Genomic DNA, 57,671 nt, shown 5'->3' on the forward strand with positions numbered 1-57,671 from the left:
GCTTGAAGCAGAGCTGAAGCGTCTTGAGAAGCAGATAAAAGACCTGACAGACGATGATCCGGATATGAAACACCGCAGGAAACTGCTGGAAAGTATCCCGGGTATCGGAGAAAAAACATCTGCGGTATTGCTGGCTTACATTGGTCTGAAGGACCGTTTCGCCCATGCCAGACAGTTCGCCGCTTTTGCGGGTCTGACACCACGGCGTTATGAATCAGGCAGTAGTGTGAGAGGGGCAAGCCGGTTGAGTAAAGCCGGACATGTGTCGCTTCGCAGGGCGTTGTATATGCCGGCAATGGTAGCCACCAGTAAGACTGAGTGGGGACGGATGTTCCGTGACCGTCTGGCGGCTAATGGCAAGAAAGGAAAAGTGATTCTCGGCGCGATGATGCGCAAGCTGGCACAGGTGGCGTATGGAGTGCTGAAGTCAGGCGTGCCGTTCGATGCGTCACGGCATAATCCGGTAGCGGCGTAAAAATCGCGGAAGGGATGAAACAACAGCGCCTGACGGCGCTGTGTCTGGCATGCCTGCAATCCGGGAAACCGGACCAGGAAAAAACTTGCAGGCCATAACAGTATCTACACGTTGAAACTTATTTAAACCCTTTCTGCTGTTTTATCAGCTCATAGGCCTGCTGAATTTCCTGCGCTTTCTGCTTCGCCATCTCCATCATCTCTGGCGGTAAACCTTTCGCCACCAACTTATCGGGATGGTGTTCACTCATCAGCTTACGGTAGGCACGTTTGATGGTGGTCGCATCATCCGTCGGCTTCACGCCCAGCACATTACAGGCATCTTCCAGCGTCGGGCCACGCTGGGTTTGTTGCCAGTTACCACCGCCAGATTGCTGCTGATAACCGCCGCCAAACTGCGCCCCGCCCTGCATCATGCGCAAAAACTGGTCAAACTGGGCGCGGGAGATGCCTAACTCTTCGGCAATGACATACAGCACCGCCCGTTCATTCGGGTGCAGTGAACCATCAGCAAACGCCGCCTGAATCTGGATCTCCAGAAACATACGAATTAAGTCAAAACGACCAAAGCAAACACTGCGAAACTGGCGCATCTTTTCGCGCAGCGGGTAATTGTCTGATTTTCCCACCCGGAACGCGTTTTGCGCCGCAGTACGGGAAGCGCCATGCAGGTTCATTCGGTCCATCAACTGGCTGGCGATATGAATATCAGCCTCCGTGACGCGACCTTTGGATTTGGTTAAATGCCCCATCACTTCAAAAGTGGTGGCAAAAAACAGCGCCTGACGCTCACGCTGGTTGGCGAACCACGCCATTTTACGGCTACGGGCTTTATCAAACATATGGCCAATTAACAGGCCTAACACTACGCCCCAAAAGCCGCCGCCCATCAGTAAGGCCACGGCCACGCCAATGATTTTTCCCCAATACTGCATATATTCCCCAAATCGACACACGGATATCAGGGCTATCTCCCACAATATAAAGGTGCTTTTACCGTTTTCCGGCTGCGGTCAATTGTGGGACATCGCCTATAATTTGCATTATCATACCTGTCATTCAATGCCGTGCCTAACACCACTGACGCTATTCGGACAGGATTAACACTAGCGTAGAGATGACGAGTACGTTAGTCTCTGACCGTTTGTCACGCGCAACGTTACCGATGATGGAACAATAAAATCAACGTATGAAAAAACGTATCCCCACTCTCCTGGCCACCATGATTGCCACCGCCCTTTATAGTCAACAGGGACTGGCAGCCGACCTCGCCTCACAGTGCATGTTGGGCGTGCCAAGCTATGACCGTCCTCTGGTACAGGGCGATACCAATGACTTACCCGTGACTATCAATGCTGACCACGCGAAAGGGGACTACCCGGATGACGCCGTGTTTACTGGCAGCGTGGATATCATGCAGGGTAACAGCCGTCTGCAGGCCGACGAAGTGCAGCTCCATCAAAAAGAGGCACCAGGACAACCGGAGCCGGTACGTACCGTTGATGCGCTCGGTAATGTCCATTACGACGATAACCAGGTGATCCTCAAAGGGCCGAAAGGCTGGGCGAATCTGAACACCAAAGATACCAACGTCTGGGAGGGTGATTACCAGATGGTGGGTCGCCAGGGTCGCGGTAAAGCGGACCTGATGAAACAACGTGGCGAAAACCGCTATACCATTCTGGATAACGGTAGCTTTACCTCCTGTCTGCCGGGTTCTGACACCTGGAGCGTGGTAGGTAGCGAAATTATTCATGACCGCGAAGAACAAGTTGCGGAGATCTGGAACGCCCGCTTTAAGGTGGGTCCGGTACCGATCTTTTATAGCCCCTATTTGCAGTTGCCGGTGGGTGACAAACGTCGCTCTGGTTTCTTGATCCCGAACGCCAAGTACACCACCACCAACTACTTTGAGTTCTACCTGCCGTATTACTGGAACATCGCGCCAAATATGGATGCCACCATCACGCCGCATTATATGCATCGTCGTGGCAACATTATGTGGGAAAACGAATTCCGTTATCTCACCCAGGCGGGCGCAGGCTTGATGGAACTGGACTATCTGCCTTCGGATAAAGTCTATGAAGATGAACATCCAGAAGATAGCAATTCACGCCGTTGGTTGTTCTACTGGCAACACTCCGGAGTGATGGATCAGGTTTGGCGCTTTAACATCGACTACACCAAAGTCAGCGACCCGACCTATTTCAATGATTTTGATAATAAATATGGTTCCAGTACCGATGGCTACGCCACGCAAAAATTCAGCGTGGGCTATGCGGTGCAGAACTTTGACGCCACGCTTTCGACTAAACAATTCCAGGTTTTTGATGATACCAGTGGCAACAGCTATGCCGCTGAACCGCAGTTAGACGTCAACTACTACCATAACGATCTCGGCCCGTTTGATACCCGTGTTTATGGTCAGGCAGTGCATTTTGTTAATACAAACAGCAATATGCCGGAGGCTACTCGCGTTCATCTGGAGCCGACGATCAACCTGCCGTTATCTAACACCTGGGGCAGTATCAATACCGAAGCGAAGCTGCTGGCGACCCATTATCAGCAGACCAATCTCGACTGGTATAACAGCAACCCACAAAACAATAAGCTGGCTGATTCTGTTAACCGCGTAATGCCGCAATTTAAAGTTGACGGCAAAATGGTCTTCGAACGTGATATGGAAATGCTGGCGCCGGGTTATACCCAAACGCTGGAGCCGCGCGCGCAATACCTGTATGTACCGTATCGCGATCAGAGCGACATCTATAACTACGACTCCTCCTTGCTGCAATCCGATTACTCGGGCCTGTTCCGGGACCGGACTTATGGCGGTCTTGACCGTATAGCTTCCGCGAACCAGGTCACGACCGGTATCACAACTCGCGTATATGATGATGCAGCCGTTGAACGTTTTAATATTTCCGTTGGTCAAATCTACTATTTCACGGAGTCTCGCACTGGCGATGACAACATAACATGGGAGAATGACGACAAAACGGGCTCGCTGGTGTGGGCAGGCGATACTTACTGGCGTATCTCCGAGCGTTGGGGATTGCGTGGCGGGATTCAGTACGATACACGTCTGGATAACGTAGCGACCAGTAACTCCAGCATTGAATACCGTCGGGATGAAGACCGTCTGGTACAGCTGAATTACCGTTACGCCAGCCCGGAATATATTCAGGCTACGCTGCCTAAGTACTATTCCACAGCTGAGCAATATAAGAATGGTATTTCACAGGTAGGTGCCGTCGCCAGCTGGCCAATTGCCGATCGTTGGTCAATTGTTGGGGCCTACTATTACGACACCAATGCGAACAAGCAAGCCGACTCTATGTTAGGTGTGCAATACAGCTCCTGCTGCTATGCAATTCGCGTCGGTTACGAGCGGAAGCTGAACGGTTGGGATAACGATAAACAACATGCGGTATATGACAACGCAATCGGCTTTAACATCGAACTTCGCGGCCTGAGCTCCAACTACGGTCTGGGTACGCAAGAGATGCTGCGTTCGAACATTCTGCCGTATCAAAACACTTTGTGATTTGTTGATTTACCACGTAATCCGCAGTGCGGTTAATTGAAATGGAAAAAGTATGAAGAACTGGAAAACGCTGCTTCTCGGTATCGCCATGATCGCGAATACCAGTTTCGCTGCCCCCCAGGTAGTCGATAAAGTCGCAGCCGTCGTCAATAACGGCGTCGTGCTGGAAAGCGACGTTGATGGATTAATGCAGTCGGTAAAACTGAACGCTGCTCAGGCAAGGCAGCAACTTCCTGATGACGCGACGCTGCGCCACCAAATCATGGAACGTTTGATCATGGATCAAATCATCCTGCAGATGGGGCAGAAAATGGGAGTGAAAATCTCCGATGAGCAGCTGGATCAGGCGATTGCTAACATCGCGAAACAGAACAACATGACGCTGGATCAGATGCGCAGCCGTCTGGCTTACGATGGTCTGAACTACAACACCTATCGTAACCAGATCCGCAAAGAGATGATTATCTCTGAAGTGCGTAACAACGAGGTGCGTCGTCGCATCACCATCCTGCCGCAGGAAGTCGAATCCCTGGCGCAGCAGGTGGGTAACCAAAACGACGCCAGCACTGAGCTGAACCTGAGCCACATCCTGATCCCGCTGCCGGAAAACCCGACCTCTGATCAAGTGAACGAAGCGGAAAGCCAGGCGCGTGCCATTGTCGATCAGGCGCGTAACGGCGCTGATTTCGGTAAGCTGGCGATTGCTCATTCTGCCGACCAGCAGGCGCTGAACGGCGGCCAGATGGGCTGGGGCCGTATTCAGGAGTTGCCGGGGATCTTCGCCCAGGCATTAAGCACCGCGAAGAAAGGCGACATTGTTGGCCCGATTCGTTCCGGCGTTGGCTTCCATATTCTGAAAGTTAACGACCTGCGCGGCGAAAGCAAAAATATCTCGGTGACCGAAGTTCATGCTCGCCATATTCTGCTGAAACCGTCGCCGATCATGACTGACGAACAGGCCCGCGTGAAACTGGAACAGATTGCTGCCGATATCAAGAGTGGTAAAACGACTTTTGCTGCCGCAGCGAAAGAGTTCTCTCAGGATCCAGGCTCTGCTAACCAGGGCGGTGATCTCGGTTGGGCTACACCAGATATTTTCGATCCGGCCTTCCGTGACGCCCTGACCCGCCTGAACAAAGGTCAAATGAGTGCACCGGTTCACTCTTCATTCGGCTGGCATTTAATCGAACTACTGGATACCCGTAATGTCGATAAAACCGACGCGGCGCAGAAAGATCGTGCGTACCGCATGCTGATGAACCGTAAGTTCTCGGAAGAAGCAGCAAGCTGGATGCAAGAACAACGTGCCAGCGCCTACGTTAAAATCCTGAGCAACTAATGGTTAAAACCCAACGTGTTGTGATCACTCCCGGCGAGCCCGCCGGGATTGGCCCGGACTTAATTGTCCAGCTTGCACAGCGTGAGTGGCCGGTCGAACTGGTTGTTTGTGCCGATGCCACTCTCCTTACCGACCGGGCAGCGATGCTCGGTTTGCCGCTCACCCTCCGCCCTTATTCCCCCAACTCCCCTGCACAACCGCAAACTGCGGGCACATTAACGCTACTTCCTGTCGCGCTACGTGAATCTGTCACTGCGGGGCAGTTAGCGGTTGAAAATGGGCATTATGTGGTGGAAACGCTGGCGCGAGCGTGTGATGGCTGTCTGAACGGTGAATTTGCTGCGCTGATCACAGGCCCCGTGCATAAAGGCGTCATTAACGACGCAGGCATTCCGTTTACCGGTCATACCGAGTTTTTCGAAGAGCGTTCGCAGGCGAAAAAAGTGGTGATGATGCTGGCAACCGAAGAACTTCGCGTGGCGCTGGCAACGACGCATTTACCGCTGCGCGATATCGCAGATGCTATCACCCCTGCGCTTTTGCACGAAGTGATTGCTATTTTGCATCACGATTTGCGGACCAAATTTGGTATTGCCGAACCGCGCATTCTGGTCTGCGGGCTGAATCCGCACGCGGGCGAAGGCGGTCATATGGGTACGGAAGAGATAGACACCATTATTCCGGTGCTCGACGAGCTGCGGGCGCAGGGGATGAAACTCAACGGGCCGCTGCCTGCCGATACCCTGTTTCAGCCGAAATATCTCGATAACGCCGACGCCGTGCTGGCGATGTACCACGATCAGGGTCTTCCCGTGCTAAAATACCAGGGCTTCGGGCGCGGTGTGAACATTACGCTGGGCCTGCCCTTTATTCGCACATCAGTGGACCACGGCACCGCGCTTGAACTGGCGGGACGTGGCAAAGCCGATGTCGGCAGTTTTATTACGGCGCTTAATCTCGCCATCAAAATGATTGTTAACACCCAATGAATAATCGAGTCCACCAGGGCCACTTAGCCCGTAAACGCTTCGGGCAAAACTTTCTCAACGATCAGTTCGTGATCGACAGCATTGTTTCTGCCATTAACCCGCAGAAGGGCCAGGCGATGGTCGAAATCGGCCCCGGTCTGGCGGCATTGACCGAACCGGTCGGCGAACGTCTGGACCAGCTGACGGTCATCGAACTTGACCGCGATCTGGCGGCACGTCTACAAACGCATCCATTCTTAGGCCCGAAACTGACGATTTATCAGCAGGATGCGATGACCTTTAACTTTGGCGAACTGGCCGAGAAAATGGGTCAGCCGCTGCGTGTTTTCGGCAACCTGCCTTATAACATCTCCACGCCGTTGATGTTCCATCTGTTTAGCTATACTGATGCCATTGCCGACATGCACTTTATGTTGCAAAAAGAGGTGGTGAATCGTCTGGTTGCAGGACCGAACAGCAAAGCGTATGGTCGATTAAGCGTCATGGCGCAATACTATTGCAACGTGATCCCGGTGCTGGAAGTTCCGCCGTCAGCCTTTACACCACCACCCAAAGTGGATTCCGCCGTCGTGCGCCTGGTCCCTCATGCAACGATGCCTCACCCGGTTAAAGATGTTCGCGTGTTGAGCCGCATCACCACCGAAGCCTTTAACCAGCGTCGTAAAACCATTCGTAACAGCCTCGGCAACCTGTTTAGCGTCGAGGTGTTAACCGGAATGGGGATCGACCCGGCGATGCGAGCGGAAAATATCTCTGTCGCGCAATATTGCCAGATGGCGAACTATCTGGCGGAGAACGCGCCTTTGCAGGAGAGTTAACGATGATCAATTCGCCCCGAGTGTGTATTCAGGTTCAAAGCGTCTACATTGAGGCCCAATCTTCACCTGATAATGAACGTTACGTTTTTGCTTATACCGTAACCATACGCAATCTGGGGCGAGCGCCAGTGCAGTTGTTGGGGCGTTACTGGCTGATCACCAATGGCAATGGCCGTGAAACCGAAGTCCAGGGCGAAGGAGTGGTTGGCGTCCAGCCACTTATCGCGCCTGGCGAAGAGTACCAGTACACCAGCGGTGCAATCATTGAAACCCCGCTGGGCACCATGCAGGGTCACTACGAAATGATCGATGAAAATGGCGTCCCTTTCAGCATCGACATTCCCGTATTCCGACTCGCCGTTCCCACACTCATTCATTAAAAGAATATGGCGACATACCTTATTGGCGACGTTCATGGTTGTTACGATGAACTGATCGCATTGCTGCATAAAGTAGAATTTACCCCTGGGAAAGATACCCTCTGGCTGACGGGCGATCTGGTCGCGCGCGGCCCGGGTTCGCTGGATGTTCTGCGCTATGTGAAATCCTTAGGCGACAGCGTACGTCTGGTGCTGGGCAATCACGATCTGCATCTGCTGGCGGTATTTGCCGGGATCAGCCGCAATAAACCGAAAGATCGCCTGACACCGCTGCTGGAAGCGCCGGATGCCGACGAGCTGCTTAACTGGCTGCGTCGCCAGCCTTTGCTGCAAATCGACGAAGAGAAAAAGCTGGTGATGGCCCACGCCGGGATCACGCCGCAGTGGGATCTGCAGACCGCCAAAGAGTGCGCGCGCGATGTAGAAGCGGTGCTGTCGAGTGACTCCTATCCCTTCTTCCTTGATGCCATGTACGGCGATATGCCAAATAACTGGTCACCGGAATTGCGGGGGCTGGGAAGACTGCGTTTTATCACCAACGCCTTTACCCGTATGCGTTTTTGCTTCCCGAACGGTCAACTGGATATGTACAGCAAAGAATCGCCGGAAGAGGCCCCTGCCCCACTGAAACCGTGGTTTGCGATTCCTGGCCCCGTCGCTGAAGAGTACAGCATCGCCTTTGGTCACTGGGCATCGCTGGAGGGCAAAGGTACGCCGGAAGGTATTTACGCGCTGGATACCGGCTGCTGTTGGGGCGGGACATTAACCTGCCTGCGCTGGGAAGATAAACAGTATTTTGTCCAGCCGTCGAATCGGCATAAAGATATGGGTGAGGGAGAGGCGGCCGCGTCTTAACGCTTTACCATTCAGGGAGGAATAATGGCTGACTATTTTGAAATACGTGCTGATTACAATCAGCACACCATCACGGTTTATCAGGCTTACAATGATGCAATCGCTGACGTCGCCGTACGTGACGGGCGATTTGGCGCACCTTTTTCATTCAACCGCATGACCTGGATTAAACCCTCTTTTATGTGGATGATGGAGCGTAGCAACTGGGGACTGAAAAAAGATCAACAACGCATTCTCGCAATCCGAATCAAACGCACCTTCTTTGATACATTGCTGGAACAAGCGGTGCTAACCACGCCGGAAGCCCATGTCTATCCACATGCAGGAGTTTGGGAAACGTTATTTGCGCAAGCAAATGTATATGTTCAGTGGGACCCAGAACGCAGCATAAATGGCAAAAAACTGGAGCACCGATCATTACAGCTTGGTATTTCTCGTAACTTGATCAGTCAATTTAACGAAGACGCCATTGTTGCCATTGATGATCTGACGCCGCTGGTGCGAAAGTGTCATAACCTTTTGATAAACGGTAAAACAACACAGGCGAAATCCTTCCTGCCGCCAGAAAAAATTTATCCTGTTAGTGCAACTGCAAGAAAGGCTTGGGGAATGAAAAATTCCTGAGACAAATACGCGCCTATTAAGCGGAAAATATCTAAGTGCGACAAATCAACGCCGGGCTTAATACCAGAGAAATTATTCTGGAAATGATTGACGAAGCAGATGACCCCCCGTTTGCTGAGCAGCGAACCTGGCATCGCAGGCGAATCGCTTTTCTTTGTGAGTGCATCAGCGTTGCTGTCGACTACGGCTTCTTCTGTTCTGTCTCTCAGCAGTCAATAATGAACATAACCAGGATGGCTGAAGATGTATGGATAACAGAAAGTAAAACGACCCAACTCATTGATATCTGGCAGCAACTTAAGCAGCTTTATCCGCCAGAAACTATTCCCTATACCCAGCAGTTACCCGCTAAAGAATTGCTTGAACTGCTACTTTCCAGTCCTGACGATCTTCGAATAATTGAAATCCCTGACATCATCGGCGATGTTTTTGATGACCAAACCTGGATTCGATTATTCAAAAAACACTTTGCTGATGTTATCTAACTACGATGTGATGTGTAACAATCTAAAATACATCGCCAGACGACAGACCAAAAAGAAAGTATTTAGCAGATACTCAACATTCTGACTTCTGTACAGAAATAGCAGAGTTTAAAAACTTAAAATTTCCGGTACTCATCAGAGAAACATCCTGTTTCTTCTGCAAGTTCATTTAATGCCGAGATGGCATCCTCGTTTACTTCAGTCCACTGTAGAGTGGCTTGAGGGTTTAGACCTACGCAATGAGTGCGACTCACAAAATCGCGCTCACTGGTAAAATCAGACGTCTTATCGTTCAATTTGTAGTCATAGCAAAAACTTACCGCCGCTCCAGAATCTCAAAGCAATAGCTGTGAGAGTTCTGCGCATCAGCGTCGTGGAATTCGCTGAATACCGATTCCCAGTCATCCGGCTCGTAATCCGGGAAATGGGTGTCGCCTTCCACTTCTGCGTCGATATGCGTCAGATACAGTTTTTGCGCTTTGGGCAGGAACTGCTCATAAACGCGACCACCGCCAATCACCATGATTTCTGGTACGTCACCACACGCCGCGATGGCTTCATCCACCGACTTCACCCACGTTACGCGATCGTCCGTACCCGGTTGACTGCTGAGGATAATATTTTTGCGTCCTGGCAGCGGACGACCGATGGATTCCCAGGTATGGCGGCCCATAATCACGGGTTTATTTAAGGTGTTGCGTTTAAACCAGGCGAGATCGGCAGGCAGGTTCCACGGCATGGCGTTTTCCATGCCGATAACGCGATCTACCGCTAACGCCGCAATCAGACTGATCATTGAGATTTCCCGATAAAAAAAATTGTCGCCACTATACGTAAAGCGTAAACCGTCGTCGACTGGTGCGAGGATGATGTTGAGGAAAATTTTATATTCTGCTGGCGAGTCCACGCTCTCTCCCTGGACTCGCCGCATTACAATGAAATAAAAACAATTAGTTAGCTGTAAAGTGTGATTTACGTCACTCTTTATTAGGATGAGGGTTTCGTTTCCGGTTCATCCGCCATGTTGCCGGTATGTTTCCCTTCTTCGGTTCCCTGCCAGCCATGTCGTTGAATTAATGACAGATGTTCGCGGTCTTCGGTAATGATCTCACTTAACATCGCGCTGGTGCGTTTATAGACCGCCGCGCGGGCTTTGGTGTCGTTCTCAACCATTGCCATCTCTTCCACCATCTGAATATTAAAGCGGCGGAACACATCGGCACGTTCTCGCGCTTCATACGGCCCCAGACCTAAACTTTCCAGTGCCAGACGCCCGGTTTTGAGCGCACCTTCGAAGGTTTCACGCTCCGGCTTTTCAACGCCTGCCTGACGCAAACGAATGTAGTGGTCGACATCGCGGGCGCGGGCAATAATCTGCAAATGCGGGAAATGTTCTTTCACCATCTCTGTCAGTTGCAGGTTGGTTTGCGGATCGTCGATGGCGTTAATCAGCACTTCCGCTTTCGCCGCTCCGGCAGATTCCAGTAAATCCATCCGCGTGGCATCGCCATAAAACACTTTCATACCAAATTTACGCAAGGTTTCGATATGGTCCGGATCGTGATCGAGCACCACCATTTTCACCCCGCTGGAGAGCAGTAAACGTCCGGTGATCTGCCCAAAACGACCGAATCCGGCAATGATTACCCGCGGCTGTTCTTCGTCGATCTCATCGGCTTCACGCGCCTCTTCAGTAGAAGATTGCTCAAGGCGATTGAGGATCACCAGCAGAATCGGCGTTGCCGCCATCGACAGTGCCACCGCCAGGGTCAGCGATTTCGCCCACTCCGGCTCCAGCACATTCGCCATCTGCGCCGCACCAAATACCACAAAGGCAAACTCACTACCCTGCCCTAACAACACCGCAAACCAGCGACGCTGTTTATTTGGCACCTGCAACGGTCGGGCAATCAGCCACAACATGGCGATTTTGATGATGAGGAAACCGAGCAGCAAAATGACAATGCGCAATGGATTTTCAAGCAGCGTGCCAAAGTCTATCGACATGCCAACGCCAATGAAAAACAGCCCCAGCAGCAAACCTTTAAAGGGTTCGATATCGCTTTCCAGCGCATGACGATATTCCGAGCTTGCCAGCAGTACGCCCGCCAGAAACGCGCCCATCGCCATCGACAAGCCGACCTCTTCCAGCAGCAAACCAAAGCCAAACACGAGGAATAACGCCACGGCACTAAACACTTCCCGCAAGCCAGAGCGGGCAACAAAACGCAGTGCCGGACGCGTGACATAGCGCCCCAGCAATACCACCAGCGCCAGCGCGCCCGCCACTTTTAACGCCGAGAGAGCAAATGCGCCCATCGTCGTCGAGGCACTGCTCGCCGCCAGTAGCGGGATCATCGCCACCAGCGGGATCGCCGCGATATCCTGGAACAGCAGCACCGCAAAGGCACTGCGGCCCATTTGCGTCACCATCAGATTGCGTTCATTCATCGCCTGCATGGCAATTGCCGTAGAGGAGAGCGCCAGCGTCATGCCGATCAATTCCGCGACCTGCCAGCGCAGCCCAAGTAACATACAGAACAGCCCCAGCAGGCCGCCGCAAATCACCATCTGCAATGCGCCACCGCCGAACACTGCCGCACGCAGCTTCCACAGCCTTTGTGGATCGAGTTCGAGGCCGATAATAAACAGCATCAGCACCACGCCAATCTCGGCAAAGTGCAGGATAGATTCGGCATCGGTCACCAGTCGCAGCCCCCACGGGCCAATAATACAACCCGCGATCAGGTAGCCAAGTACCGATCCCAGACCAAGACGTACCGCAATGGGGACAATCAGCGCCGCCGAACCGAGATAAATCAGCGCCTGAATCAGCGTATGGCTATCCATGATGTGCCTCCTGCCATTCCAGCAGACGTTGCTTATAGTGCCGCGCCTGCCCTTCGAGGGTTTCGTCGTCACAAATAAAGGTGCAGTGCATGGCAAACGGTGGCAGCCAGTTCAGCCCGCAGTAGATTGCCGTCGCCTGTAGCGGCTGTGACAGCACATCAAAGCCCGGATGCGCACCAATCTCAAAATGGCTTTCCCCGCCGCCGGTCGTCACCGCCCACAGCAAATGTTTGCCATGCAGCGCCGTACCGCCGTGACCGTAAGCCCAGCCGTGCGAGAAAACTTTATCGATCCAAAGTTTGAGGAGCGGTGGAATGCTGTACCACTGCATCGGGTGCTGCCAGACGATCAGATCGGCGCGAGACAGCGCCTCCTGCTCGGCGGCAATATCGATATTGAAGTCAGGATAGAGTTGATAAAGAGAGCGAATTTCGACGCCTTCCAGCGTCCTTGCCTGTTCAAGCATCCGTTTATTCGCATGGGAATGATGCGGATACGGATGCGCATAAATTATAAGAATCATAGGTAGCCCGCGTGATTACGCCTTTGTTTTCCCACAAAGTGTAGTCATATATTCACGCGGCTTATAGTCAATAATATTGATTCAGAAAAGAGAGAAATCTGAACAAATTACCCCATTCTCTGCCCGCGGATCGTCATATTGCTGGTCTGCGCCAGTGACATCCCTCGAGTCTCCGGGGCAAACGCTACGGAAATCAACAAGCCAAACAGCGAGATACCCGCCCCCATCAGCATGGTGCTACTGATGCCGTAATTATTGATAAAGATTGGCAGTGCCCAGGTCGAAACAATGGTGCCAATACGGCTTAAGGACATAATCACGCCCACGGCAGAGGCGCGGATATCCGTCGGGAAGAGTTCATTAGGATAGAGCCACTGCAAATTACCCGGCCCACCGGAGAAAAAGGCATACACCGCAAATGCCATCACTACCAGCCAGATCCCCATATCCGGGATCAGCCCCAAAACCGCCAGCGCCAGCGTCATCATGGCAAAACTGCCAATCAACAATGGACGCCGTCCGGCAGTGTTTAGCCACAGCATCGGCGGAATACAGCCGAGCATAAAGAACAGGCTAATCACCACATTCCCCAGCGCCGCATTTTTGCCAACCCCCAATCCCAACAAACCAACGATTTGCGGGCCAAAGGTGTAAATGGCGAACATTGGGATCACCTGGCAGGTCCAGATGGCGGCAACAAACAGAACAAAAGGAAAATGGCGGCGATTAAACAGATCGCGAAAACGGGTTTGCTGCGGCTGCTCTTCCTCGAAAGCCACCGGTTCGCCAAACAGTTTGATCATCATCTCTTCGCACTCTTTTACTCGCCCTTTGCGTAACAACCAGCGGGGAGATTCAGGCAGTTCGAATCGACCAATCAAAATCAACAAACAGGGGATCGCTGCGCTACCCAGCATCCAGCGCCAGCCGCCTTCCACATCATAAAGCCAGTAACCGACCAGATCGGCGCAGGTCGCGCCGACATACCACATCGCGGCAATAAAGCTGATGGAAAACGCCCGCTGACGGGTACTGGAGAACTCGGTGATCATTGAGGTGGCGATGGGATAATCTGCACCGATGACAATGCCGATGAGTACCCGCATCACTAACAGTTCGACGGGGGATGAGACAAACATCGTCGCCACCGATATCACGCCGATGGCGATGATATCGATGAGGAACATTTTGCGCCGTCCGACTTTATCGGAGATATAGCCAAACAGCGATGTGCCAACGAACAGCCCGGCGAGCGTTCCCGCGCCCAGCAAGCCAATCCAGTCAGCGTCCAGTTTCAGCGCCGGAGTCAGTTGCTCCAGCGCCACGCCAATCATTACCAGTACATAACCATCCAGAAACGGACCACCGCTTCCCCACAGCAAAATGCGGCGGTGAATAGAGGAGAATTTGAGATCGTCAAAGTTTCTGGACGGTTGCATGGGTTATTCCTGTTTTTTGCAATGAGAGTCAGTGCGGCGTTACGTATCAAACCAACATCAGCCGTAACGGAACTCCACACCAAAGGTGCCGCGCGGGTATTCCCACTGTTCCAGCGCCGACCCCAGCCCCAGAATGCGACAGGTGCCGCACTCCAGACATCCGGCGTAATCGAAGCGCACACTGCCGTCATCCTGCTTCTTGTACAGACCTGCGGGGCACGCTTTCACCAGCAGCTCCAGCGCCTGTTTATCGGCATCGGCCTTCACAACAATGTGCGGATGCTCTTCATCGACATTGAATTTATTGACGCCCAGTTTGACGTCCACATTGACGGGAGAAGTCATAAAACGGTCACTCCTTTCATGCCATCCTTGATCAGATTGATGAAGCCCACTTTCTTGCCGTGGCGGAGGATTTTCTTGCGCATCAGTTCCGGCGCACTGCCGTCAATGGTGAACAGGTCACGCGCCACGCCCACCGCCAGTTCCGGGTAGCCGTTAAACATGCGTGGGTTATCAAGGAACGCCGGTAGTTTCTGGTACATACGCATATCGCGCAGCGGGCCACTCTCAAGATGCTGACGATATTCCGCGAGTTTTTGCTTACTGAAATCGTCGCTTTTCATCGCTGAAAGCACGGTTTTTGCTGCGGCTTCCCCGGCGGCAATCGCCAGATCCATACCGCGAATGGTAAAACCGAGGTTCATACACATTCCGGCGGCATCACCGGCAATCAGTACGCCGTCACCGACCAGCTCCGGCAGCATGTTGATGCCTGCTTCCGGCACTACGTGAGCGGAATATTCCACCAGCTTGCCGCCTGCGATCAGCGGTGCAACGGCCGGATGTTGTTTGAAATCTTCCAGCATTTGCGGCACCGATTTTTTCGCGTCATGCAGATGATGCAGACCACAAACCAACCCCAGCGACAGAGTGTTTTCATTGGTATAAAGAAAGCCGCCGCCCATCAGGCCATCGGTGGGTGATCCCGCAAACAGGCAAGCCGCGCCCTGATTACCCTGCAACTGAAAACGGTCTTCGATAACCGACTTCGGTAACTCGATCAGTTCCTTCACGCCAACCGCCACATCCGTCGGTTTAACGCGTTTTGCCATCCCCAGCTTTTCGGCAAGGATGGAATTCACCCCATCAGCAAGGATCACCGTTTTCGCTTCAATCACATCGCCATCGGCTTCTACGCCAACAACTTTGCCATCGCGCTGTACGAGGTTATCGACGCGGATCCCGGTAATTAACTGCGCGCCCGCTTCCTCGGCCTGCTCCATCAGCCAGGCATCAAATTTACTACGCAAAACGGAGTAAGAACGCTGGGATGGCGAGGTTTCGTCGCCATTGCAGTAGTCCATAGTCATCGCTGACTTTTCCGTCATAAACGCGAGTTTTTCATGGGTGATCAGGCGTTCTACGGGGGCGGAGTCAGCGAAACCAGGAATAATGTGTTCCAGACTGTGGGCATAGAGACGCCCGCCGGTGACGTTCTTGGCACCTGCGGAATTGCCTCGCTCGATAACTAACACTTGCGCACCTTCGCGGGCGAGCACCAGTGCGGCAACCGAACCGGCAAGCCCTGCACCGACGATGATGGCGTCAAAGATATCTTCGGACATAAGAGCTCCCTGTCAGCAGCAGGGCCAAAATGCAGCCCTGCCAGAGTGGATCAACGCGCTAAAGCTGCGGTCAGTGCCGGAAGGATCTTCACGGCGTCGCCAACAATGCCGTAATCCGCGTACTGGAAGATCGGCGCATTTTTATCTTTGTTGATGGCGAAAATGGTTTGCGACGCATTAGCGCCAACCATGTGCTGGATCTGCCCGGAGATCCCCACCGCCAGGTACAGTTCAGGTTTCAGCATCAGGTTGGAGATACCGACATAGCGTTCGTGCTCCATCCATTTTTCGTTTTCCGCCACCGGACGAGAACAGGCCAACTCCGCACCTATCGCCTTGCAAAGCTGTTCTGCCAGCGCAATGTTCTCTTTGCTGCCAATGCCGCGACCGACGCTGACCACCAGACGGGCTTTGTCGAGATCGACGCTGTTGCTCTGGCGCGCCTGGGTTGCCGTGCGGGTAATCGCCACAGCCGGAGCCTGCCACTCCACGGTGTGCGTTTCGCCAGTGCGTGACGCGTCTGGCTGAGCCACATCGAACGTGCCGCTGCTGATGGTCAGTACCGCATACGGCGTGGCAATGCGTTCTTCGCCAATCGCCAGACCGCCGTAAACCATGTGTTTCACTGTCGCTTTACCGTCCTGTACGCTGACGGTGCTGGCATCGTTAGACACCGCCGCTTTAAGGCGATAACCCAGTTTTGCTGCCAGTAATTTGCCGCGACGGGTGTTTGGCAACAGCACCAGACCGTCTGCGCCGTGCTGGCGAATAGTGTCAGCCATGACACCGGCGTAATCTTCGATCATCCGCTCGTCCGGTTTGCCGCTTAATTTCCAGACATGATTAGCGCCGAGCTGGATTGCCTGTGCGCCGTCGGCATCATTGAGGACGAACGTGTTGATTTGATTAGCTAAAGCCTGCGCACCGTTCATCAGTTCCGGCAGACGAGAAGGGGTATCGCTGAATACCCAGACTTGAGAAAACGTGTTCATAGCATCCCCTGTAATTAAATGACTTTGCGAAGATTTTCAGCAAATGCGGCGATCTGTTCTTCGCCGTCGCCTTCAATCACGATGCGCTGACGCTCGCGCTGTTTCGGCGCGGCAACCTGTTGTTCTGACCAGGCTGCCTCTGCGTTAAAACCGATATCCGCCGCCGACCATACCTGGACTGGCTTTTTCGCCGCGCCGAGAATGGCTTTCATCGAAGGAATTTGTGGGGAGTTGATATCAGTGGAAACAGCAACAACCGCAGGCAGCGGAATGCTTAAGGTTTCGGTTTCATCTTCCAGTTCGCGCTCAACGGTGAGGGTATCTGCCGTCAGGGAGATAATTTTGCTGACGCCGTTAACTGCCGGAATATTGAGGATTTCGCCTACCAGCAAACCAACCTGCTGGGCATAAAGGTCGGAAGAACCATCGCCACAGAGGATCAAATCAAAGCCTGCTTTCTGGGCGGCTGCAGCCAGTGCGCTCGCCGTTTGTTGCGGCAGTGCCTGCTCGAACTGGTCATCAATCACCACAATCAGTTCATCCGGACCGCGCGATAGCACATCTTTACGCCCTTTGGCGTTGGTCAGGGCTTTACCGCCCACACTTAAGGCCGTCACCTGCCCCTCTGCTGCCTGTTGCTTTAGCTGGCAAGCCGCTTCAATAGCGTTGAGATCGTATTGGCTTATTTTGGCATCGGCTTTACTGAAGTCTAACGAACCATCAGCATTATTGACCGCAATATCCTGTTCATCAGGCACGCACTTATAGCAAGTAATAATCTTCATTGCATCTCCAGAAATCATGAAGGAAACGTCGTTCATATCGGTGGTGTTAATTACAGATATCACGCCCTTTAATTTGGAAATAAAACTTTAATCACCAATATTGAAAATGTCACACGCAGATAAATCCAACTTTCAATATTGTTAAGCTCCTCACCAATATTGAAAACATGGCGTAGCAAAAAGAAATTTTCAATATTGTTTTATGGATCACCAATATTGAAAGTCAGATGCTATTTTTTTACTCACAATCAAACTCATCACATTGATAAACAATGAATATTTACACAAAAACGCCCTGTTTTTACCCGATAAAAAACTGTGACTAACATCACAGAACGCAGCCAATTGAATACCCATTATGAGTTAGCCATTAACGCGTCCACGAGGTTAATAATAATTATATTAAATGTTAACAAAAATAAAACAAACGGGAACGCAAAATAAATATTCGTTTTCACAGTGGAATTAACTCATGAAGAATGAAAAGAGAAAAACGGGAATAGAACCGAAGGTTTTCTTTCCGCCGTTAATTATCGTCGGCATACTTTGTTGGCTTACAGTCAGAGATCTGGATGCAGCGAATGTCGTTATTAATGCTGTATTCAGTTACGTCACCAATGTATGGGGATGGGCATTTGAATGGTATATGGTAGTGATGCTTTTCGGTTGGTTCTGGCTGGTGTTTGGCCCGTATGCCAAAAAGCGTTTAGGTAACGAACCGCCAGAATTTAGCACCGCCAGTTGGATCTTTATGATGTTCGCCTCCTGTACGTCTGCTGCCGTACTGTTCTGGGGATCGATTGAGATCTACTACTACATCTCCACCCCGCCGTTTGGCTTAGAACCGAACTCGACAGGGGCGAAAGAGTTGGGGCTGGCTTACAGCTTGTTCCACTGGGGACCTCTGCCGTGGGCCACTTACAGCTTCCTTTCTGTCGCCTTCGCTTACTTCTTCTTTGTCCGCAAAATGGAAGTGATTCGCCCCAGCTCGACACTGGTGCCGCTGGTGGGTGAAAAACATGCCAAAGGGTTGTTCGGTACCATCGTCGACAACTTCTATCTCGTCGCCTTGATCTTCGCGATGGGTACCAGTCTGGGCCTTGCCACGCCGCTGGTGACCGAGTGTATGCAATGGTTGTTTGGCATTCCGCATACCCTGCAACTGGACGCTATCATCATTACCTGCTGGATTATCCTCAACGCCATTTGCGTCGCCTGCGGTCTGCAAAAAGGGGTACGTATCGCCAGTGACGTGCGTAGTTACCTGAGCTTCCTGATGCTGGGTTGGGTGTTCATTGTCAGCGGTGCCAGCTTCATCATGAACTACTTCACCGATTCGGTGGGGATGTTGCTGATGTATCTGCCGCGAATGTTGTTCTATACCGATCCCATCGCTAAAGGCGGCTTCCCGCAGGGCTGGACCGTGTTCTACTGGGCATGGTGGGTGATTTACGCTATCCAGATGAGTATCTTCCTCGCCCGCATCTCCCGTGGTCGTACCGTGCGTGAACTGTGCTTCGGCATGGTGCTGGGGCTGACAGCGTCAACCTGGATCCTGTGGACTGTACTCGGTAGTAACACTCTGCTGTTGATGGATAAAAACATCATCAACATTCCAAATCTGATCGAACAGTACGGTGTGGCGCGCGCCATCATCGAAACCTGGGCCGCTCTGCCACTCAGCACCGCCACCATGTGGGGCTTCTTCATCCTCTGCTTTATTGCCACCGTTACGCTGGTTAACGCCTGCTCTTATACCCTGGCGATGTCCACTTGCCGCGAAGTACGCGATGGTGAAGAGCCACCGCTGCTGGTGCGTATCGGCTGGTCAATTCTGGTTGGCATTATCGGTATTGTTCTGCTGGCGCTCGGCGGCCTGAAACCGATTCAAACTGCCATTATCGCCGGAGGATGCCCGCTGTTCTTCGTCAACATTATGGTGACGCTCTCCTTTATTAAAGACGCGAAACAGAACTGGAAAGATTAATTAACCCCCAAAATATCAAGAGGTTGAAAGATGGATTTTAATTTAAATGATGAGCAGGAACTGTTTGTCGCCGGTATCCGCGAACTTATGGCCAGCGAAAACTGGGAGGCCTATTTTGCCGAGTGCGACCGTGACAGCGTCTACCCGGAACGTTTTGTCAAAGCACTGGCGGATATGGGGATCGACAGTCTGCTGATCCCTGAAGAGCACGGTGGTCTGGACGCGGGGTTTGTGACTCTCGCCGCCGTGTGGATGGAGCTGGGACGTCTGGGGGCACCAACCTATGTACTGTACCAGTTGCCGGGCGGGTTCAACACCTTCCTGCGCGAAGGCACACAAGAGCAGATCGACAAAATTATGGCTTTCCGCGGCACCGGTAAGCAGATGTGGAACTCAGCGATTACCGAACCGGGCGCGGGCTCCGACGTGGGTAGCCTGAAAACGACTTATACCCGTAGAAATGGTAAGATTTATCTTAATGGTAGTAAGTGTTTTATTACCAGTAGCGCCTACACCCCGTACATCGTGGTGATGGCGCGCGACGGGGCTTCTCCGGACAAACCTGTCTACACCGAATGGTTTGTTGATATGAGCAAACCGGGCATCAAAGTGACCAAACTTGAAAAGCTCGGTCTGCGTATGGATAGCTGCTGTGAAATCACTTTTGACGACGTGGAACTGGACGAGAAAGACATGTTCGGTCGGGAAGGTAACGGCTTTAACCGCGTCAAAGAAGAGTTCGACCATGAACGTTTCCTGGTAGCCCTGACCAACTACGGTACGGCGATGTGCGCCTTTGAAGATGCGGCGCGCTACGCCAACCAGCGTGTGCAGTTTGGCGAGGCTATTGGTCGTTTCCAGTTGATTCAGGAAAAATTCGCCCACATGGCGATCAAATTAAACTCCATGAAAAACATGCTGTATGAAGCAGCGTGGAAAGCAGACAACGGCACCATCACCTCTGGCGATGCAGCGATGTGCAAATACTTCTGCGCCAATGCGGCATTTGAAGTGGTGGATAGCGCAATGCAGGTGCTGGGCGGTGTCGGGATTGCGGGCAACCACCGCATCAGCCGCTTCTGGCGTGACCTGCGTGTAGACCGCGTTTCCGGAGGATCTGACGAAATGCAGATCCTGACGCTGGGTCGCGCGGTGCTGAAGCAATACCGCTAAGTCCGTGCGCTGCCTGATGCGACGCTGACGCGTCTTATCAGACCTACGGGAGCACGAATGTAGGCCGGATAAAGCGTTTACGCCGCATCCGGCAGTCATGCGCTACATAAATTTTTCAGGAGCTAATAATGGATCATCTACCCATGCCGAAATTCGGGCCGTTGGCCGGATTGCGCGTTGTCTTCTCCGGTATCGAAATCGCCGGACCGTTTGCCGGGCAAATGTTCGCAGAATGGGGTGCGGAAGTTATCTGGATCGAGAACGTCGCCTGGGCCGACACCATTCGCGTTCAACCGAACTACCCGCAGCTCTCCCGCCGCAATTTGCACGCGCTGTCGTTAAATATTTTCAAAGATGAAGGCCGCGAAGCGTTTCTGAAATTAATGGAAACCACCGATATCTTCATCGAAGCCAGTAAAGGTCCGGCCTTTGCCCGTCGTGGCATTACCGATGAAGTACTGTGGCAGCACAACCCGAAACTGGTTATCGCTCACCTGTCCGGTTTTGGTCAGTACGGCACCGAGGAGTACACCAATCTTCCGGCCTATAACACTATCGCCCAGGCCTTTAGTGGTTACCTGATTCAGAACGGTGATGTTGACCAGCCAATGCCTGCCTTCCCGTATACCGCCGATTACTTTTCTGGCCTGACTGCCACCACGGCGGCGCTGGCAGCACTGCATAAAGTGCGTGAAACCGGCAAAGGCGAAAGCATCGACATCGCCATGTATGAAGTGATGTTGCGCATGGGCCAGTACTTCATGATGGATTACTTCAACGGCGGCGAAATGTGCCCGCGCATGACCAAAGGTAAAGATCCCTACTACGCCGGTTGCGGTCTGTATAAATGCGCCGACGGCTACATCGTGATGGAACTGGTGGGCATTACTCAAATTGCAGAGTGCTTTAAAGATATTGGCCTCGCGCATCTGCTCGGCACGCCAGAAATTCCGGAAGGCACTCAACTTATACACCGTATCGAATGCCCTTACGGCCCACTGGTAGAAGAGAAACTCGATGCCTGGCTGGCGGCACATACCATCGCAGAAGTTAAAGAACGCTTTGCCGAACTGAATATCGCCTGTGCCAAAGTACTGACCGTACCGGAACTGGAAAGCAATCCACAGTATATGGCTCGCGAATCAATCACTCAGTGGCAAACGATGGATGGTCGCACCTGCAAAGGGCCGAACATCATGCCGAAATTCAAAAATAACCCCGGACAAATCTGGCGCGGAATGCCCTCACATGGCATGGACACGGCTGCCATTTTGAAAAATATCGGCTACAGCGAAAACGACATTCAGGAGTTGGTCAGCAAAGGTCTGGCCAAAGTTGAGGACTAAACGCGTGGCGTCAGTCAGCTTGCCTGACTAGCGCCCGCCCAATAACAAACGAACAAAAATGGATAGAGGTGCAATGGATATCATTGGCGGACAACATCTACGTCAAATGTGGGACGATCTGGCGGACGTTTACGGTCATAAAACGGCGCTGATTTGTGAATCCAGCGGCGGAGTCGTTAACCGGTATAGTTATCTTGAGTTAAATCAGGAGATTAACCGCACGGCAAACCTGTTTTATACGCTGGGGATTCGCAAAGGCGACAAGGTTGCTCTACATCTCGACAACTGCCCGGAATTTATCTTTTGCTGGTTCGGGCTGGCAAAAATTGGCGCGATTATGGTGCCGATTAACGCCCGCCTGTTACGCGAGGAAAGCGCGTGGATCCTGCAAAATAGCCAGGCGTGCCTGCTGGTGACCAGTGCGCAATTCTATCCCATGTATCAACAGATTCAGCAGGAAGATGCCACGCAGTTGCGGCACATTTGCCTGACAGATGTGGCACTTCCCGCTGATGATGGCGTGAGTTCGTTTACTCAACTGAAAAATCAACAACCTGCCACCTTGTGCTATGCACCGCCGCTATCGACTGACGATACGGCGGAAATTCTCTTCACCTCCGGCACTACCTCCCGACCGAAAGGTGTGGTGATTACCCATTACAACCTGCGCTTCGCTGGATATTACTCCGCCTGGCAGTGTGCACTGCGTGACGATGACGTCTACCTGACGGTAATGCCTGCGTTTCATATCGATTGCCAGTGTACTGCGGCGATGGCGGCGTTTTCTGCCGGGGCCACCTTTGTGCTGGTCGAGAAATACAGCGCCCGCGCCTTCTGGGGACAGGTGCAGAAGTACCGCGCCACCATTACCGAATGTATTCCGATGATGATCCGTACCTTGATGGTGCAACCGCCTTCTGCGAACGATCAGCAACACCGCCTGCGGGAAGTGATGTTTTATCTCAACTTGTCGGCGCAGGAAAAAGACGCATTTTGTGAACGCTTCGGCGTTCGCTTGCTGACGTCTTATGGGATGACGGAAACCATTGTGGGCATTATCGGCGATCGCCCTGGCGATAAACGGCGCTGGCCGTCGATTGGTCGGGCGGGCTTTTGCTACGAAGCGGAGATCCGCGACGATCACAATCGCCCGCTCCCGGCAGGTGAGATCGGTGAAATCTGTATTAAAGGCGTACCAGGGAAAACCATCTTCAAAGAGTATTTTCTCAACCCGAAAGCCACTGCGAAAGTGCTGGAAGCCGACGGCTGGCTACATACCGGCGATACCGGATACCGCGACGAAGAGGGCTTTTTTTATTTCGTCGATCGCCGCTGCAATATGATCAAACGCGGTGGCGAGAATGTCTCCTGCGTGGAGCTCGAAAATATCATCGCCACCCATCCAAAAATTCAGGATATCGTGGTTGTGGGAATTAAAGATTCGATACGCGATGAAGCCATCAAAGCATTTGTGGTGCTGAATGAAGGTGAAACATTGAGCGAAGAGGAATTTTTCCGCTTCTGCGAACAAAATATGGCGAAATTTAAAGTGCCCTCTTATCTGGAGATCAGAAAAGATCTGCCACGTAATTGCTCGGGGAAAATAATTAGAAAGAATCTGAAATAAATGAAACGGCAGGGAACTACCCTGCCAGCTAATAATCACGCTCTAAAACAATATGCATTTTTTGCAGGGATGTTGTCGTCCCTGAAAAAGCAAAAATGGAGAAAAGGAATGAGTGAATCATTACATCTGACCCGCAATGGATCAATTCTGGAAATTACCCTTGATCGTCCAAAAGCGAATGCTATTGATGCAAAAACCAGCTTTGAAATGGGCGAAGTATTTCTAAATTTCCGTGACGATCCGCAATTACGTGTCGCCATTATTACCGGTGCCGGAGAGAAATTCTTTTCCGCGGGCTGGGATTTAAAAGCGGCAGCAGAAGGCGAAGCACCGGATGCTGACTTTGGCCCGGGAGGTTTTGCGGGATTAACCGAAATTTTCAATCTCGACAAACCGGTCATCGCAGCTGTGAACGGCTATGCCTTTGGCGGCGGCTTTGAACTGGCGCTGGCGGCAGATTTTATTGTTTGTGCCGATAACGCCAGCTTCGCCCTACCGGAAGCCAAACTGGGCATCGTTCCTGACAGCGGCGGCGTGCTGCGTCTGCCGAAGATCCTGCCGCCTGCCATCGTCAATGAAATGGTGATGACCGGCAGACGAATGGGCGCAGAAGAGGCGCTGCGTTGGGGGGTAGTCAACCGCGTGGTTAGCCAGGCGGAACTGATGGATAACGCCCGCGAACTGGCGCAGCAGCTGGTTAACAGCGCTCCGCTGGCGATTGCGGCGCTGAAAGAGATCTACCGCACCACCAGCGAAATGCCGGTAGAAGAAGCGTATCGCTATATTCGCAGCGGCGTGTTGAAAAACTATCCATCGGTTCTGCATTCGGAGGATGCCATTGAAGGGCCGCTGGCGTTTGCCGAGAAGCGCGATCCAGTGTGGAAAGGACGTTAACAACCGTGAGCTATTACGCCTTTGAGGGGTTAATTCCGGTGGTTCACCCGACGGCGTTTGTCCATCCCAGTGCAGTCTTGATTGGCGATGTGATTGTGGGAGCCGGTGTCTACATCGGTCCACTCGCCTCACTGCGTGGTGACTACGGGCGGTTGCTCGTGCAAGCGGGAGCCAATATTCAGGATGGCTGCATTATGCATGGCTACTGCGACACTGACACCATCGTTGGGGAAAACGGCCATATCGGGCACGGAGCGATCCTGCATGGTTGTGTGATTGGTCGCGATGCACTGGTCGGGATGAACAGCGTGATTATGGATGGCGCGGTCATTGGCGAAGAGAGCATTGTTGCCGCTATGAGCTTTGTCAAAGCGGGCTTTCGCGGCGAGAAACGCCAGTTGTTGATGGGTACGCCAGCCCGCGCTGTACGCAGCGTGAGTGACGACGAGTTACACTGGAAACGGTTGAATACTAAAGAGTATCAGGATCTTGTCGGGCGCTGTCATGCATCGTTACATGAAACGCAACCACTGAGGCAAATGGAGGGAAATCGCCCCCGTTTGCAGGGGACGACGGATGTTGCGCCGAAACGGTAACATCGTCGGATGCGGCATAAACGCCTTATCCGACCTGGCTGGAGAGCAACCGTAGGCCGGATAAGATGCGCCAGCATCGCATCCGGCGACCAGGTCGCACGGTATCATCGAAATGACATTAACGACGCATACTCTTTGACAACATCATCTGCCACTTCTGCTCGCGGTTAAGTTCCGTGAGCGGAACGGCAGGAATACGCGGCGTCTTTCTTACGCCGACTAATTTTTCCCGACTGTTATTGCGCAGGCGCGCGTAAATTTGCTCATCGATATCGACCACTTTAACCAGTCGCTGACACTGGCATCCCCGCCCTTCCAGCTTATTAGGGATCATCTTAACTTCGCAGCTTATTTCTGTGACTTCCGACAGAATATAAGTCAGGGTATTAACCGCCTTGCTGTGTTCAATATCGAAATGAATAGAGATCTCTCTTGCTATCACCCACCGATTTTCAGCCATCATCCATTCGGCGATTAACAAGTAGAGTGGTTTTTCAACATATCCTTCACACATACGAACTCCAGTTTCACAAATTAAAAGTCTGGCTATGACTCGTTTTGAAGCAATTAAACAAGGCCATATTAAAATTGTGGATATATCGATAGTATGCAACTTCACCGTCGATAAGTGTGAGCTAAATCCTGCTTATGTCATCAAAAATATCGATTCCCCAAAAGATTTACTTAATGGGCAAAAAAAACGGTCCTCATCAGAGAACCGTATTAGTTATTCGATCAAATTAGCGGATGAAAAATATCCGCCATGACACGCTATTATTTGATCTGCGCGTGCATTTCCTGCACCGAAATTACTTTTTCAGTCGCATCGGCATTCAGCGCCATCGCGGTAGCGAAACCACCGTTCAGGGTGGTGTCATAATGCACTTTATATTGCAGCGCACTGCGACGGATCACGCGGGAGTCTTCAATCGCACGACGGCCTGAGGTGGTGTTGATGATGTAGGTATATTCGCCATTCTTGATGCGGTCCTGAATGTGCGGACGGCCCTCATGCACCTTGTTTACCAGACGCGGATTGATACCCGCTTCGCCCAGCACAATCGCCGTGCCGTGGGTCGCATCCAGCTCGAAGCCCTGTTTCAGCAGTTTTGCCGCCAGGTCCACCACGCGTTCTTTGTCGCCTTCGCGCACGGAAAGCAGCGCACGACCGTGTTTCTTCATGGTGGAGTTGCTGCCCAGCTGCGCTTTGGCAAACGCTTCAGCGAAAGTGCGGCCCACGCCCATGACTTCCCCGGTAGAGCGCATTTCTGGCCCTAACAGCGGGTCAACGCCCGGGAATTTATTGAACGGCAGCACCACTTCTTTCACCGAGTAGTACGGCGGGATAACTTCTTTGGTTACGCCCTGCTCGGCCAGCGTTTTGCCTGCCATCACGCGCGCCGCCACTTTCGCCAGCGGTACGCCGGTGGCTTTGGAGACGAACGGAACGGTACGCGCCGCACGCGGGTTAACTTCAATCAGGTAGACTTCGTTGTTTTTCACCGCAAACTGCACGTTCATCAGGCCGCGCACCTGCAATTCGAAGGCCAGTTTCTGCACCTGCTGGCGCATCACATCCTGAATTTCCTGACTTAAGGTGTAGGCTGGCAGAGAACATGCGGAGTCACCGGAGTGCACGCCCGCCTGCTCAATATGCTCCATGATGCCGCCAATCAGCACCATTTCGCCGTCGCAGATGGCATCCACGTCAACTTCTACTGCGTCATCAAGGAAGTGGTCCAGCAACACTGGCGCATCGTTAGATACGCTGACCGCTGTCTGGAAGTAGCGACGCAGGTCAGCTTCGTCATAGACGATTTCCATCGCCCGACCGCCGAGAACGTAAGACGGACGCACCACCAGCGGGTAGCCAATCTCTTTCGCTTTCTCAACCGCCATTTCGATGGTGGTAACGGTGGCGTTCGCCGGTTGTTTCAGTTTCAGACGCTCAACCGCATGCTGGAAGCGTTCACGGTCTTCCGCACGGTCGATGGCATCCGGGCTGGTACCGATAACCGGTACGCCAGCCGCTTCCAGCGCGCGCGCCAGTTTCAGCGGGGTCTGACCGCCGTACTGGACGATAACGCCTTTCGGCTTCTCAATACGCACAATTTCCAGCACGTCTTCCAGAGTTACCGGCTCGAAGTAGAGGCGATCGGAAGTGTCGTAGTCGGTAGAGACGGTTTCCGGGTTACAGTTAACCATAATGGTTTCGTAACCGTCTTCGCGCAGCGCCAGCGAGGCGTGTACGCAGCAGTAGTCGAATTCGATACCCTGACCGATACGGTTCGGGCCGCCGCCGAGCACCATGATTTTTTCACGGTCGGTAGACGGATTCGCTTCGCACTCTTCTTCATAAGTGGAGTACATGTAAGCGGTGTCGGTGGCGAACTCTGCCGCACAGGTATCCACGCGCTTATAAACCGGGTGCAGGTCATACTGGTCGCGCAGCTTGCGGATTTCTGCTTCACGCACGCCCGCGAGTTTTGCCAGACGCGCGTCGGCAAAGCCTTTGCGTTTCAGCTGGCGCAGGAAGTCAGCGTTCAGGCCAGTGATGCCCACTTCTGCGACTTTCTCTTCCAGACGCACCAGCTCTTCAATCTGTACCAGGAACCAGCGATCAATGTTGGTCAAATTAAACACACCGTCTACAGACAGGCCCGCGCGGAAGGCATCAGCGATATACCAGATACGCTCTGCGCCTGCATCTTTCAGTTCGCGGCGAATTTTGGTCAGCGCTTCCGGATCATCGAGGCTGACTTTCGGGTCGAAGCCAGTTGCGCCCACTTCCAGGCCGCGCAGCGCTTTTTGCAGGGATTCCTGCTGCGTGCGCCCAATCGCCATCACTTCGCCAACCGATTTCATCTGAGTGGTCAGACGGTCGTTCGCCCCGGCGAATTTCTCGAAGTTGAAGCGAGGAATTTTGGTGACCACGTAGTCGATGGACGGCTCGAAGGAGGCCGGAGTACGCCCGCCGGTGATGTCGTTCATCAGTTCGTCGAGGGTGTAACCCACCGCCAGTTTCGCCGCCACTTTAGCAATCGGGAAACCGGTCGCTTTCGACGCCAGCGCCGAAGAACGCGACACGCGCGGGTTCATTTCGATAACAATCAGGCGACCGTTTTTCGGGTTCACCGCAAACTGGACGTTGGAACCGCCGGTTTCAACGCCGATTTCACGCAGCACCGCCATCGAGGCATTACGCATGATTTGATATTCTTTGTCGGTCAGCGTTTGGGCTGGCGCGACAGTGATGGAGTCACCGGTGTGGATGCCCATCGCATCAAAGTTTTCGATAGAGCAGACGATGATGCAGTTGTCGTTTTTATCACGCACCACTTCCATCTCGTACTCTTTCCAGCCGATCAGCGACTCGTCAATCAGCAACTCTTTGGTCGGAGAGAGATCCAGACCGCGGGCGCAAATTTCTTCAAACTCTTCGCGGTTATAAGCGATACCGCCACCGCTACCACCCATGGTAAAGGATGGGCGAATAATGCACGGGAAGCCCACGTCAGCGGCAACCGCCAGCGCTTCTTCCATGGTGTGCGCGATACCGGAACGCGCGGTTTCGAGGCCGATTTTCTTCATCGCTACGTCGAAACGGCGGCGGTCTTCTGCTTTATCAATCGCATCGGCAGTGGCACCAATCATGGTGACGCCGAACTCTTCCAGCACGCCCTGACGTTCCAGCTCCAGCGCGCAGTTCAGCGCCGTCTGACCGCCCATGGTTGGCAGCACCGCGTCCGGGCGCTCTTTTTCAATAATCTTGCGTACCACTTCCCAGTGAATCGGCTCGATGTAGGTTGCATCAGCCATTTCCGGGTCGGTCATGATGGTCGCAGGGTTAGAGTTCACCAGAATGACGCGGTAACCTTCTTCACGCAGGGCTTTACATGCTTGCGCGCCAGAGTAGTCAAACTCACACGCCTGACCGATAACAATCGGGCCCGCACCCAGAATCAGGATACTTTTTATATCTGTACGTTTTGGCATGGCTCTTTTACTCCTGATTACTTAGCGGTTTTACGGTACTGCTCAATTAACGCGATAAAGTGGTCGAACAACGGCGCGGCGTCGTGTGGACCAGGGCTGGCTTCCGGGTGACCCTGGAAGCTGAACGCCGGTTTATCGGTGCGATGAATCCCCTGTAACGTACCGTCGAACAGGGATTTATGTGTGACACGCAGGTTTGCAGGTAATGTTGCTTCGTCCACCGCAAAACCGTGGTTCTGGGCGGTGATCATCACCACGTTTTTCTCAACATCTTTAACCGGATGGTTGCCGCCGTGGTGACCAAATTTCATTTTGATGGTCTTCGCACCGCTCGCCAGCGCCAGCAGCTGATGACCGAGACAGATGCCGAATACCGGAATATCGGTTTCGAGGAATTTCTGGATGGCGGTAATGGCGTAATCGCACGGGGCCGGGTCGCCAGGACCGTTGGAGAGGAAGATGCCGTCCGGATTCATTTTCAGCACATCTTCCGCAGAAGTTTGTGCCGGAACGATGGTCAGTCGACAACCTCTATCCACCAGCATACGTAGGATGTTGCGCTTGGCACCAAAATCATAAGCCACGACGTGGAACGGCAGCTCGTCTTCTTTCTTCGCTTCTGGCAGGCCGCCGGTCAGCGTCCAGCTCCCTTGTGTCCAGCTATACGTTTCTGCGGTGGTCACTTCTTTTGCCAGATCCATGCCGTTCAGACCTGGGAACGCGCGGGCTTTTTCTAACGCCAGCGCCGCATCCGGGTTATCGCCCGCGATAATGCAGCCATTCTGTGCGCCTTTCTCGCGCAGTAAACGCGTCAGCTTACGAGTATCGATATCAGCAATCGCCACGATGTTATGGCGCTTCAGGTAAGAAGAGAGGTCTTCGGTATTACGGAAGTTGCTGGCAATCAGCGGCAGGTCGCGAATCACCAGACCTTGTGCATGTACCTGAGAAGATTCTTCATCGGCGTCATTAGTGCCGACATTGCCAATATGGGGATAAGTAAGAGTAACGATTTGACGAGAATAGGAAGGATCAGTGAGGATTTCTTGATAACCGGTCATTGAAGTATTGAAAACGACTTCCCCAACCGCCGAACCTGTTGCCCCTATGGCCCGACCGTGAAACTGGGTTCCGTCTTCCAGAACCAATAGCGCTGACTTAATCAAAACACCCTCCAGAGAATATTCACTCACTTTATTTGCATATTAATTCACAATGATGACGTAAATCAATGCAAATCTGCTTACCGACGAATTTCTGGCAAACGGCGGCATTCTGGAGATATGGGCGCTAAAAGTCAACTTAATGGCGGGATTTTTTATATTATTTTGTGGCTCATGCATGTTTTACAGGCATTAAGCGACAAAAAGATCATATAACATGTTCTGGAAAACGCTTGCGCAGCAAGAAGATTGCATGAAATCAAAATGAGCAGAAAAAAGTGGACCAAATGGTCAAAATTTACATTAAAACAACAAAAACAGAATGCAAAACATGTAATTTTCGGCATTTGCATTAAATTTAAAAGCATAACACTAAAAATAAAAGGGCCAAAAATTAAAGCCCTTTATATTCAATGAATTAAATGTGTTATTTTTGCATCACTATACATATTTTGTGGTTACAGATTATTGAGATCAAGCACATCTCGCATATCAAAAAGACCACTTTCCTTACCACTCAACCACAAAGCCGATCTTACCGCACCGTTAGCAAATGTCATGCGGCTGGATGCCTTATGGGTGATCTCCAGACGCTCGCCAATATCGGCAAACATCGCGGTATGTTCGCCAACGATGTCACCTGCACGCACGGTGGCAAAACCAATGGTGCCAGGCACACGTTCACCGGTATGGCCTTCACGACTGTAGACCGCGCAATCTTTCAGATCTTTATCCAGGGCGTGGGCGATCGCCTCTCCCATTGCCAGTGCGGTGCCTGACGGCGCATCAACTTTATGTCTATGATGTGCTTCAATAATTTCGATATCGGTGTAGTCCCCCATCACTTTGGCTGCTTTCTCCAGCAGTTTAAGCATGACGTTAACGCCAACGCTAAAATTGGCGGCAAAGACAATCGCAATATCGGCGGCGGCGTCACGAATCGCCTGTTTACCGGCTTCGTCAAACCCCGTAGTGCCGATCACCATACCTTTGCCATGCTGGCGACAAAAAGCGAGATGGTTCAGCGTACCTTCCGGACGGGTAAAATCGATAAACACATCAAAATCATCTTTTATCGCATCAAGGCTGCTTTGCACAGTAACGCCTGTTTTTCCTGCACCCGCCAGCTCACCGGCGTCGCTGCCCAGTAAAGAAGATCCTTCGCGCTCCAGCGCCGCGCCCAGCTGCACGCCTTCTAATGCCAGCGCCGCCTGAATCAACTGGCGGCCCATACGCCCCCCGGCTCCCGCGATGGCAACGCGGATGTTTGCATCATGCATAGCTATTCTCTTTTGTTAATTTGCATAGACCGTTTTCAGAGTAACCAGCGCATCGCTACGCCGCCAGCCAAAAACGCTGATAATTAGAAATTAATGATAAACAGGGAGGGATATCAGTGAAAGGCATGAGTCGATGAATGACTGCATGCCGATAACATGTGACAGGTTACGACGCCAGAGCCAGCACCTCAGCCACCCACTGCTGGAAACCTTTCACATCCAGATCCAGCGCCACCTGCACGTTTGCAGGTTTACTCAGGCAACCATCAATATCAACAACCGTAGTACCTGAGGTAAATTCACCCTGAGTTTCCACCGCCACAAAACACGGTTTGAGAGTGAACAAGTCTGGGCGCACCAGCCAGGCGATAGCGCAGAGATCGTGCATACGCAGACCGCTTTGCATACTGCCGCTACGGTAGTGGCTAAACAGGGCGTGCAACATTTTCCCGGTACGATTCAACTCCGGCAAAGTAGCGAGATAGTCAGGAGTTAATATTGCCTGATTGGTGACATCCAGACCGCACATAACGATTTCGATGCCGCTACGGAAGACACAGGCTGCCGCTTCTGGATCGGCAGCGATATTAAACTCGGCGTTTGGTGTACAGTTGCCGCGACCAGCAGAACCGCCCATGATCACCAGACGACGAATATACTGTTTACATTCCGGGCATTGTGAAAGTAACAGCGCAATATTGGTTAACGGGCCGATGGCCACCAGGGTAACAGGCTCTGGTGCACGCATCAGGGCATCACGAATCGCCAGAAATGCGGGTTTGTCCAGTGGGCTTCTGTTGTGCTCGACAAAGTCGTAGCCAGCCATTCCCGATTCACCGTGCACAGATGCTGCATTACGCGGTGCGCGTACCAGCGGCACAGCGGCTCCCTGGGCAAGCGGAATATCCACATTCCAGAAATGCAGCAGTTGCAGGGCGTTGCGGGTCGTTTTCTCTACCGAAACATTACCCGCGACAGTGGTCATCAGTTGCAGATCGAGTTCGGGGGCAAAAATCGCGGCGGCAATGGCAACAGCATCGTCAATGCCGGGGTCTGTATCGAGGAAGATAGGTAAACGCATGTTTTCTCCATAAAAAATGCCGGTAACAAGACCGGCATTTTCGCATAACTTAGGCTGCTAATGACTTAATCGACTTCACGAATATCGACACGCAGCTCTTTCGGCACTTCGAAAACAATGTTTTCTTCACGGCCTTCCAGCGGAATGGCTTCACCACCGCCCAGCTGCTGCAAACGTGCCACCACATTCTGCACCAGAATATCCGGAGCCGATGCGCCCGCAGTCACGCCGACGCATTTAACCTCTTTCACCCACTCTTCCTGGATATCTTTCGCATCGTCAATCAAAAACGCGCGTTTGCCCATACGCTGGGCCAGCTCCGCCAGACGGTTGGAGTTGGAGGAGTTTTTCGAACCGACCACCAGCACCACTTCCGCCTGTTCTGCCAGGGCGCGTACTGCTTCCTGACGGTTAGTCGTGGCGTAGCAGATGTCATCTTTGCGCGGACCGACAATTTTCGGGAAACGTTTACGCAGCGCGTCGATCACATCAGACGTGTCATCCACCGACAGCGTGGTTTGGGTCATAAAGGAGAGCTTCTCTTCGTTTTTGACCGTCAGTTTCCACACATCGTCTGGCGATTCGACCAGATACATTCCCCCTTCCGGGTTACTGTACTGGCCCATCGTACCTTCCACTTCCGGGTGCCCGGCGTGGCCGATGAGAATAGATTCTTCGCCACGGCGACTGGCGCGGGCGACTTCCATATGCACTTTGGTCACCAGCGGGCAGGTGGCGTCGAATACCGTTAAATCACGGCTTTTCGCTTCGTTACGTACCGCCTGAGAAACACCGTGTGCGGAGAAAATCAGGATCGCGCCGTCCGGTACTTCGCTAATCTGCTCAATAAAGATAGCCCCACGCTCGCGCAGGCTATCGACCACGTAGCGGTTATGCACCACTTCGTGACGGACATATATCGGTGCGCCGTAAATGGCCAGCGCGTTTTCAACAATGCTGATAGCGCGGTCTACCCCGGCACAAAAACCACGCGGGTTGGCCAACAGGATCTGCATGTTACGCCTCCAGTGCCGGATCGATTTCCAGCACTTCAATATCAAAATGAACGGTCTGCCCGGCCAGCGGATGGTTGAAATCAACGGTAATAGAGTCGCCGTTAATTTCGCGGATCACGCCAGGCATCTCACTGCCATCCATTGCGGTAAAAAGCATGATTGCGCCAATTTCTGGCTCGCCTGCATCCATAAATTCACGGCGGGAGAAGTACTGAATCAGGTCCGGTGACGGCACGCCAAACGCCGCATCGGGCTCCAGCGTGAAAGTGGTTTTATCGCCCACTTTCAGCCCCAGCAGGTGTTGCTCCAGCCCTTCAGAAAGAGAAGCATCGCCCAGGCGGAACAGTGCCGGTTTACCGTTGTTGCGGGTAGACTCGGCGGTGGTGCCATCGTCGAGTTTTAGCGTGAAGTGCACCAGGACGGCGCTATTGCTCTGTACAGATTCAGACATGCAGGTTTGCTCTTATTTTTGAGGATTTTTGCCGGATGCGGCCTACGATTTCGCAGCAATCTGTAGGCTGCATCCGGCAGGGTTTATTATTGTTTTTTCGCTTTAGAAGGTAAAAAACCTTCCAGCACAATCAGTGCCGCACCGACACAAATGGCAGTATCGGCAAGGTTGAAGGTGGCGAAGTGCCAGTCGCCGACGTAGAAGTCGATCATATCGACAACGAAGCCGTGCCACAGGCGGTCGAACAGGTTGCCCAGTGCGCCGCCAATAATCAGCGCGTAAGCGATATTGTTTAGCTTCTGCGTGGCCTTCGAGCGATACATCATCACTGCCAGGATCACGCTAATACCAATCGCAATACCGGCAAAGAACCAACGCTGCCAGCCGCCGCTATCGGCAAGGAAACTAAACGCCGCGCCATAGTTACGCGCATAATGCAGATTAAGCGACGGGAACAGCGGGACCGTATCCCCCAGAGCAAAGTTCTGGAGGATCAGGTATTTGCTGCCCAGATCGATAATCAGCACGACTACCACCAGCCACAGCCAGCGTAGCCCTGTTGAACAGATCGATTGACTCATCAGGCAAACTTACGTTTTTCACCGTCACCGGCGACGTTGCTGACACAGCGGCCGCAGATTTCTGCGTGTTCCGCCACCTTGCCGACATCCTGGGTGTAGTGCCAGCAGCGTGGGCACTTCTCACCTTCGGCTTTACTCAACGCGACTTTCAGCCCTTTGAGTACTTCGCTCTGCTGAGCATCAGCAGGTGCATCGTTATAGTCTGCAACGGTAGCGCCGGAGGTCAACAGGACAAATCGTAATTCATCGCCCAGCGCGGTCAGTTTCGCCGCCAGTTCCGGTTCTGCATACAAGGTTACTGCCGCTTCCAGCGAGCCACCCACTTTCTTGTCGGCACGCGCTTGCTCAATGACTTTGTTCACTTCGCCACGCACTTTCAACAGCTCGTCCCAGAACGCATCGTTCATTGCTTCACTGTCTGCCAGACCAAACAGGCCTTCGTACCACTCACCGGTGAAGACGTATTTTTCACGTTCGCCCGGCAGGTAGCCCCACACTTCATCAGCGGTGAAGGAGAGGATTGGTGCCATCCAGCGCACCAGCGCTTCTGCGATGTGATACAGCGCAGTCTGGCAGCTACGACGCGCCACACTGTCCGCTTTGGCGGTGTACTGACGGTCTTTGATGATGTCGAGGTAGAAGGAACCCATTTCAACGGAGCAGAAGCGCATCAGACGCTGTACCACTTCGTGGAAATCGTATGCTTCGTACGCCTTGAGGATGTCTTCCTGTGCCGCTTTTGCACAACCTACGGCCCAGCGATCCAGTACCACCATCTCTTCCGGTTTCACCATATCTTTTGCCGGATCAAAACCGTTCAGGTTTGCCAGCAGGAAGCGCGCGGTGTTACGGATACGACGATAGCTGTCGGCAGCACGTTTCAGGATCTCGTCAGAAACGGCCATTTCACCGGTGTAGTCAGTTGATGCCACCCACAGACGCAGAATATCCGCGCCGAGTTTGTTCATCACGTCCTGCGGCGAAACGGTGTTGCCGATAGATTTAGACATCTTGCGACCCTGACCATCTACGGTAAAGCCGTGGGTCAGTACCTGACGATACGGCGCTTTGCCTTTCATCGCGGTGGAGATCATCAGGGAAGACATGAACCAACCACGGTGTTGGTCAGAACCTTCCAGATACATGTCCGCTGCGTGACCAGCAAATTCCGGACGCACGTCAACAACAGAAGAGTGGGTAGATCCGGAGTCAAACCATACGTCGAGAGTATCCGGCACTTTCACGTACTGATCAGCTTCATCTCCGAGGATCTCTTTCGCATCGAGATCCCACCACGCCTGGATGCCATCAACTTCAACGCGTTTTGCCACTTCTTCCATCAGTTCGAGGGTACGCGGATGCAGCTCTTCCGTGTCTTTATGCACGAACAGTGACATCGGTACGCCCCAGGTGCGCTGACGGGAGATACACCAGTCAGGACGGTTAGCAACCATCGACTCGATACGCGCCTGGCCCCAGTCCGGGATCCACTGCACGCCTTTGATCTCTTTCAGTGACTGCGCACGCAGACCTTTCTGATCCATGCTGACGAACCACTGCGGCGTCGCGCGGAAGATGATCGGCGTTTTGTGACGCCAGCAGCACGGATAGCTGTGCTGCATTTTCTCAACGTGCAACAGCGCGCCTTTTTCCTGCAGCAGCGCAACAACGATATCGTTCGCTTTGAAAACGTTCACGCCATCCAGCGTCGGGTAAGTACCCGGCAGATAAGTGCCGTCCGGGCCAACCGGGTTAGCGGTTTCCAGGCCGTATTTCTGACCGATCACATAGTCGTCCGGGCCGTGGCCAGGCGCGGTGTGAACGGCACCGGTACCGGCATCCAGGGTAACGTGATCGCCGAGGATTGCCGGAACGTCGAAGCCCATAAACGGATGGGTAAAGCGCAGCAGCTCAAGCTCCGCACCTTTTACCGTGCCGAGAATGGTGTAATCGGTCACGCCGATACGCTGCATTACGCTTTCAACCAGATCTTTCGCCAGAATCACGGCCTGACCGTCGATCTGCACCAGCGCATAGTCGAAATCAGGTGCAATAGAGATTGCGCGGTTGGCAGGCAGAGTCCACGGCGTAGTGGTCCAGATCACCAGCGAGATTGGGCCGTTAACGTTGCTTACGGCAAATTTTGCTTTCAGTGCATCCTGATCGACCGCCTGGAAAGCGACGTCGATGGACGGAGAAGTTTTGTCGTAATACTCAACTTCCGCTTCTGCCAGTGCAGAACGGCAGTCAACGCACCAGTGCACCGGCTTCGCGCCTTTGTGCAGGTGACCGTTGCCGATGATTTTGCCCAGCGCGCGGATGATGTTGGCTTCAGTTTTGAAGTCCATGGTCAGGTACGGGTGCGACCAGTCGCCCAGCACGCCCAGACGGATAAAGTCTTTGCGCTGACCGTCAACCTGGGTCGCAGCGTATTCGCGGCACTTGGCGCGGAACTCAGCGGCGGTGAATTTCTCCCCCGGCTTACCGTATTCTTGCTCTACTTTCAGCTCGATCGGCAGACCATGGCAGTCCCAGCCAGGCACATACGGCGAGTCATAACCGGAAAGCCCTTTGGACTTCACGATAATGTCTTTCAGAATCTTGTTAACCGAGTGACCAATATGAATGCTGCCATTCGCATAAGGAGGGCCATCATGCAGAATGAAGGTTTTTTTGCCTTTTTTAGCCGCACGGATGATGCCGTACAGATCATCATCAGTCCAACGCGCCAGCATTCCCGGTTCGCGCTTGGCGAGATCGCCACGCATCGGGAACCCTGTTTCCGGCAAATTCAGGGTTGATTTATAGTCACTCATCAGATTCTCGGTTCCGTGTTTCGGTTTGATTACATAACAGGCTTAAGCCGGTTTTGTTAGCCCAAAAAATTCGCGGGCGGTTAATTCATCACGCGCAATCTGCGCTTTCAGTTCGTCCAGCGACGCAAATCGCTGCTCATTGCGTATTTTTTTACGCAGCACTACTTGTATATGGCGACCGTAAAGGTCCATTGCAACATCTAACAAATGCACTTCCAGCTGCTGGCGAATACCGGCAACCGTTGGGCGTGTTCCGATGTTTGCCACGCCGGGTAACGGCTTTTCACCGAGGCCCAGCACTTCTACCGCATAAACCCCTTTCACCGGGGAAACCTGACGGCGTAGCGGTACATTCGCCGTCGGGAAACCTATAGTGCGCCCTAATTCATCACCGTGGACTACACGCCCGGAGATGGCAAACGGGTGCCCCAGTAAACTTTCTGCCAGAGCCAGATTGTCATCCGCCAGCGCCTGACGCACGGCGGTGCTGCTGATACGCACGCCACCTTCGCAAAAAGTTTGCGTACTGGTGATATCGAAGCCGTATTCCATGCCCGCTTTCTGTAATAACAAGAAATCGCCTTCACGACCAGCGCCAAAGCGGAAATCGTCACCTACGGCAAGAAATTTTACCCGCAAGTGCCTCACCAGAAGATCACTGATGAAGTTTTGCGCGGTTAACGCCGCAAAACGCCTGTCAAAACGCACGCACAGCACGTAATCAACGCCACACTCTGCAAGGTAACGCAGTTTTTCCCGCAGCCGGGTCAGCCGTGCCGGGGCTTTATCAGTAGCAAACAGTTCCAGTGGTTGAGGTTCAAAAAGCATCACCATCACCGGTAAGTTGCGCTTGCGCCCTTCTTCCTGCAAGCCCTGTAACAGCGCGCGATGACCGCGATGCACGCCGTCGAAATTACCAATAGTCAGCACACACCCTTCTTGCGGGGCCTGGCTGAGATTATGTATGCCGCGTATCAGCTTCATGTCTGGCTCAAAACAGTGAAAATCGTCCGAGTATACCTTGTACAGCGGTCAAGGTTAACCGGCGATTGAGTACCGAAATCAGAAAGAAGTGGCTTTTCATTGCCATGGCGCAAATCACGGGAAGAAACTGACCGCCTGCTGCAATTTTTATCGCGGAAAAGCTGTATTCACACCCCGCAAGCTGGTAGAATCCTGCGCCATCACTACGTAACGAGTGCCGGCACATTAACGGCGCTTATTTGCACAAATCCATTGACAAAAGAAGGCTAAAAGGGCATATTCCTCGGCCTTTGAATTGTCCATATAGAACACATTTGGGAGTTGGACCTTGGCTAATATCAAATCAGCTAAGAAGCGCGCCATTCAGTCTGAAAAGGCTCGTAAGCACAACGCAAGCCGTCGCTCTATGATGCGTACTTTCATCAAGAAAGTATACGCAGCTATCGAAGCTGGCGACAAAGCTGCTGCACAGAAAGCATTTAACGAAATGCAACCAATCGTGGACCGTCAGGCTGCTAAAGGTCTGATCCACAAAAACAAAGCTGCACGTCATAAGGCTAACCTGACTGCACAGATCAACAAACTGGCTTAATTGCCAATTTGCTGAAGCTTTGTGAAAAAGCCCGCGCAAGCGGGTTTTTTTATGCCTGCACGCCTGGAAATTTCAAATGAAAGGCATATCTCTTTTACTTATTTCTGCCGCCATATATTTCCCCAAGTATAAAACATTTAACATTTCATCATAAAAGTTAAAATGTTTTATTCTCTGATAAAACGTGAACTGCATAACAAAATACAGAGAAACAAAGCCAAAAACGAATTAACGCAAACTTAAAACGAAAAATTATAATTGTCGCCATCACTCTCCTTAACTAACCTCATTCCCACAACGTTGTTTAAATCATTAATAAATATGCATTAAGGAAAGTCAGTATGTATTTGCTTAGAAAATAAAAGCTTTTTTTCTGAGACAGGCATTCTTGTTCTGGAGAGAATATAATGAGTTCCGTCATTGAAACTACTCAATCAACTTCATCCGATTCCTTACCTTTAATACAGCGGATTAGCTACGGCTCACTGGATGTTGCCGGTAATCTGCTCTACTGTTTTGGCTCTACCTACATTCTTTATTTCTACACCGACGTAGCAGGGATTAGTCTGGCGGTTGCAGGCATAATCCTACTGCTGGCGCGCATTGTAGACGGTATTGATGCGCCAGTGTGGGGAATCATTATCGATAAAACCCATTCGCGTTATGGAAAATGCCGTCCATGGTTTTTATGGTTACCATTACCTTTTGCTGTATTTAGTGCGCTTTCTTTCTGGTCACCCGATATCAGCATGACAGGGAAAGCTGTTTATGCAGCAATATCGTACATGTTAGCCAGCATTCTGTTCACTGGGTTGAATACACCATTAAGCGCTATATTACCGCTGATGACGCTGTCACCAAAGGAACGCCTGGTATTAAACTCATATCGCATGACTGGTGGGCAAATTGGCGTACTATTAATGAATGCGACAGCATTGCCATTGGTCGCTTTCCTTGGTAATGGTAACGATAAAGCAGGCTTTATATATACTGCCATAGTCTTTGCCGTAATATCCTGTGCCTTAACGTTGTTTGCCTTTAAAAATATTCGCGAACTGGATACCGATAAAATACAGCAAGAACCACGACTGCCGATGAAAAAGAGTTTTTCGGCAATGAAAGGGAACTGGCCGTGGCTCCTGATGGTAGTGGCGAACCTTATCTTCTGGATTGCCCTACAGCAGCGCAACACTACTATTGTTTACTATTTAACCTACAATCTGGATCGCAAAGATCTGGTCCCGCTGGTTAACAGCCTCGCCACCATTCAGATCCTGTTTATCATTGCCATTCCGTTCTTCAGTCGCTATCTCACCAAAACCTGGATTTGGATTACCGGGCTGCTGGTTGCGATGTTAGGCGGGGGCCTCATGTGGCTGGCTGCCGACAGCATCCCTTTGATGATCGCCGCCTGGGTACTCGCCAATATCGGCAGCGGTATCGCCTGTTCTATGCCTTTCGCGATGCTCGGTTTCGCCGTTGACTTTGGTCGCTGGAAAACCGGCATTAAAGCTACCGGCATTCTGATCGCCTTCGGCAGCACCTTCTGCATCAAGATGGGCAGTGGTATCGGTACAGCTTTCGCTGCCTTTATTATGGACAGCTTTGGTTATATCCCCAACCAACAACAGACGGCTGCGGGGTTGGAAGGTATCAGCCTGGCATTTATCTGGGTCCCTGCGCTGCTCTTTGCTCTCGCGGCTGTACCACTGCTCTTCTTTCGCCAGTATGAAGCGATGGAAGGTCGTATCCAACACGATCTGCAAGCCCACAATCGTTGAATTTAATCAACATGCCACTTGCTCCTGGGAGGAACAATTATGTCGTTTATTAAGCAAGATCCCCACCGTCTGGTCTGGCAACAAGACGATCGTTATCTCTGGATTGAAGCCTGGGGCGAAAACAGCTTACGCGTGCGAAGCGGCCGCCATTTACCGGTAATGCGCAATGAAAACTGGGCGTTAACTCAGGATCCTGGCGATGCTGTCGCTCATATCACCTGGGATGAAAAACAGGCAACGCTGAGAAATGGTAAAATCACTGCCATCGTAAATCTTCAGGGCCAGCTCTCTTTCTGGCGTAATGATGATAAATGCCTGCTGCAAGAGTTCTGGCGTCAACGTGGCGAAATTGGTGAAGATGAGTCAGCACACGGCCAATATGTGAGCGCTCTTAATCTACAGGCCCGTGAATTCAAGCCTATTCCTGGCGGGAAATTTACGATTAAGGCACGATTTGAAGCCAACGATGGCGAGAAACTCTTTGGCATGGGTCAGTATCAGCAACCAAACCTGGATTTAAAAGGTTGCATGCTGGAGCTGGCACAACGTAACTCGCAGGCTTCTGTTCCCTTCCTGCTATCAAATCAGGGTTATGGTTTTCTGTGGAATAACCCAGCAATTGGCCGCGTCACCTTCGCGCAAAACGGTACGGAATGGGTAGCAGAAGTCAGTGAACAACTGGACTACTGGATCACTGCGGGCGATACTCCGGCTGAGATCAGTGAAGCCTATGCACGAGTAACCGGTACGCCACCGATGATGCCTGATTACGCAATGGGGTTCTGGCAATGCAAGCTTCGCTATCGTAATCAACAAGAATTGTTAGAAGTCGCACGCGGCTACAAGCAACGCAATCTTCCGATCTCGGTGATTGTCATCGATTTCTTCCATTGGCCGAATCAGGGTGACTGGATGTTCGATCTGCGTGACTGGCCCGATCCCGATGCGATGATCGCCGAATTAAAAGAAATGGGTATCGAACTGATGGTTTCATTCTGGCCTACCGTAGATAACCGTACCGAGAGTTATCGGGAGATGAAAGAAAACGGCTGGCTAGTCCACACCGAGCGTGGTTTGCCTATCAATATGGATTTCCTTGGCAACACCACGTTCTTTGATGCGACACATCCTGGCGCACGGGAATATGTCTGGAACAAAGCCAAACGCAATTATTACGATAAAGGCGTGAAACTGTTCTGGCTGGATGAAGCCGAGCCAGAGTTCGGTGTTTACGATTATGACAACTATCGTTACTACGCAGGGCCAGTGCTGGAAGTCGGTAATATCTATCCGCGTATGTACGCCAAAACGTTCTTCGATGGCATGCAGGCAGCCGGAGAAAAGCAGGTGATCAATTTGCTACGCTGCGCCTGGGCCGGTAGTCAGAAATATGGTGCCCTGGTGTGGTCAGGCGATATCCACTCCTCCTTCCGTTCTCTGCGCAATCAGTTTGCTGCGGGGCTGAACATGGGAATTGCCGGGATCCCGTGGTGGACGACGGATATTGGCGGTTTCCACGGTGGCAACATACATGATCCAAAATTTCATGAACTGCTTATTCGCTGGTTCCAGTGGGGGGTATTCAGCCCAGTAATGCGTTTACATGGCAACCGCGACCCGCAAGTTTTGCCTGAACAACCCTATCGTGATGGCATCGCACAATGTCCGACTGGCGCGCCGAATGAAGTCTGGAGCTATGGTGAAGAAACCGGTGAAATTCTCACTTCCTGCCTGCAGTTGCGTGAGAAGCTGAAACCTTATATCAGTAAAATTATGGCTGAGACGCACGAGAAGAACAGCCCGGTAATGCGCACGATGTTCTTTGAGTTTCCAGACCAGGCAGAAAGCTGGAATATTTATGATCAGTACTGCTTTGGCCCGGACCTTCTCGTTGCCCCTGTAATGCACGAAGGTACACGTTCACGTGATGTCTGGTTGCCTGCCGGAGAGACATGGATCGATTTTTATACCCATGAACACTACGCGGGTGGGCAAAAGCTTCATCATTGCGCGCCGCTGCACCAGATACCGGTATTCATTCGTGAGAAAGGGAAATATCGCCAGTTATTACCCGTTTAAAGGACATCGTTTGTTCATTAGCACGCCCCGTATATAGCGGGGCGTGAGTTTTAATATCTATCGTGAGGCGGGAGAAAACAACGAAGAATAATCCGTATTGCAGATTCGCTGTACCGCCGGGTGCTGAATCATCCGCTCAGCAAAAATAGCATGGTACTCTTCCATCACATTTTCGACGCGACCAATTTCTACGACAGTTTTATCGGCATAAAAGTCATATGCATAAAGCGTTGGGGCAACGAAGATTGCATTGTGCATCGCACCAAAAGCTTTCATCAACGCGGCATCATCAAACTCGCCGAGGATTTCTACGTTTAATCCCTGGGAGTTAAACCAGTTAAGCAATTTGCGCCCTAACATTGAACGTCGCCCAGGAATCAAAAGCCGCCGTTCTTCCAGACAAGCCGGGAACGGTTTTTCCGGTGGTGGATTTGTACACCAGAAACTCACGCCACATTCGCCAATTCTCACGGAGAACAGACCTTCCTGCTGCGTAGAATCTATCGGACAGTCGGAAATGATCATATCCAGTTTATGCTGACTTAATTGCTCCAGCAGCATTTCGTGGGTGGATTCGAAGCAGCGAAGATGAATCGGCTCGCCTTCTACCACTGCGGCGTTAAGTACGCTACTGACCAGGCGTTTAGAAAGTGCATCAGCCACGCCAACGTCAAACAATAAATTGGATTCTTTGCGATAGTTCACGATATCCAGCATTTCCTGGCTTAAGGTGAACATTTTATCGGCATAGCGATAGACCAGCTCTCCCAGCTCGCTGGGTTCGAGACCACGTCCCTTGCGCTTAAATAATTTGCCTTGCAGGCGCTCTTCCAGCGCCCGAATCTGTCCGGTAATGGTTTGTGGTGTTAAATAAAGCGCCTCCGCTGCGCCAACCACGGAACCTTCTTTATAGACATGCCAGAAGTAATACAAGTGGTTGTAATTGATATGAGACATGCTCATTTCTCTCCCTGATAACAATGAAAAGGGAGCCGTTTATGGCTCCCCGGTAAACCGTCCTGTCAAACTGATGGACGCAAACGAACGCGTAACCAGCTGTATCCAATTACCGCCGAAGAGATAGAACCGACCAGGATACCGAGTTTCGCCCAGTTAATCAGTTCTGGATCTACGCTACCAAAGGCAAGGCTGGCAATAAAGATAGACATAGTAAAACCGATACCGCACAGGATCCCCACCGCCATAATTTGCTGATAAGTCGTTCCCTCAGGCAGATGCGCCAGTTTCAAACGCAGCGCCAACCAGCAGAACAGACTAATACCCAGTGGCTTGCCAATCAGCAAACCGGCGATGATCCCTAATGGCAGAATGGAGGTCAGGCCATCCAGCGTCACGCCTTGCAGAGATACCCCCGCATTGGCAAACGCAAACAGCGGCAAAATCAGATATGCCACCCACGGATGCAAAACATGCTCCAGACGTTTAGCCGGAGAGCGCCCATGCTTCTCTTTTAACGGAATAAAGAAGCCGACAATGACGCCAGCCAGGGTTGCATGGACACCTGATTTCAACACCGCTGTCCACAGTACCACGCCAACCAGAATATAAACGCCCGTGCGACGAACACCACAGATATTCAGTACCGCGAGTACCGCAATTGCTACAGCCGCGACGCCAAGAGAGGCCATCGATAAGTCATTAGTGTAGAACAATGCGATGATAATGATGGCCCCAAGATCGTCGATAATAGCCAGAGCCATCAAAAAGATCTTCAGCGCTAACGGAACACGACTTCCCAATAGCGCCAGCACACCAAGTGCAAAAGCAATGTCAGTAGCCGCCGGGATCGCCCACCCTTCGCGGGTAATCGGATCGGCATAGTTAAAGGCCAGATAGAGCAATGCCGGCACAATCATCCCACCAATAGCGGCGATAACTGGAAATGCGGCCTGGCGTAAGCTGGCTAGCGATCCTTGCATCAGTTCACGTTTAACTTCCAGACCGACTAACAGGAAAAATACCGCCATCAGCGCGTCATTTATCCATAACAGCATGTTTTTGTTGATTTCGAGTGAACCAACCCGGAGCTGAACCGGCGTCTCCAGAAAGTCGTGATACCATCCACTGGTTGCGCCGCTATTGGCCATAATCATCGCCAGGATAGCGGCAATGATAAGAATAATGCCTCCCGAGGCATCACTGCTAAAGAATCGATGCAGATGTTTCACTTTTTATTTCTCTTTCAGGTGAATAGATCGTTTTTACTATTTTACCCCGCACGAATCATCGTTAAAATCAGATTATAGTGTAGGAATAATTCGTTTTTTACGAACCATTGAAGGATTTGTGCCATCAGCGATGAGATGAGTTTTTGACGGCTGTAAGCGCTCACGAGTGACCCTAAGCCCTGATAATCATAGCTTAAGGTCAGGATTTCTGAGGGATTAATTAGGAAAAGTAATAATAAAATCGCACTGTGCTATAGCTGTTTATTCCAGAGATGCTTGAAAATATCTAATGTTGAGACAACATTGGCAGGCGACATTCGGTTTAATGAGGGTAGAAAGGGATGAGCCTCCAGGAAGTTGATAAAACGAGTCGCGCTTGCTAACGTCGAATACCGCATTTCATTTGCTTTCTTGTTTCCTGTAAGGTTACAAACAGCCATTGAATAATCACGGGCGGAAAATGTACGCCAAACATTATTTCTCACGCCACCACTCAAAAACAACCGCGGCGGCGTATCATAATGAGTCGTTTTCTCGCCGCGTTCTTTCACAAATGAAATATGGCACCGGCCTTGATGAATATGCTGTAAATTAGCCATTAGACAACCGCCTAATATAAAGCACTCGTGATCAAGGTAGTGTTGAATATTTATAGAATATGCTTCAGTCAGTGCTCTAACCAGTTCAAAATGGCGATACGCCGGAAGAACCGGTTTCACCAGCATCCCCGGATCGTTTTGATGTAATATCGCCCGACCATAATCAATATCAAATAAGGTATCACGCCGCATAGTAAGTAACTCCTTGCGTTGTACGTGATGCGCCAGTGTCCCTGGAGACAAACGCTCTTCATAACTTGATGCATATTGATAATGCGACTCTACCGCTGATGAAGAATAATTTGTTGAAATAGCGACGACTCTACCGCTTTGTTCTTCTGCGGTAACAAGACTATAAAGATAGTTGTTACTACCGTTAAACTTTACGCGAAAAGCGCGGGTAGATAGAGAAATATCAGAAGCAGAAGAGTATTGGCAACTTTCTTTATAGTTTACTTCCCGGGCTAGTTTCATCAACTCACGGTTAAGCCCTGTGCTATTAAGAAGTAATAATTTACGGATATCTGCAAGTGAAGCACCTTGATCAATCATCAATGCTAAATGTGTTCTTCGCGGCGTTGTATTTACATGATCCAGAGTGATAAAAGTTCTGGAACAATGATGACAATACATTCTCCTCTGCCCCTGAGCTGAATAGCCATACTTTTTCAGAGATGTGCTTCCGCAAGCTGGACATTGTGAAACCACCCCTCTCCATGAATGATTAACACGATTACGATAAATATTAAGAGATCGTTCAGATATCACAGGAAACAAGTAACCGCATTCCCGACATAAAATATTTTTGCCTTGTGCAATATAATCCTGGCTATTCAACAACCCCAGGTTTTTGCATCCTGGTGTTTTGCAACAATCAACATTTACGTTGGTAAACATATTCACTCCCTGCGAATACCCGGATATTATCGTCATATGTCAAAGAAAAGAACCTGATTCAATGTGTAACATTGAATCAGGCGGGCATAGCCCTGAAAGGCATACATTACATTTATTATGGTTATCAGATTAGCCCCAGGTTACCGCTTCCGGTTTATCACCTCTGGCTTTCATTAATGAATCATTATCAATATCGGCTTTATACTTTAAGAACTTACCATACATTTGTTTTTCAATGTCTGGATTTTTACCTATCTGATTAATGGTCTCAAAACGATCGGTTTTGAGGTTGTATAGGTACTTTGGCTTATTGTTACGATCGATGATCATTTTCCAGTCACCATCACGTATCGCCCATTCGTCGGTTGGATCATCCTGGAATGGCATGTCAATTCCGAAGATTAATGGCTTTTCACGTTTTAGCGCTTTGTTCTCAAGGACAGGAACCAACGATTCGCCATCAAAAGTGCGGTCTGTCGGTAATTTGAAGTTCATCATTTTCGCCAGCGTAGGCATCCAGTCCAGCCCATAAACAGGCGTATCTGAAACCATTCCCTTTGGAAGATGCTTTCCGTATTTAATAATCGCCGGAACACGGATGCCACCTTCCCAGAGATTATCCTTGCGACCACGTAATCCATCAGTTTCCCCTGCCAAATTCAGTTCATAAACTTTACGTGCTTCACGGGTTACTGGGCCGTTATCACTGGTAAAAATAACGATGGTGTTATCTTCTTCACCCATCGCTTTGATTTTATCCAGTACTTTTCCAACCTGAGCATCCAGATAACTGATGTTGGCATAATATTCTCCTGGACCACGCCAGGGTTTATCCGCCCAGTCGCCATAAAATAAATCAGGATGCTGCTTCTGATATTCGCTCATATATTGTGAGTACATGTCGAGGTATTTTTTGGGCGAAGCCAGGGGACTGTGCACTTCGGTAAAAGCGACATAAAGGAAGAAAGGCTTACTGTCCTTTTTGTTATCCAACCAGTTGACGACTTCCGAACTGACATACTCACCACTCATTTTATCGGAACGTGGTGTGGGTTGCCCGTTACGCAACCAGCCCGTTGGATAGACCATGCCAAAACGGGGACGCTCCTTCGCATTATCCAGAGTAGCGTCGGTAACAAAACCCGCCGTATTAACCAGTGAGTAATCAAAGCCCATATCTTTTGCCTGCGGCTGATCGGTGCGATCGCCGCCTGCATTCAGATGCAGCTTACCCATCATGGCCGTGTCGTACCCTTGCGCTTTGAGTAGATTAGCAATCGTGAGTTCATTACGCCCTAATGCCACATCTTTTCCCGTTGGGATCCATGAGCGTATGCCGGTACGAAATGGCATCCGCCCTGTTAATAGTCCCGCCCGTGAAGGAGAACTTAAGGGGGCAGGTGCATAATAGTCGGTAAATTTGACGCCTTCCTGGGCAAGCCTGTCTATATTGGGCGTTTTAACGATCTGATGTCCATATGTTGCCAAATCACCATAGCCTAAATCATCCGCCATAATGATGACTAAATTGGGTTGTTTAGTTTCGGCGGCTACGGCTGGATTAAAAGCATTCCCTGTGCAAACTGCAAGGCCGATCAAACTGGCCATTAATGTTTTCTGCATAATTATTCCCTGATGAAAATTAGAAATCATAACCAAGCATATAAATCATTTGATCGCCAAAACCATCGTAGCCCAACTTATTATCGAAATAACGCCACGTCACACTGGCTTTCCAGCGAGGATAGAACTTCCAGGCCACTGTTAAACCGCCATTTAGCCCATTCCGACCAAATTGTTGTTCCGCATAGGCATCATTTCTGTCCAGTTCTATTTCATTCCAGTTAGATAAAACAAATTTTTCGTCAAATAACGTAAAAGGTAATACTGCTGTCCAGCCAACAACATAACCATTCCAGCCATTTGTTTGTCCATATTTGGCTGAGACGTAGTCTCCAGATTGATTATGCAATCCAATATACGGTTTAAAAAACCCCCATGAACCATTCCAGCCGAGGTAGCCCAAACCATAAAACATATCAAGATCGTCACCCCATGAGTTATCCCATTGACCATAGATCTTGCCAAAGAAAGTCATATTGGAGTCAAAGAGTCTGACATGTGTCATAGCAGAAACGGTATGATTACGCCCCGCTACGGCATGGTTAAGCACATTGCTTTCATAAAATGAGTAAAACTCGGCTTCTTTAAAATTCACACCAAAGTCTGCAGTCACTTTCCATACTTCACCACGATGAGTGTTAACGAAGCCACTATTCCAGTCAGCATAACCTGCATTTATTGAGCCAAAGGAACCTTTATATTCTAATGAAGAATATGCAGGAAGGTGATAGAAAATCGTTGTCAGGGCACACGCAATAAGAAGCCGTCTTTTGGCAGACATATAATATGCTCTCCATTCATTGTTTTTATGGTTCCATAGAAATCAATACATCAGATAATTCATTTTGATTAAGAACGACTCAGAAAGTATATTTAAAGGTGAATGGCAAAGCGTGATGGAGATCGCAGATTACTTTTACCCCCGGGTGTGGAGGTATCGTGTTTCAAAAAATGTGTCGATTTTAAATATCACTCATTGATTTATAAACATTTTTCCTCACAAAAAGAAAATTCAATTCTGTACAAGAATATTTTGTATCTTCTATTACTTTCTCCAGTAATAACTCACCATTCAGGCATAACTTAAACCTCTTGTTCATAATCTCAACTTTTGTAAATGAAAACGCACATAAGAGTTAAAATAAACAATGTACTAAAGATTGATTACGCAAAAATGCGAGGCGTCTTCAGGATTAGAATCGATAAAACAGAATGGGTTAAAGAGAGCGATATAATAGCGGCGGGTGCTTGAGGCTGTCTGTCTCAGGCATTAGCTGAACGGCAGATAGAGAAAAGCCCCGAGTGATATTTTACCATCAACCCGAGGCCCCCTATATGCAGAACACATGTAGAGTGCCTCTTACTGACCGTAAGGTCAAGGAGAAGAGAGCAATGAAGCAGCATAAGGCGATGATTGTCGCCCTGATCGTCATCTGTATCACCGCCGTAGTGGCGGCGCTGGTAACGAGAAAAGACCTCTGTGAGGTTCACATCCGAACTGGCCAGACGGAGGTTGCTGTTTTCACGGCTTACGAATCCGAGTAAGAGCAACGGCGGGGAGTGATCCCCGCCACTTTACAGGTGCTCGCATATCTTCAACGCACCCTATTTTTACCCTGGCCTGCCCACGGGCAGGCTTTTGGGGAGGTTAGCGAGTCAGGTCGTCAAAAAACTTCTTCACACCATCAAAGAAGCTCTTTGAACGCGGGCTGTTGTGCTCACCGGTTGGGCCACCGAAGCTTTCCTGCAGCTCTTGCAGCAGCTGTTTCTGCTTCTCGTTCAGGCCTACCGGTGTTTCGACGACAACGCGGCACAGCAAATCACCCTGTGCGCCACCGCGGACAGACTTGACGCCTTTACCGCGCATACGGAACAGCTTACCGGTCTGGGTTTCGCCAGGCACTTTCAGTTTGACGCGACCATCAAGGGTCGGTACTTCGATTTCGCCACCCAGCGCCGCCATAGCGAAGTTGATCGGGACTTCGCAATAGAGGTTGTTGCCTTCACGCTCGAAAATCGGGTGCTGTTTAACCTGAACCTGAACGTACAGATCGCCTGCCGGTGCGCCATGCTCGCCCGCTTCACCTTCGCCCGCAAGACGGATGCGGTCTCCAGTGTCCACCCCTGCCGGGATTTTAACGGACAGCGTTTTGCTGCGCTCAACACGACCATGACCATGACATTTGTTGCACGGATCTTTGATCAGCGTACCGCGGCCCTGACAGTGTGGACAGGTCTGCTGCACGGCAAAGAAACCCTGGCGCATCTGCACCTGACCAGAACCATGACAGGTCGGACAGGTCTGCGGCTGTGTACCTGGTTTTGCACCGCTACCGTGGCAAACGTCACACTCTTCCAGAGTCGGAATGCGGATCTCTTTGGTCACGCCACGTACAGCTTCTTCGAGGGTGAGCTCCATGTTATAGCGTAAATCAGCACCGCGCGCCGCACGTTGACGACCACGTCCGCCGCCAAAAATATCGCCGAAAACGTCACCAAAAATATCGCTGAAGTCTGCGCCGCCGCCAAAACCGCCGCCGCCCATGCCGCCTTGCTCAAACGCAGCATGACCATACTGATCGTATGCCGCACGTTTTTGCGAGTCGGTCAGAACTTCATAAGCTTCCTTGATCTCTTTAAATTTCGCCTCGGCCTCTTTGTCACCCTGGTTACGGTCCGGGTGGTATTTCATGGCCAGGCGTTTGTAGGCCTTTTTGATTTCACGCTCTTCCGCTGTTTTGGAAACGCCTAAAATCTCGTAATAATCTTGCTTAGCCATCTTTTTTAAATTGCCCCTAGATGAATGCACGGGCGGAGAGGAAATTCCCCTTCGCCCGTGTCAGTATAATTACCCGTTTATAGGGCGATTATTTTTTGTCTTTGACTTCTTCAAATTCAGCGTCGACAACATCGTCATCTTTCGCGTTGTTTGCAGAAGCATCAGCACCGGCAGTCTGCTGCTGGGCATGTTGCTGCTGGGCGATTTCCATCAGTTTCTGGGAAACCTGTGCCAGTTCCTGCATTTTCGCTTCGATAGCGGCTTTGTCTTCACCTTTCAGAGCAGTTTCCAGTGCAGTCAGTGCAGACTCGATAGCAGTTTTGTCGTCAGCCGGCAGTTTGTCGCCCGCTTCTTCAACCTGCTTACGGGTGCTGTGCAGCAGATGGTCGCCCTGGTTGCGAGTCTGTACCAGCTCTTCAAACTTACGGTCAGCTTCGGCGTTAGCTTCTGCGTCGCGTACCATTTTCTGGATTTCATCTTCGTTCAGACCAGAAGAAGCCTTGATGGTGATCTTCTGCTCTTTACCGCTGTTTTTATCTTTCGCGGAAACGTGCAGGATACCGTCAGCATCGATATCGAAGGTAACTTCGATCTGCGGCATGCCGCGCGGTGCCGGGTTGATACCATCCAGGTTGAACTGACCCAGAGATTTGTTATCAGCCGCACGTTTACGTTCACCCTGCAGCACGTGGATGGTTACCGCAGACTGGTTGTCTTCAGCGGTAGAGAACACCTGGCTGTGCTTGGTCGGGATAGTGGTGTTTTTCGCGATCAGCGTCGTCATCACACCGCCCATGGTTTCGATACCCAGAGACAGCGGGGTAACGTCCAGCAGCAGTACGTCTTTCACGTCACCAGTCAGAACACCACCCTGAACAGCAGCACCGATTGCTACAGCTTCGTCCGGGTTAACGTCTTTACGCGGCTCTTTACCAAAGAATTCAGCAACTTTCTTCTGAACCATTGGCATACGAGTCTGACCACCAACGAGGATAACGTCGTCGATATCAGATACGGACAGGCCAGCGTCCTGCAGTGCAACTTTCAGCGGCTCAATGGAACGGTTTACCAGATCTTCAACCAGGCTTTCCAGTTTCGCACGAGTCACTTTGATGTTCATGTGTTTCGGACCGGTCGCGTCTGCAGTGATGTACGGCAGGTTAACGTCGGTCTGCTGAGCGGAAGACAGTTCGATTTTCGCTTTTTCTGCCGCTTCTTTCAGGCGCTGCATTGCCAGCGGATCGTTGCGCAGGTCAATGCCCTGATCTTTCTTGAATTCTTCAACCAGGTAGTTGATCAGACGGCTGTCGAAGTCTTCACCCCCCAGGTGGGTATCACCGTTGGTTGCCAGAACTTCGAAGGTTTTTTCGCCGTCAACTTCGTCGATTTCGATAATAGAAATATCGAAAGTACCACCACCCAGGTCATAAACCGCGATAGTACGGTTGCCAGTACCTTTGTCCAGACCGTAAGCCAGCGCAGCTGCGGTCGGTTCGTTGATGATACGTTTTACTTCCAGACCAGCGATACGGCCTGCGTCTTTGGTTGCCTGACGCTGAGCATCGTTAAAGTATGCCGGTACGGTGATAACAGCTTCAGTTACCGGTTCACCCAGGTAATCTTCAGCGGTTTTCTTCATTTTTTTCAGCACTTCAGCAGAGATCTGCGGCGGTGCCATTTTCTGGCCTTTAACTTCGACCCATGCGTCGCCGTTATCAGCAGCAATAATTTTGAACGGCATGATGGAAACATCACGCTGTACTTCTTCGTCCTGGAAGCGGCGGCCAATCAGGCGTTTAATCGCAAACAGGGTGTTTTGCGGGTTCGTCACTGCCTGACGTTTAGCCGGCTGACCAACCAGAGTTTCACCATCCTGGGTATAGGCAATGATAGAAGGCGTGGTGCGATCGCCTTCGGCGTTCTCCAGTACACGAGGAGTGGTGCCATCCATAATCGCTACACAAGAGTTGGTAGTACCCAGGTCGATACCAATTATTTTACCCATCTAAACGTCTCCACTATATATTCGGTCATCATGTGGTTGTGAGTCTGTAATAGGGGCGAAACGTCTGGTTTCAACTGCCCAATTTCATTTTTTTGCAGACTCACTCACTGCGGTTGACTACTAAATGGGGTCGTAACCCACGTCATCAAGGGGGAGATGCAAAAATTTTTTGTGCTTTTGCGCAGAAATTTCGCGATATGGCAGGACAAGACATGAAACTGACAGCAATTTTATTCATATAGAGAATGAATGACAGCCAAGACATTCATAGAAAAATTGTAATAAAAAGAAAATATTACGTACCTGAATCTTCTCTTTATCAGCAGTAAACTAGTGGGTATTCATCCCCTACCTCTCCCCACTAAGAGAATACTTATGAAATCCGTTTTTACGCTTTCCGCCAGCCTGGCGATTAGCCTGCTGCTGTGCTGCACGGCGCAGGCAAACAACCATAAAATCCTCGGCGTCATTGCGATGCCGCGTAACGAAACCAACGATCTGGCGCTGAAACTTCCTGTTTGTCGCATTGTTAAACGTATTCAACTCACTGCCGACCATGGCGATTTACAGTTAAGTGGTGCATCGGTTTATTTCAAAGCCGCCCGTAGCGCCAGTCAGAGCCTGAATATTCCTTCAGAAATAAAAGAAGGGCAAACCACTGACTGGATCAACATTAACAGCGATAACGACAATAAACGCTGCGTCTCAAAAATCACCTTTTCCGGTCATACGGTGAACTCATCGGATATGGCCACGCTGAAAATTATCGGTGACGACTAACGCCAGAATATAGAAGCCACAAAAAATGAATGTTAATTACCTGAATGATTCAGATCTGGATTTTCTCCAGCATTGTAGTGAGGAACAATTGGCAAATTTCGCCCGGCTGCTCACTCATAATGAAAAAGGCAAAACTCGCCTCTCCAGCGTACTGATGCGCAACGAACTGTTTAAATCGATGGAAGGGCACCCCGAGCAACATCGCCGCAACTGGCAGCTGATTGCTGGAGAATTACAGCATTTTGGTGGCGATAGTATCGCCAACAAACTGCGTGGACACGGTAAATTGTATCGGGCCATTTTGCTCGATGTTTCAAAACGATTGAAGCTGAAAGCCGACAAAGAGATGTCTACGTTTGAAATTGAGCAACAGTTACTGGAACAATTTCTGCGTAATACCTGGAAGAAAATGGACGAGGAACATAAGCAGGAGTTTCTGCACGCGGTCGATGCCAGGGTGAATGAGCTGGAAGAGCTGCTGCCGCTGCTGATGAAAGACAAATTATTGGCAAAAGGCGTGTCGCATTTGCTTTCCAGCCAATTGACCCGCATTTTACGCACCCACGCAGCAATGAGCGTACTTGGGCATGGTTTGCTGCGCGGCGCGGGGCTGGGAGGCCCTGTAGGCGCGGCACTAAATGGGGTTAAAGCGGTCAGCGGCAGTGCCTATCGCGTGACGATTCCAGCCGTACTGCAAATCGCCTGCCTGCGCCGGATGGTTAGTGCCACTCAGGTCTGATACCGGAAACCGGGGAAAATTTTCATTTTCCCTTCAAAAGATCGTAGACACTGCCCCACTGGCTGATTATTATGCCGCGCCCTGAAAACACTACAGTTATTCAGGGAAATTATTTCACCATTCATTCGATGATGATTTTTGAGGAATTATGGGCAACACTAAGTTGGCTAATCCGGCACCGCTGGGCCTGATGGGCTTCGGCATGACCACCATTCTGCTTAACCTGCACAACGTGGGTTATTTCGCTCTGGACGGTATTATTCTTGCCATGGGCATTTTCTACGGCGGCATCGCGCAAATTTTTGCTGGTCTGCTGGAGTACAAAAAAGGCAACACTTTCGGTTTAACCGCATTCACCTCTTACGGTTCTTTCTGGCTGACGCTGGTTGCGATTCTGCTGATGCCGAAACTGGGTCTGACCGATGCGCCAAATGCACAGTTCCTTGGTGTCTACCTGGGTCTGTGGGGCGTATTTACGCTGTTTATGTTCTTCGGCACGCTGAAAGGCGCACGCGTTCTGCAATTCGTTTTCTTTAGCCTGACCGTGCTGTTTGCCCTGCTGGCGATCGGTAACATTGTCGGTAATGCCGCGATCATCCACTTTGCCGGCTGGATTGGTCTGATCTGCGGTGCCAGCGCAATCTATCTGGCGATGGGTGAAGTGCTGAACGAGCAGTTTGGTCGCACCGTTCTGCCGATTGGTGAATCGCACTAATTGTTTTGAGATCCCCCCGCCCGGGGGGATTTTTTTATTCGCTAACTTCGCGTCTTGCACTCTTCGGTCTGAATGCAGCAACCACTTCCGGTGCCGTTTCAACGTATGGCCCTTCCAGCAACTGAATGCAGTACGGTACGCTGGCAAAAATACCGTGCACCACAACGTTACCCTCAGCGTCCTTTACACCTTCCAGCGTCTCTTTAATCGACTTCGGCTGACCGGGTAAGTTAAGGATCAGCGCCTGTTTGCGAATCACACCCACCTGACGCGAAAGGATCGCAGTTGGTACAAAATGCAGGCTGATCTGGCGCATCTGTTCACCAAAGCCTGGCATCTCGCGGTCCGCTACTGCCAGCGTCGCATCGGGCGTTACGTCACGACGCGCCGGGCCAGTTCCGCCCGTGGTGAGCACCAGATGGCAACTCATTTCATCCACCAGCTCACACAACGTTTGCTCGATGATCGCCTGCTCATCGGGGATTAAGCGGGTTTCCAGTTCAAACGGCGTGGTTAGCGCCGATGTCAGCCATTCTTCCAGCGCAGGGATGCCTTTATCCTGATAAACGCCGCTGGATGCGCGATCAGAGATGGAAACTAAGCCAATACGTAAAGTATTCATCAAGATTTTTCCGTTTAAACAGTCTCGTTAAACAGAATGATACACTGCGAAGGGAGTGACAGACAGGCTTCAGAAGAGGTAGCGTGACCGACTTCCCGGTCACGCTAAGAATGATTACAGCAGATCGCCGATCATTTTTTCCAGTTTTTCCTGGTCAACAGCAAACTTACGGATACCTTCCGCCAGTTTATCTACTGCCATTGGATCCTGGTTATGCTGCCACAGGAACTCGGACTCAGTGATACGCGCCGGACGCGCTTTCACTTCGCCAGTGTAAGACAGTTTACGTTCGATAGCCCCTTCGCTCTCCGCCAGCTCTTTCAGCAGCGCCGGTGCGATGGTCAGACGGTCGCAGCCTGCCAGTTCCAGAATTTCGCCGATGTTACGGAAGCTTGCGCCCATCACCACGGTTTCATAACCGTGCTCTTTGTAGTACTGGTAGATTTCAGATACAGAAACCACGCCCGGATCTTCTGCCGGAGCGTACTCTTTCTTGTCGGTATTCGCTTTGTACCAGTCAAGAATACGGCCAACAAACGGCGAGATCAGGAACACGCCCGCTTCCGCACAAGCACGAGCCTGAGCGAAGGAGAACAGCAGGGTCAGGTTACAGTTGATACCTTCTTTTTCCAGCTGTTCTGCAGCACGGATACCCTGCCAGGTAGAAGCCAGTTTGATCAGAATACGATCGTTGCTAATACCTGCATCGTTGTAGAGTTTGATCAGGCGTTTTGCTTTCGCAATTGACGCTTCGGTGTCATAGGAAAGACGCGCATCAACTTCAGTTGAGATACGGCCCGGAACCAGTTTCAGGATTTCCAGACCAATATTTACTGCCAGTTTGTCGGTCGCGTCCACGATCTGCTGCGCGCGATCGTTGCTCTGCTGTTTCGCCCAGGCGACAGCATCATCAATCAACTTACGGTATTCCGGAATCTGCGCTGCGTTAAGAATGAGAGAAGGGTTGGTTGTGGCATCCTGCGGTTGATACAGCTTCATTGCCGCGATGTCCCCAGTGTCGGCCACTACGGTGGTGTACTGACGAAGGGAGGTCAATTTGTCCGTCATGATAGTATTTCTCTTTAAACAGCTTGTTAGGGGGATGTAACCGGTCTGCCCTGATGATATCACGACGCAACGTCAGCGCAACCGCCGACAAGACGGTTATCGCCAGGCGAGACTGTTTCGGATTTCTGACACTGCGTTGATATCGCCCGCCATTTTTATACAAAACCTCATGTATGCTACGCAGAAGTTATCAAGTACCTCGTAGCGTATATACTTCTTAAACAATTGGTAACGTTTACACAGGAAAGTCATCGCGACCGGCAATAAGAGGGATATGCATGCCAGATTTTTTCTCCTTTATTAACAGCGTCCTTTGGGGATCGGTAATGATTTACCTGCTCTTCGGCGCAGGTTGTTGGTTCACTTTTCGCACCGGATTTGTGCAGTTTCGCTACATCCGCCAGTTTGGCAAAAGTCTTAAAAATAGCATTCATCCACAGCCAGGCGGTTTAACCTCATTTCAGTCATTGTGTACCAGTCTTGC

At 51.1% G+C, this 57,671-nt stretch carries 52 protein-coding genes and 1 pseudogene (1 of these 53 running past the window's edge); 23 read left to right on the forward strand and 30 right to left on the reverse strand.

Annotation, left to right across the window (positions count from 1 at the left end; all coding sequences use genetic code 11):
* Positions 1-475: pseudogene (locus ACJHYW_RS01940) on the forward strand (IS110-like element IS621 family transposase); the annotation flags it as partial.
* A 118-nt stretch (positions 476-593) separates the two neighbouring features.
* Here the strand turns inward: ACJHYW_RS01940 and djlA are convergent.
* Positions 594-1,409 carry a co-chaperone DjlA gene (gene djlA / locus ACJHYW_RS01945; RefSeq protein WP_001200576.1) on the reverse strand — a complete coding sequence of 272 codons (816 nt, stop codon included), beginning with the start codon at positions 1,407-1,409 and terminating at the stop codon, positions 594-596.
* Between the two features lie 254 nt (positions 1,410-1,663).
* On the opposite strand from djlA, the gene lptD reads away from it, so the two are divergent.
* Genes lptD through ACJHYW_RS01985 form a run of 8 tightly spaced genes read left to right on the forward strand, consistent with a single transcriptional unit; the run spans position 1,664 to position 9,511 of the window.
* A complete protein-coding gene (gene lptD / locus ACJHYW_RS01950; RefSeq protein ID WP_000746172.1) occupies positions 1,664-4,021 on the forward strand; it encodes an LPS assembly protein LptD in 2,358 nt (785 codons plus the stop codon).
* A gap of 52 nt (positions 4,022-4,073) precedes the next feature.
* Positions 4,074-5,360: a peptidylprolyl isomerase SurA gene (gene surA, locus ACJHYW_RS01955; RefSeq protein WP_000800457.1), complete on the forward strand. Its 1,287-nt coding sequence runs from the start codon at positions 4,074-4,076 to the stop codon at positions 5,358-5,360.
* Complete coding sequence (gene pdxA / locus ACJHYW_RS01960; protein ID WP_000241224.1) at positions 5,360-6,349, forward strand: 4-hydroxythreonine-4-phosphate dehydrogenase PdxA; 990 nt, start codon at positions 5,360-5,362, stop codon at positions 6,347-6,349. Before surA ends, pdxA begins: the two co-directional genes overlap by 1 nt.
* Complete coding sequence (rsmA, locus tag ACJHYW_RS01965) at positions 6,346-7,167, forward strand: 16S rRNA (adenine(1518)-N(6)/adenine(1519)-N(6))-dimethyltransferase RsmA (RefSeq protein ID WP_001065381.1); 822 nt, start codon at positions 6,346-6,348, stop codon at positions 7,165-7,167. The genes pdxA and rsmA overlap by 4 nt, the downstream gene beginning before the upstream one ends.
* A gap of 2 nt (positions 7,168-7,169) precedes the next feature.
* Positions 7,170-7,547 (forward strand): Co2+/Mg2+ efflux protein ApaG, encoded by a 378-nt coding sequence (apaG, locus tag ACJHYW_RS01970; protein WP_000610901.1) that lies wholly within the window; start codon positions 7,170-7,172, stop codon positions 7,545-7,547.
* Between the two features lie 6 nt (positions 7,548-7,553).
* Positions 7,554-8,402, forward strand: coding sequence for a bis(5'-nucleosyl)-tetraphosphatase (symmetrical) ApaH (apaH, locus tag ACJHYW_RS01975; RefSeq protein WP_000257195.1), 849 nt, complete (start codon positions 7,554-7,556; stop codon positions 8,400-8,402).
* A 24-nt stretch (positions 8,403-8,426) separates the two neighbouring features.
* Positions 8,427-9,026, forward strand: coding sequence for a DUF4291 domain-containing protein (locus tag ACJHYW_RS01980; protein ID WP_000796361.1), 600 nt, complete (start codon positions 8,427-8,429; stop codon positions 9,024-9,026).
* Positions 9,027-9,061: 35 nt separating this feature from the next.
* Positions 9,062-9,511 (forward strand): hypothetical protein, encoded by a 450-nt coding sequence (locus ACJHYW_RS01985; protein WP_061092952.1) that lies wholly within the window; start codon positions 9,062-9,064, stop codon positions 9,509-9,511.
* A 116-nt stretch (positions 9,512-9,627) separates the two neighbouring features.
* On the opposite strand, the gene ACJHYW_RS01990 is transcribed toward ACJHYW_RS01985, so the two are convergent.
* The 9 genes from ACJHYW_RS01990 to ACJHYW_RS02030 form a co-directional block, all read right to left on the reverse strand.
* The gene (locus ACJHYW_RS01990; RefSeq protein ID WP_061092953.1) at positions 9,628-9,807 is read right to left on the reverse strand and encodes a type II toxin-antitoxin system CcdA family antitoxin; all 180 of its coding nucleotides are present in this window, start codon (positions 9,805-9,807) and stop codon (positions 9,628-9,630) included.
* Positions 9,808-9,827: 20 nt separating this feature from the next.
* Positions 9,828-10,307, reverse strand: coding sequence for a type 3 dihydrofolate reductase (gene folA / locus ACJHYW_RS01995; protein ID WP_000624375.1), 480 nt, complete (start codon positions 10,305-10,307; stop codon positions 9,828-9,830).
* A gap of 191 nt (positions 10,308-10,498) precedes the next feature.
* The gene (kefC, locus tag ACJHYW_RS02000; protein WP_000377112.1) at positions 10,499-12,361 is read right to left on the reverse strand and encodes a glutathione-regulated potassium-efflux system protein KefC; all 1,863 of its coding nucleotides are present in this window, start codon (positions 12,359-12,361) and stop codon (positions 10,499-10,501) included.
* A complete protein-coding gene (kefF, locus tag ACJHYW_RS02005) occupies positions 12,354-12,884 on the reverse strand; it encodes a glutathione-regulated potassium-efflux system oxidoreductase KefF (protein ID WP_000600725.1) in 531 nt (176 codons plus the stop codon). The genes kefC and kefF overlap by 8 nt, the downstream gene beginning before the upstream one ends.
* 107 nt (positions 12,885-12,991) lie before the next feature.
* Entirely contained in the window at positions 12,992-14,323 is a 1,332-nt protein-coding gene (locus tag ACJHYW_RS02010) for an MFS transporter (RefSeq protein ID WP_001183208.1), read from the reverse strand.
* A 57-nt stretch (positions 14,324-14,380) separates the two neighbouring features.
* Positions 14,381-14,668 carry a ferredoxin-like protein FixX gene (gene fixX, locus ACJHYW_RS02015; RefSeq protein ID WP_000203741.1) on the reverse strand — a complete coding sequence of 96 codons (288 nt, stop codon included), beginning with the start codon at positions 14,666-14,668 and terminating at the stop codon, positions 14,381-14,383.
* Entirely contained in the window at positions 14,665-15,951 is a 1,287-nt protein-coding gene (locus ACJHYW_RS02020; protein WP_001287712.1) for an FAD-dependent oxidoreductase, read from the reverse strand. The genes fixX and ACJHYW_RS02020 overlap by 4 nt, the downstream gene beginning before the upstream one ends.
* Positions 15,952-16,001: 50 nt before the next feature.
* Positions 16,002-16,943, reverse strand: a complete 942-nt coding sequence (locus ACJHYW_RS02025) for an electron transfer flavoprotein subunit alpha/FixB family protein (protein ID WP_001091512.1) — start codon at positions 16,941-16,943, stop codon at positions 16,002-16,004.
* A 14-nt stretch (positions 16,944-16,957) separates the two neighbouring features.
* Positions 16,958-17,728 carry an electron transfer flavoprotein gene (locus tag ACJHYW_RS02030; RefSeq protein WP_000692225.1) on the reverse strand — a complete coding sequence of 257 codons (771 nt, stop codon included), beginning with the start codon at positions 17,726-17,728 and terminating at the stop codon, positions 16,958-16,960.
* 472 nt (positions 17,729-18,200) lie between these two features.
* On the opposite strand from ACJHYW_RS02030, the gene caiT reads away from it, so the two are divergent.
* From caiT to caiE, 6 genes are all read left to right on the forward strand, one after another.
* On the forward strand, positions 18,201-19,715 hold the full coding sequence (caiT, locus tag ACJHYW_RS02035; protein ID WP_000787109.1) for an L-carnitine/gamma-butyrobetaine antiporter: 1,515 nt from the start codon (positions 18,201-18,203) through the stop codon (positions 19,713-19,715).
* A gap of 30 nt (positions 19,716-19,745) precedes the next feature.
* Complete coding sequence (gene caiA, locus ACJHYW_RS02040) at positions 19,746-20,888, forward strand: crotonobetainyl-CoA dehydrogenase (RefSeq protein WP_000347117.1); 1,143 nt, start codon at positions 19,746-19,748, stop codon at positions 20,886-20,888.
* 128 nt (positions 20,889-21,016) lie between these two features.
* Complete coding sequence (caiB, locus tag ACJHYW_RS02045; RefSeq protein ID WP_000349940.1) at positions 21,017-22,234, forward strand: L-carnitine CoA-transferase; 1,218 nt, start codon at positions 21,017-21,019, stop codon at positions 22,232-22,234.
* A 73-nt stretch (positions 22,235-22,307) separates the two neighbouring features.
* A complete protein-coding gene (gene caiC / locus ACJHYW_RS02050) occupies positions 22,308-23,861 on the forward strand; it encodes a crotonobetaine/carnitine-CoA ligase (RefSeq protein WP_001361347.1) in 1,554 nt (517 codons plus the stop codon).
* Between the two features lie 108 nt (positions 23,862-23,969).
* Positions 23,970-24,755, forward strand: a complete 786-nt coding sequence (gene caiD / locus ACJHYW_RS02055) for a crotonobetainyl-CoA hydratase (RefSeq protein ID WP_001361348.1) — start codon at positions 23,970-23,972, stop codon at positions 24,753-24,755.
* Positions 24,756-24,760: 5 nt separating this feature from the next.
* Positions 24,761-25,351: a carnitine operon protein CaiE gene (gene caiE, locus ACJHYW_RS02060; protein ID WP_000122898.1), complete on the forward strand. Its 591-nt coding sequence runs from the start codon at positions 24,761-24,763 to the stop codon at positions 25,349-25,351.
* A 118-nt stretch (positions 25,352-25,469) separates the two neighbouring features.
* Here caiE and caiF read toward each other — a convergent pair whose 3' ends face one another.
* The 11 genes from caiF to ACJHYW_RS02115 form a co-directional block, all read right to left on the reverse strand.
* Complete coding sequence (caiF, locus tag ACJHYW_RS02065; protein WP_000333125.1) at positions 25,470-25,865, reverse strand: carnitine metabolism transcriptional regulator CaiF; 396 nt, start codon at positions 25,863-25,865, stop codon at positions 25,470-25,472.
* 260 nt (positions 25,866-26,125) lie between these two features.
* Positions 26,126-29,347: a carbamoyl-phosphate synthase large subunit gene (gene carB, locus ACJHYW_RS02070; protein ID WP_001126358.1), complete on the reverse strand. Its 3,222-nt coding sequence runs from the start codon at positions 29,345-29,347 to the stop codon at positions 26,126-26,128.
* Between the two features lie 17 nt (positions 29,348-29,364).
* Complete coding sequence (gene carA / locus ACJHYW_RS02075; protein ID WP_001361349.1) at positions 29,365-30,513, reverse strand: glutamine-hydrolyzing carbamoyl-phosphate synthase small subunit; 1,149 nt, start codon at positions 30,511-30,513, stop codon at positions 29,365-29,367.
* A gap of 455 nt (positions 30,514-30,968) precedes the next feature.
* Positions 30,969-31,790, reverse strand: coding sequence for a 4-hydroxy-tetrahydrodipicolinate reductase (gene dapB / locus ACJHYW_RS02080; RefSeq protein ID WP_000543585.1), 822 nt, complete (start codon positions 31,788-31,790; stop codon positions 30,969-30,971).
* 166 nt (positions 31,791-31,956) lie between these two features.
* Positions 31,957-32,871 (reverse strand): ribonucleoside hydrolase RihC, encoded by a 915-nt coding sequence (gene rihC / locus ACJHYW_RS02085; RefSeq protein WP_061092954.1) that lies wholly within the window; start codon positions 32,869-32,871, stop codon positions 31,957-31,959.
* Between the two features lie 65 nt (positions 32,872-32,936).
* Entirely contained in the window at positions 32,937-33,887 is a 951-nt protein-coding gene (gene ispH / locus ACJHYW_RS02090; RefSeq protein ID WP_001166395.1) for a 4-hydroxy-3-methylbut-2-enyl diphosphate reductase, read from the reverse strand.
* A 1-nt stretch (position 33,888) separates the two neighbouring features.
* On the reverse strand, positions 33,889-34,338 hold the full coding sequence (gene fkpB, locus ACJHYW_RS02095; protein WP_000004661.1) for an FKBP-type peptidyl-prolyl cis-trans isomerase: 450 nt from the start codon (positions 34,336-34,338) through the stop codon (positions 33,889-33,891).
* A gap of 86 nt (positions 34,339-34,424) precedes the next feature.
* A complete protein-coding gene (gene lspA / locus ACJHYW_RS02100) occupies positions 34,425-34,919 on the reverse strand; it encodes a signal peptidase II (protein WP_000083369.1) in 495 nt (164 codons plus the stop codon).
* Complete coding sequence (ileS, locus tag ACJHYW_RS02105; protein ID WP_001286856.1) at positions 34,919-37,735, reverse strand: isoleucine--tRNA ligase; 2,817 nt, start codon at positions 37,733-37,735, stop codon at positions 34,919-34,921. Before ileS ends, lspA begins: the two co-directional genes overlap by 1 nt.
* Before the next feature lie 42 nt (positions 37,736-37,777).
* Complete coding sequence (gene ribF / locus ACJHYW_RS02110; RefSeq protein WP_000767339.1) at positions 37,778-38,719, reverse strand: bifunctional riboflavin kinase/FAD synthetase; 942 nt, start codon at positions 38,717-38,719, stop codon at positions 37,778-37,780.
* Positions 38,720-38,726: 7 nt separating this feature from the next.
* Complete coding sequence (locus ACJHYW_RS02115; RefSeq protein ID WP_001300728.1) at positions 38,727-38,945, reverse strand: DUF2575 family protein; 219 nt, start codon at positions 38,943-38,945, stop codon at positions 38,727-38,729.
* Between the two features lie 102 nt (positions 38,946-39,047).
* Between ACJHYW_RS02115 and rpsT the strand changes: the two genes are divergently transcribed.
* The 3 genes from rpsT to ACJHYW_RS02130 all read left to right on the forward strand — a co-directional run bounded on the left by rpsT (position 39,048) and on the right by ACJHYW_RS02130 (position 43,171).
* A complete protein-coding gene (gene rpsT, locus ACJHYW_RS02120) occupies positions 39,048-39,311 on the forward strand; it encodes a 30S ribosomal protein S20 (protein ID WP_001274021.1) in 264 nt (87 codons plus the stop codon).
* Between the two features lie 407 nt (positions 39,312-39,718).
* The gene (locus tag ACJHYW_RS02125) at positions 39,719-41,092 is read left to right on the forward strand and encodes an MFS transporter (protein ID WP_000099997.1); all 1,374 of its coding nucleotides are present in this window, start codon (positions 39,719-39,721) and stop codon (positions 41,090-41,092) included.
* Between the two features lie 39 nt (positions 41,093-41,131).
* Positions 41,132-43,171 carry a TIM-barrel domain-containing protein gene (locus ACJHYW_RS02130; RefSeq protein WP_000008159.1) on the forward strand — a complete coding sequence of 680 codons (2,040 nt, stop codon included), beginning with the start codon at positions 41,132-41,134 and terminating at the stop codon, positions 43,169-43,171.
* A gap of 57 nt (positions 43,172-43,228) precedes the next feature.
* Here ACJHYW_RS02130 and nhaR read toward each other — a convergent pair whose 3' ends face one another.
* From nhaR to ACJHYW_RS02155, 5 genes are all read right to left on the reverse strand, one after another.
* Positions 43,229-44,128: a transcriptional activator NhaR gene (gene nhaR, locus ACJHYW_RS02135; RefSeq protein ID WP_001295755.1), complete on the reverse strand. Its 900-nt coding sequence runs from the start codon at positions 44,126-44,128 to the stop codon at positions 43,229-43,231.
* 65 nt (positions 44,129-44,193) lie between these two features.
* Positions 44,194-45,360 carry a Na+/H+ antiporter NhaA gene (nhaA, locus tag ACJHYW_RS02140; RefSeq protein WP_000681353.1) on the reverse strand — a complete coding sequence of 389 codons (1,167 nt, stop codon included), beginning with the start codon at positions 45,358-45,360 and terminating at the stop codon, positions 44,194-44,196.
* 251 nt (positions 45,361-45,611) lie between these two features.
* The gene (locus tag ACJHYW_RS02145; protein ID WP_001361352.1) at positions 45,612-46,856 is read right to left on the reverse strand and encodes a hypothetical protein; all 1,245 of its coding nucleotides are present in this window, start codon (positions 46,854-46,856) and stop codon (positions 45,612-45,614) included.
* Positions 46,857-46,985: 129 nt separating this feature from the next.
* On the reverse strand, positions 46,986-48,479 hold the full coding sequence (locus ACJHYW_RS02150) for a sulfatase (protein WP_001361353.1): 1,494 nt from the start codon (positions 48,477-48,479) through the stop codon (positions 46,986-46,988).
* 19 nt (positions 48,480-48,498) lie between these two features.
* Positions 48,499-49,260: an outer membrane protein OmpK gene (locus tag ACJHYW_RS02155; protein ID WP_001274824.1), complete on the reverse strand. Its 762-nt coding sequence runs from the start codon at positions 49,258-49,260 to the stop codon at positions 48,499-48,501.
* A gap of 611 nt (positions 49,261-49,871) precedes the next feature.
* Here ACJHYW_RS02155 and mokC point away from each other — a divergent pair.
* Entirely contained in the window at positions 49,872-50,024 is a 153-nt protein-coding gene (gene mokC / locus ACJHYW_RS02160; RefSeq protein WP_000809168.1) for a type I toxin-antitoxin system toxin MokC, read from the forward strand.
* A gap of 103 nt (positions 50,025-50,127) precedes the next feature.
* Here mokC and dnaJ read toward each other — a convergent pair whose 3' ends face one another.
* Together dnaJ and dnaK are read right to left on the reverse strand one after the other, a co-directional pair.
* Positions 50,128-51,258 carry a molecular chaperone DnaJ gene (gene dnaJ, locus ACJHYW_RS02165; RefSeq protein ID WP_001118464.1) on the reverse strand — a complete coding sequence of 377 codons (1,131 nt, stop codon included), beginning with the start codon at positions 51,256-51,258 and terminating at the stop codon, positions 50,128-50,130.
* 88 nt (positions 51,259-51,346) lie between these two features.
* Positions 51,347-53,263 (reverse strand): molecular chaperone DnaK, encoded by a 1,917-nt coding sequence (gene dnaK, locus ACJHYW_RS02170; protein ID WP_000516135.1) that lies wholly within the window; start codon positions 53,261-53,263, stop codon positions 51,347-51,349.
* 375 nt (positions 53,264-53,638) lie between these two features.
* Between dnaK and ACJHYW_RS02175 the strand changes: the two genes are divergently transcribed.
* From ACJHYW_RS02175 to satP, 3 genes are all read left to right on the forward strand, one after another.
* Positions 53,639-54,043, forward strand: coding sequence for a DUF2541 family protein (locus ACJHYW_RS02175; protein WP_000843579.1), 405 nt, complete (start codon positions 53,639-53,641; stop codon positions 54,041-54,043).
* 25 nt (positions 54,044-54,068) lie between these two features.
* Complete coding sequence (msyB, locus tag ACJHYW_RS02180; RefSeq protein ID WP_001102367.1) at positions 54,069-54,782, forward strand: acidic protein MsyB; 714 nt, start codon at positions 54,069-54,071, stop codon at positions 54,780-54,782.
* Positions 54,783-54,930: 148 nt separating this feature from the next.
* Positions 54,931-55,497, forward strand: coding sequence for an acetate uptake transporter (satP, locus tag ACJHYW_RS02185; RefSeq protein WP_000528541.1), 567 nt, complete (start codon positions 54,931-54,933; stop codon positions 55,495-55,497).
* Positions 55,498-55,531: 34 nt separating this feature from the next.
* Here satP and mog read toward each other — a convergent pair whose 3' ends face one another.
* Positions 55,532-56,119 (reverse strand): molybdopterin adenylyltransferase, encoded by a 588-nt coding sequence (gene mog, locus ACJHYW_RS02190; protein WP_001094685.1) that lies wholly within the window; start codon positions 56,117-56,119, stop codon positions 55,532-55,534.
* A gap of 114 nt (positions 56,120-56,233) precedes the next feature.
* Entirely contained in the window at positions 56,234-57,187 is a 954-nt protein-coding gene (gene tal, locus ACJHYW_RS02195) for a transaldolase (protein WP_000130187.1), read from the reverse strand.
* 278 nt (positions 57,188-57,465) lie between these two features.
* Between tal and ACJHYW_RS02200 the strand changes: the two genes are divergently transcribed.
* A protein-coding gene (locus ACJHYW_RS02200; protein ID WP_001112573.1) for an alanine/glycine:cation symporter family protein crosses the window boundary here: on the forward strand, positions 57,466-57,671 show its start. Its footprint extends 1,225 nt past the window's final position; the window shows 206 of its 1,431 coding nt (coding positions 1-206); the start codon lies at positions 57,466-57,468; its stop codon lies off the right edge, out of view.

The organism is Escherichia sp. WS3063, from assembly GCF_046486595.1.
In the GTDB taxonomy this organism is placed as follows: domain Bacteria; phylum Pseudomonadota; class Gammaproteobacteria; order Enterobacterales; family Enterobacteriaceae; genus Escherichia; species Escherichia coli.

What these genes read in the sequence shown, in the direction of transcription:
- nhaR (WP_001295755.1), bottom strand. Translation starts at nt 44,128, where the DNA reads ATGTCTCATATCAATTACAACCACTTGTATTACTTCTGGCATGTCTAT.
- caiA (WP_000347117.1), top strand. Translation starts at nt 19,746, where the DNA reads ATGGATTTTAATTTAAATGATGAGCAGGAACTGTTTGTCGCCGGTATC.
- ispH (WP_001166395.1), bottom strand. Translation starts at nt 33,887, where the DNA reads ATGCAGATCCTGTTGGCCAACCCGCGTGGTTTTTGTGCCGGGGTAGAC.
- folA (WP_000624375.1), bottom strand. Translation starts at nt 10,307, where the DNA reads ATGATCAGTCTGATTGCGGCGTTAGCGGTAGATCGCGTTATCGGCATG.
- carB (WP_001126358.1), bottom strand. Translation starts at nt 29,347, where the DNA reads ATGCCAAAACGTACAGATATAAAAAGTATCCTGATTCTGGGTGCGGGC.
- ACJHYW_RS02115 (WP_001300728.1), bottom strand. Translation starts at nt 38,945, where the DNA reads ATGTGCCGGCACTCGTTACGTAGTGATGGCGCAGGATTCTACCAGCTT.
- dapB (WP_000543585.1), bottom strand. Translation starts at nt 31,790, where the DNA reads ATGCATGATGCAAACATCCGCGTTGCCATCGCGGGAGCCGGGGGGCGT.
- caiC (WP_001361347.1), top strand. Translation starts at nt 22,308, where the DNA reads ATGGATATCATTGGCGGACAACATCTACGTCAAATGTGGGACGATCTG.
- ACJHYW_RS01980 (WP_000796361.1), top strand. Translation starts at nt 8,427, where the DNA reads ATGGCTGACTATTTTGAAATACGTGCTGATTACAATCAGCACACCATC.
- ACJHYW_RS02020 (WP_001287712.1), bottom strand. Translation starts at nt 15,951, where the DNA reads ATGTCCGAAGATATCTTTGACGCCATCATCGTCGGTGCAGGGCTTGCC.
- kefF (WP_000600725.1), bottom strand. Translation starts at nt 12,884, where the DNA reads ATGATTCTTATAATTTATGCGCATCCGTATCCGCATCATTCCCATGCG.
- ACJHYW_RS02025 (WP_001091512.1), bottom strand. Translation starts at nt 16,943, where the DNA reads ATGAACACGTTTTCTCAAGTCTGGGTATTCAGCGATACCCCTTCTCGT.
- mog (WP_001094685.1), bottom strand. Translation starts at nt 56,119, where the DNA reads ATGAATACTTTACGTATTGGCTTAGTTTCCATCTCTGATCGCGCATCC.
- lptD (WP_000746172.1), top strand. Translation starts at nt 1,664, where the DNA reads ATGAAAAAACGTATCCCCACTCTCCTGGCCACCATGATTGCCACCGCC.
- djlA (WP_001200576.1), bottom strand. Translation starts at nt 1,409, where the DNA reads ATGCAGTATTGGGGAAAAATCATTGGCGTGGCCGTGGCCTTACTGATG.
- fkpB (WP_000004661.1), bottom strand. Translation starts at nt 34,338, where the DNA reads ATGTCTGAATCTGTACAGAGCAATAGCGCCGTCCTGGTGCACTTCACG.
- ribF (WP_000767339.1), bottom strand. Translation starts at nt 38,719, where the DNA reads ATGAAGCTGATACGCGGCATACATAATCTCAGCCAGGCCCCGCAAGAA.
- dnaJ (WP_001118464.1), bottom strand. Translation starts at nt 51,258, where the DNA reads ATGGCTAAGCAAGATTATTACGAGATTTTAGGCGTTTCCAAAACAGCG.
- ileS (WP_001286856.1), bottom strand. Translation starts at nt 37,735, where the DNA reads ATGAGTGACTATAAATCAACCCTGAATTTGCCGGAAACAGGGTTCCCG.
- ACJHYW_RS02030 (WP_000692225.1), bottom strand. Translation starts at nt 17,728, where the DNA reads ATGAAGATTATTACTTGCTATAAGTGCGTGCCTGATGAACAGGATATT.
- mokC (WP_000809168.1), top strand. Translation starts at nt 49,872, where the DNA reads ATGAAGCAGCATAAGGCGATGATTGTCGCCCTGATCGTCATCTGTATC.
- ACJHYW_RS02145 (WP_001361352.1), bottom strand. Translation starts at nt 46,856, where the DNA reads ATGTTTACCAACGTAAATGTTGATTGTTGCAAAACACCAGGATGCAAA.
- ACJHYW_RS02155 (WP_001274824.1), bottom strand. Translation starts at nt 49,260, where the DNA reads ATGTCTGCCAAAAGACGGCTTCTTATTGCGTGTGCCCTGACAACGATT.
- caiT (WP_000787109.1), top strand. Translation starts at nt 18,201, where the DNA reads ATGAAGAATGAAAAGAGAAAAACGGGAATAGAACCGAAGGTTTTCTTT.
- ACJHYW_RS02125 (WP_000099997.1), top strand. Translation starts at nt 39,719, where the DNA reads ATGAGTTCCGTCATTGAAACTACTCAATCAACTTCATCCGATTCCTTA.
- caiF (WP_000333125.1), bottom strand. Translation starts at nt 25,865, where the DNA reads ATGTGTGAAGGATATGTTGAAAAACCACTCTACTTGTTAATCGCCGAA.
- msyB (WP_001102367.1), top strand. Translation starts at nt 54,069, where the DNA reads ATGAATGTTAATTACCTGAATGATTCAGATCTGGATTTTCTCCAGCAT.
- dnaK (WP_000516135.1), bottom strand. Translation starts at nt 53,263, where the DNA reads ATGGGTAAAATAATTGGTATCGACCTGGGTACTACCAACTCTTGTGTA.
- caiD (WP_001361348.1), top strand. Translation starts at nt 23,970, where the DNA reads ATGAGTGAATCATTACATCTGACCCGCAATGGATCAATTCTGGAAATT.
- caiB (WP_000349940.1), top strand. Translation starts at nt 21,017, where the DNA reads ATGGATCATCTACCCATGCCGAAATTCGGGCCGTTGGCCGGATTGCGC.
- surA (WP_000800457.1), top strand. Translation starts at nt 4,074, where the DNA reads ATGAAGAACTGGAAAACGCTGCTTCTCGGTATCGCCATGATCGCGAAT.
- rsmA (WP_001065381.1), top strand. Translation starts at nt 6,346, where the DNA reads ATGAATAATCGAGTCCACCAGGGCCACTTAGCCCGTAAACGCTTCGGG.
- lspA (WP_000083369.1), bottom strand. Translation starts at nt 34,919, where the DNA reads ATGAGTCAATCGATCTGTTCAACAGGGCTACGCTGGCTGTGGCTGGTG.
- tal (WP_000130187.1), bottom strand. Translation starts at nt 57,187, where the DNA reads ATGACGGACAAATTGACCTCCCTTCGTCAGTACACCACCGTAGTGGCC.
- ACJHYW_RS02010 (WP_001183208.1), bottom strand. Translation starts at nt 14,323, where the DNA reads ATGCAACCGTCCAGAAACTTTGACGATCTCAAATTCTCCTCTATTCAC.
- apaH (WP_000257195.1), top strand. Translation starts at nt 7,554, where the DNA reads ATGGCGACATACCTTATTGGCGACGTTCATGGTTGTTACGATGAACTG.
- pdxA (WP_000241224.1), top strand. Translation starts at nt 5,360, where the DNA reads ATGGTTAAAACCCAACGTGTTGTGATCACTCCCGGCGAGCCCGCCGGG.
- ACJHYW_RS02150 (WP_001361353.1), bottom strand. Translation starts at nt 48,479, where the DNA reads ATGCAGAAAACATTAATGGCCAGTTTGATCGGCCTTGCAGTTTGCACA.
- satP (WP_000528541.1), top strand. Translation starts at nt 54,931, where the DNA reads ATGGGCAACACTAAGTTGGCTAATCCGGCACCGCTGGGCCTGATGGGC.
- rihC (WP_061092954.1), bottom strand. Translation starts at nt 32,871, where the DNA reads ATGCGTTTACCTATCTTCCTCGATACAGACCCCGGCATTGACGATGCT.
- ACJHYW_RS02130 (WP_000008159.1), top strand. Translation starts at nt 41,132, where the DNA reads ATGTCGTTTATTAAGCAAGATCCCCACCGTCTGGTCTGGCAACAAGAC.
- fixX (WP_000203741.1), bottom strand. Translation starts at nt 14,668, where the DNA reads ATGACTTCTCCCGTCAATGTGGACGTCAAACTGGGCGTCAATAAATTC.
- ACJHYW_RS02175 (WP_000843579.1), top strand. Translation starts at nt 53,639, where the DNA reads ATGAAATCCGTTTTTACGCTTTCCGCCAGCCTGGCGATTAGCCTGCTG.
- kefC (WP_000377112.1), bottom strand. Translation starts at nt 12,361, where the DNA reads ATGGATAGCCATACGCTGATTCAGGCGCTGATTTATCTCGGTTCGGCG.
- apaG (WP_000610901.1), top strand. Translation starts at nt 7,170, where the DNA reads ATGATCAATTCGCCCCGAGTGTGTATTCAGGTTCAAAGCGTCTACATT.